The organism is Psychrobacter sp. VH5, from assembly GCF_050572635.1.
In the GTDB taxonomy this organism is placed as follows: Bacteria; Pseudomonadota; Gammaproteobacteria; order Pseudomonadales; family Moraxellaceae; genus Psychrobacter; species Psychrobacter celer.
Map to the genome: position 1 here is coordinate 1557129 of NZ_CP192145.1, position 57671 is coordinate 1614799.

At 47.0% G+C, this 57671-nt stretch carries 45 protein-coding genes and 1 other RNA gene (2 of these 46 cut by a window edge); 22 read left to right on the forward strand and 24 right to left on the reverse strand.

All coding sequences use genetic code 11. The features are described 5' to 3' along the window. On the reverse strand, window positions 1-205 hold the 5' portion of the coding sequence (locus tag ACNFVB_RS06640) for a YnfA family protein (RefSeq protein WP_430736950.1). The gene continues 128 nt to the left of window position 1, outside the view; the window shows 205 of its 333 coding nt (coding positions 1-205); it begins with the start codon at window positions 203-205; the stop codon falls past the left edge of the window. Between the two features lie 54 nt (window positions 206-259). Further along, window positions 260-670: a Cd(II)/Pb(II)-responsive transcriptional regulator gene (gene cadR / locus ACNFVB_RS06645; RefSeq protein ID WP_075101032.1), complete on the reverse strand. Its 411-nt coding sequence runs from the start codon at window positions 668-670 to the stop codon at window positions 260-262. A 181-nt stretch (window positions 671-851) separates the two neighbouring features. Here cadR and ACNFVB_RS06650 point away from each other — a divergent pair, with 181 nt between their 5' ends. Next, window positions 852-2996, forward strand: a complete 2145-nt coding sequence (locus tag ACNFVB_RS06650; protein WP_430736951.1) for a heavy metal translocating P-type ATPase — start codon at window positions 852-854, stop codon at window positions 2994-2996. A gap of 291 nt (window positions 2997-3287) precedes the next feature. On the opposite strand, the gene ACNFVB_RS06655 is transcribed toward ACNFVB_RS06650, so the two are convergent. From ACNFVB_RS06655 to ACNFVB_RS06675, 5 genes are all read right to left on the reverse strand, one after another. After that, on the reverse strand, window positions 3288-5753 hold the full coding sequence (locus tag ACNFVB_RS06655) for a site-specific recombinase (RefSeq protein WP_430736952.1): 2466 nt from the start codon (window positions 5751-5753) through the stop codon (window positions 3288-3290). 508 nt (window positions 5754-6261) lie between these two features. Continuing rightward, window positions 6262-6675 (reverse strand): hypothetical protein, encoded by a 414-nt coding sequence (locus tag ACNFVB_RS06660; protein WP_201559389.1) that lies wholly within the window; start codon window positions 6673-6675, stop codon window positions 6262-6264. Beyond that, entirely contained in the window at window positions 6675-7208 is a 534-nt protein-coding gene (locus ACNFVB_RS06665) for a GTP-binding protein (protein ID WP_298980891.1), read from the reverse strand. The genes ACNFVB_RS06660 and ACNFVB_RS06665 overlap by 1 nt, the downstream gene beginning before the upstream one ends. Before the next feature lie 3 nt (window positions 7209-7211). Further along, window positions 7212-7958, reverse strand: coding sequence for a BLUF domain-containing protein (locus ACNFVB_RS06670; RefSeq protein ID WP_430736953.1), 747 nt, complete (start codon window positions 7956-7958; stop codon window positions 7212-7214). Window positions 7959-8106: 148 nt separating this feature from the next. Further along, complete coding sequence (locus ACNFVB_RS06675; RefSeq protein ID WP_288998810.1) at window positions 8107-8466, reverse strand: hypothetical protein; 360 nt, start codon at window positions 8464-8466, stop codon at window positions 8107-8109. 540 nt (window positions 8467-9006) lie between these two features. On the opposite strand from ACNFVB_RS06675, the gene ACNFVB_RS06680 reads away from it, so the two are divergent. Next, window positions 9007-9273: a hypothetical protein gene (locus ACNFVB_RS06680; RefSeq protein ID WP_430736954.1), complete on the forward strand. Its 267-nt coding sequence runs from the start codon at window positions 9007-9009 to the stop codon at window positions 9271-9273. Window positions 9274-9554: 281 nt separating this feature from the next. Here ACNFVB_RS06680 and ACNFVB_RS06685 read toward each other — a convergent pair whose 3' ends face one another. From ACNFVB_RS06685 to ACNFVB_RS06715, 7 genes are all read right to left on the reverse strand, one after another. After that, window positions 9555-11339 carry an acyl-CoA dehydrogenase C-terminal domain-containing protein gene (locus ACNFVB_RS06685; RefSeq protein ID WP_430736955.1) on the reverse strand — a complete coding sequence of 595 codons (1785 nt, stop codon included), beginning with the start codon at window positions 11337-11339 and terminating at the stop codon, window positions 9555-9557. Between the two features lie 271 nt (window positions 11340-11610). Beyond that, complete coding sequence (locus ACNFVB_RS06690; protein WP_274632131.1) at window positions 11611-13404, reverse strand: acyl-CoA dehydrogenase C-terminal domain-containing protein; 1794 nt, start codon at window positions 13402-13404, stop codon at window positions 11611-11613. Between the two features lie 387 nt (window positions 13405-13791). Beyond that, the gene (locus ACNFVB_RS06695) at window positions 13792-15519 is read right to left on the reverse strand and encodes a putative bifunctional diguanylate cyclase/phosphodiesterase (protein ID WP_430736956.1); all 1728 of its coding nucleotides are present in this window, start codon (window positions 15517-15519) and stop codon (window positions 13792-13794) included. Window positions 15520-15579: 60 nt separating this feature from the next. Beyond that, the gene (locus tag ACNFVB_RS06700) at window positions 15580-16440 is read right to left on the reverse strand and encodes a 16S rRNA (uracil(1498)-N(3))-methyltransferase (protein ID WP_430736957.1); all 861 of its coding nucleotides are present in this window, start codon (window positions 16438-16440) and stop codon (window positions 15580-15582) included. Between the two features lie 297 nt (window positions 16441-16737). Next, entirely contained in the window at window positions 16738-17586 is an 849-nt protein-coding gene (locus tag ACNFVB_RS06705; protein WP_289057049.1) for a methylenetetrahydrofolate reductase, read from the reverse strand. 11 nt (window positions 17587-17597) lie between these two features. Continuing rightward, window positions 17598-19022, reverse strand: coding sequence for an adenosylhomocysteinase (ahcY, locus tag ACNFVB_RS06710; protein WP_430736958.1), 1425 nt, complete (start codon window positions 19020-19022; stop codon window positions 17598-17600). Between the two features lie 322 nt (window positions 19023-19344). Continuing rightward, window positions 19345-21273, reverse strand: coding sequence for a TonB-dependent receptor plug domain-containing protein (locus tag ACNFVB_RS06715; RefSeq protein WP_430736959.1), 1929 nt, complete (start codon window positions 21271-21273; stop codon window positions 19345-19347). A gap of 415 nt (window positions 21274-21688) precedes the next feature. Between ACNFVB_RS06715 and ACNFVB_RS06720 the strand changes: the two genes are divergently transcribed. After that, window positions 21689-23626: a mechanosensitive ion channel domain-containing protein gene (locus ACNFVB_RS06720; protein WP_430738481.1), complete on the forward strand. Its 1938-nt coding sequence runs from the start codon at window positions 21689-21691 to the stop codon at window positions 23624-23626. A 145-nt stretch (window positions 23627-23771) separates the two neighbouring features. On the opposite strand, the gene ACNFVB_RS06725 is transcribed toward ACNFVB_RS06720, so the two are convergent. From ACNFVB_RS06725 to ACNFVB_RS06750, 6 genes are all read right to left on the reverse strand, one after another. Further along, window positions 23772-24359 carry a DNA-3-methyladenine glycosylase family protein gene (locus ACNFVB_RS06725; protein ID WP_430736960.1) on the reverse strand — a complete coding sequence of 196 codons (588 nt, stop codon included), beginning with the start codon at window positions 24357-24359 and terminating at the stop codon, window positions 23772-23774. A 132-nt stretch (window positions 24360-24491) separates the two neighbouring features. Further along, a complete protein-coding gene (locus tag ACNFVB_RS06730) occupies window positions 24492-25223 on the reverse strand; it encodes a Smr/MutS family protein (protein ID WP_430736961.1) in 732 nt (243 codons plus the stop codon). A gap of 69 nt (window positions 25224-25292) precedes the next feature. Continuing rightward, complete coding sequence (trpC, locus tag ACNFVB_RS06735) at window positions 25293-26162, reverse strand: indole-3-glycerol phosphate synthase TrpC (protein ID WP_430736962.1); 870 nt, start codon at window positions 26160-26162, stop codon at window positions 25293-25295. Window positions 26163-26228: 66 nt separating this feature from the next. Next, window positions 26229-27350 carry an anthranilate phosphoribosyltransferase gene (gene trpD / locus ACNFVB_RS06740; RefSeq protein ID WP_201586208.1) on the reverse strand — a complete coding sequence of 374 codons (1122 nt, stop codon included), beginning with the start codon at window positions 27348-27350 and terminating at the stop codon, window positions 26229-26231. 127 nt (window positions 27351-27477) lie between these two features. Then, a complete protein-coding gene (locus ACNFVB_RS06745; protein WP_105245670.1) occupies window positions 27478-28101 on the reverse strand; it encodes an anthranilate synthase component II in 624 nt (207 codons plus the stop codon). A 46-nt stretch (window positions 28102-28147) separates the two neighbouring features. Beyond that, window positions 28148-28330, reverse strand: coding sequence for a hypothetical protein (locus tag ACNFVB_RS06750; protein WP_430736963.1), 183 nt, complete (start codon window positions 28328-28330; stop codon window positions 28148-28150). Between the two features lie 198 nt (window positions 28331-28528). On the opposite strand from ACNFVB_RS06750, the gene ACNFVB_RS06755 reads away from it, so the two are divergent. From ACNFVB_RS06755 to ACNFVB_RS06765, 3 genes are all read left to right on the forward strand, one after another. After that, window positions 28529-28711: a hypothetical protein gene (locus ACNFVB_RS06755; protein ID WP_430736964.1), complete on the forward strand. Its 183-nt coding sequence runs from the start codon at window positions 28529-28531 to the stop codon at window positions 28709-28711. Between the two features lie 166 nt (window positions 28712-28877). Continuing rightward, window positions 28878-30287 carry a type I glutamate--ammonia ligase gene (gene glnA / locus ACNFVB_RS06760; protein WP_430736965.1) on the forward strand — a complete coding sequence of 470 codons (1410 nt, stop codon included), beginning with the start codon at window positions 28878-28880 and terminating at the stop codon, window positions 30285-30287. 198 nt (window positions 30288-30485) lie between these two features. After that, window positions 30486-31319, forward strand: a complete 834-nt coding sequence (locus tag ACNFVB_RS06765; RefSeq protein WP_430736966.1) for a DUF4124 domain-containing protein — start codon at window positions 30486-30488, stop codon at window positions 31317-31319. A gap of 123 nt (window positions 31320-31442) precedes the next feature. Here the strand turns inward: ACNFVB_RS06765 and ACNFVB_RS06770 are convergent, their stop codons facing one another. Then, window positions 31443-32159, reverse strand: a complete 717-nt coding sequence (locus ACNFVB_RS06770; protein WP_192993940.1) for an SIMPL domain-containing protein — start codon at window positions 32157-32159, stop codon at window positions 31443-31445. 252 nt (window positions 32160-32411) lie between these two features. Here ACNFVB_RS06770 and ffs point away from each other — a divergent pair. The 12 genes from ffs to ACNFVB_RS06830 all read left to right on the forward strand — a co-directional run bounded on the left by ffs (window position 32412) and on the right by ACNFVB_RS06830 (window position 47350). Then, window positions 32412-32508, forward strand: an RNA gene (gene ffs, locus ACNFVB_RS06775) — signal recognition particle sRNA small type. A 261-nt stretch (window positions 32509-32769) separates the two neighbouring features. Further along, a complete protein-coding gene (locus ACNFVB_RS06780) occupies window positions 32770-33366 on the forward strand; it encodes a LemA family protein (RefSeq protein WP_430736967.1) in 597 nt (198 codons plus the stop codon). A gap of 47 nt (window positions 33367-33413) precedes the next feature. Further along, the gene (locus ACNFVB_RS06785) at window positions 33414-36350 is read left to right on the forward strand and encodes a M48 family metalloprotease (protein ID WP_430736968.1); all 2937 of its coding nucleotides are present in this window, start codon (window positions 33414-33416) and stop codon (window positions 36348-36350) included. A 41-nt stretch (window positions 36351-36391) separates the two neighbouring features. Next, a complete protein-coding gene (locus tag ACNFVB_RS06790; RefSeq protein WP_430736969.1) occupies window positions 36392-37228 on the forward strand; it encodes a hypothetical protein in 837 nt (278 codons plus the stop codon). A gap of 141 nt (window positions 37229-37369) precedes the next feature. Further along, entirely contained in the window at window positions 37370-38521 is a 1152-nt protein-coding gene (gene serC / locus ACNFVB_RS06795) for a 3-phosphoserine/phosphohydroxythreonine transaminase (protein WP_430736970.1), read from the forward strand. A 375-nt stretch (window positions 38522-38896) separates the two neighbouring features. Continuing rightward, complete coding sequence (locus ACNFVB_RS06800; RefSeq protein ID WP_430738482.1) at window positions 38897-40729, forward strand: extracellular solute-binding protein; 1833 nt, start codon at window positions 38897-38899, stop codon at window positions 40727-40729. A gap of 109 nt (window positions 40730-40838) precedes the next feature. Then, on the forward strand, window positions 40839-41618 hold the full coding sequence (gene gloB / locus ACNFVB_RS06805) for a hydroxyacylglutathione hydrolase (RefSeq protein ID WP_075100892.1): 780 nt from the start codon (window positions 40839-40841) through the stop codon (window positions 41616-41618). A 20-nt stretch (window positions 41619-41638) separates the two neighbouring features. Next, window positions 41639-42709 (forward strand): microcin C ABC transporter permease YejB, encoded by a 1071-nt coding sequence (yejB, locus tag ACNFVB_RS06810; RefSeq protein WP_430736971.1) that lies wholly within the window; start codon window positions 41639-41641, stop codon window positions 42707-42709. 47 nt (window positions 42710-42756) lie between these two features. Continuing rightward, the gene (locus tag ACNFVB_RS06815; RefSeq protein ID WP_430738483.1) at window positions 42757-43788 is read left to right on the forward strand and encodes an ABC transporter permease; all 1032 of its coding nucleotides are present in this window, start codon (window positions 42757-42759) and stop codon (window positions 43786-43788) included. Between the two features lie 16 nt (window positions 43789-43804). Continuing rightward, the gene (locus ACNFVB_RS06820; RefSeq protein ID WP_430738484.1) at window positions 43805-45499 is read left to right on the forward strand and encodes an ABC transporter ATP-binding protein; all 1695 of its coding nucleotides are present in this window, start codon (window positions 43805-43807) and stop codon (window positions 45497-45499) included. A 102-nt stretch (window positions 45500-45601) separates the two neighbouring features. Then, window positions 45602-45826, forward strand: a complete 225-nt coding sequence (locus ACNFVB_RS06825; protein ID WP_430736972.1) for a hypothetical protein — start codon at window positions 45602-45604, stop codon at window positions 45824-45826. A 213-nt stretch (window positions 45827-46039) separates the two neighbouring features. Beyond that, window positions 46040-47350, forward strand: coding sequence for an iron-containing alcohol dehydrogenase (locus tag ACNFVB_RS06830; protein WP_430736973.1), 1311 nt, complete (start codon window positions 46040-46042; stop codon window positions 47348-47350). 168 nt (window positions 47351-47518) lie between these two features. Here the strand turns inward: ACNFVB_RS06830 and folE are convergent, their stop codons facing one another. After that, on the reverse strand, window positions 47519-48115 hold the full coding sequence (gene folE, locus ACNFVB_RS06835; RefSeq protein ID WP_172953095.1) for a GTP cyclohydrolase I FolE: 597 nt from the start codon (window positions 48113-48115) through the stop codon (window positions 47519-47521). 339 nt (window positions 48116-48454) lie between these two features. Here folE and ACNFVB_RS06840 point away from each other — a divergent pair, with 339 nt between their 5' ends. Next, the gene (locus ACNFVB_RS06840; RefSeq protein WP_105245706.1) at window positions 48455-49261 is read left to right on the forward strand and encodes an enoyl-ACP reductase FabI; all 807 of its coding nucleotides are present in this window, start codon (window positions 48455-48457) and stop codon (window positions 49259-49261) included. A gap of 126 nt (window positions 49262-49387) precedes the next feature. Continuing rightward, window positions 49388-50056: a YoaK family protein gene (locus ACNFVB_RS06845; RefSeq protein WP_430736974.1), complete on the forward strand. Its 669-nt coding sequence runs from the start codon at window positions 49388-49390 to the stop codon at window positions 50054-50056. A gap of 187 nt (window positions 50057-50243) precedes the next feature. Here ACNFVB_RS06845 and ACNFVB_RS06850 read toward each other — a convergent pair whose 3' ends face one another. Next, window positions 50244-50408, reverse strand: a complete 165-nt coding sequence (locus ACNFVB_RS06850) for a hypothetical protein (RefSeq protein WP_178377924.1) — start codon at window positions 50406-50408, stop codon at window positions 50244-50246. Between the two features lie 422 nt (window positions 50409-50830). Between ACNFVB_RS06850 and ACNFVB_RS06855 the strand changes: the two genes are divergently transcribed. Continuing rightward, complete coding sequence (locus tag ACNFVB_RS06855; protein WP_430736975.1) at window positions 50831-52252, forward strand: SLC13 family permease; 1422 nt, start codon at window positions 50831-50833, stop codon at window positions 52250-52252. 458 nt (window positions 52253-52710) lie between these two features. Continuing rightward, window positions 52711-56844 (forward strand): ATP-dependent RNA helicase HrpA, encoded by a 4134-nt coding sequence (gene hrpA, locus ACNFVB_RS06860; protein ID WP_430738485.1) that lies wholly within the window; start codon window positions 52711-52713, stop codon window positions 56842-56844. Window positions 56845-56948: 104 nt separating this feature from the next. Here the strand turns inward: hrpA and ACNFVB_RS06865 are convergent, their stop codons facing one another. After that, on the reverse strand, window positions 56949-57671 hold the 3' portion of the coding sequence (locus ACNFVB_RS06865; RefSeq protein ID WP_430736976.1) for a DUF2071 domain-containing protein. It continues 66 nt past the right edge of the window; 723 of the gene's 789 nt are visible here — the last part of the coding sequence; the start codon falls outside the window, past its right edge; it ends in the stop codon at window positions 56949-56951.

Genomic DNA, 57671 nt, shown 5'->3' on the forward strand with positions numbered 1-57671 from the left:
ACACACCACCGTAAGCCGCATAAACCTTACCAACGGCGGTTGGATGTAAAGTTAGCAGCCAAACAAAGGCGGTCAAACTAAGGGCGCTGGGAACAAGCAGCCATATTGACTTACCTTCTCTTAGCCATAAATATGGCAAGTAGCAACCTACAATCTCTGCTAGTGCAGTAATGGCAAAAAGCCCAACAGTTTTTAATTCAGACAAAATTATTCCTTTGATTATTAATAATGTAGCGTCTAAACAATACGGCTGATGTCTCTACTGATGACAAGAATTATCAGCAAGAGCATTTAATATTCCACAGGATACCGCGGGTGCGCTAGATAGGCATTTTTTTCGCAAATCCATTAGATGCTGCTTTAACTGCATCAACTCTTCAATACGAACTTCTACCGCCTCAATATGCTCATCTAACAAGGCATCTACATTGCCGCAGTCTCTGTCAGGCTCATCCCAGTACTGCAATAACACCCGTACTTCATCCAACGTCATATCAAGCGTACGACAGTGCAGGATAAACTGTAGACGCTCGATGTGCGTGTCATTATATAAACGATAATTGCCTGCACTACGTGAAGGCTCAGGTAATAATCCTTCCTTCTCATAGTAACGAATGGTTTCTACTGTCGCGCCTGTGCGTTTAGCGAGTTCTCCGATTTTAATCAGCATAACTGCCTCTTGAGCATTAAACATTAAAGTAACTATAAAGTTTAATGACTAATAAATCAATGCTATGACGTTAAAGACGAAGTACCTTGACTCTGAAGCCACTATAGGGTTCATAATAGGTTTATTAAAAAATGCTTATAGCAGTACAAGTTATCAGGACAACGCATTAGGAAAAATAACTATGCAATATCATATCGAAGGTATGGACTGTGCCAGCTGCGTCGGTAAAATTGAAACGGCGCTCGCTCGTATGCCTGACATCTCTGATGTACAGCTTAACTTTGCCACCGAAAAGTTAACGCTAACACTGGCTCCTGATGGAGAGACGCAATTTAGTGACATCGAAAAAACCATTAAGCGCCTCGGGTTTGGTATATCTGCCATAACGGATAAATCAACCGCAGCAAATAGTAGCCGTCAGTCCGCTACAGAGCAGCCACGTTGGTGGCAAAGCCGCAAAGGTAAGCGAGTCATTGGTCTTGGTGTTTTGATGAGCGCCGCTTACGCGCTATCAGTGGTTTTTTCTGATTATGGCATGTGGGCATTTGCTATTGCCGTCATTGTGGGCGTGTCTCCTTTTGCTCGTAAAGCCTTTGCCTTAGCGTCGACCGGCACGCCTTTTTCGATTGAGATGCTGATGTCTATTGCGGCAATTGGTGCGCTTATTATTGGTGAGCCTGCAGAGGCAGCAGCAGTGGTATTCTTATTTTCAGTCGGCGAGCTGCTAGAGAGCGTGGCTGCTGATCGCGCGCGTGCTGGCATTAGGGCTTTGGCGGCACTGGTGCCAAAGACTGCGATTTTACTTGACGCACAAGGTGGGCAGCGCGATGTACCGGCATCTTCATTACAAGTCGATGATTTGGTGCTGGTACGTCCGGGCGATAAGGTATCTGCTGACGGCATTATTACTCAGGGCGCATCTAGCCTTGATGAATCGCCCATCACCGGCGAGTCTATCCCCGTTGCCAAGACAATAGGCGACAAGGTGTTTGCAGGCGCCATCAATATAGAGGGCGCGCTGCACATACGCGTAGAAAAAACAGCCGCTGACAATACCATTGCACGAATCATTGAGCTAGTGGAGCAGGCACAAGCCTCCAAAGCGCCCACTGCGCGTTTTATTGAAAAGTTTAGCCGTTACTACACGCCAGCAGTGATGGCGATTGCCGCTTTGGTTATCGTTGTCCCGCCGTTAGTGATGGGCGGGGAGTGGGCAACTTGGTTATATCGCGGTTTGGCATTATTGCTCATCGCCTGTCCTTGCGCCCTTGTCCTATCCACACCGGCCGCTATCGCCTCGGGTCTGGCTGTTGGGACGCGCCGCGGCCTGCTAATCAAAGGTGGGAGCGCGTTAGAAACCATTGGTCGCGTCAATACGGTTGCTTTTGACAAGACAGGTACGTTAACGGAAGGCAAGCCCCGCGTGACCGACGTTATCACCTTTGCCCAGCAGTATATGGATGCTCAAGATGAAAATGCGATATTAGCGCTGTTTGCCAGTGTTGAGTCCGCCTTTAACCATCCGCTTGCAAAAGCCATCATCGATCACGCCAAAACGGCCAATATTGCCATACCAGTAGCGTCTAAGGCTCACGCGACTGCAGGTAAAGCTGTGCATGCGACGGTAGCTGCGCGCTCTTTAACCATCGGCTCTCCTGTATATGCCGCCGACCAAACCTCAATAACCGCCAAACAAAATGCCCAAATCGAAGCGTTACAAAACGAAGGAAAAACGGTGTCGGTACTGTTCGATGAGCAAAGCCGTGAGGTGCTCGGGCTAATCGCGCTACGAGATGAGTTGCGGGACGATGCCAAAGAAGGCGTAGCACAGCTTCATACAATGGGGGTTCGCTCCATGATGCTGACGGGCGACAACCGCCTTACTGCTCAAGCGCTTGCTAGTCATCTAGATATAGAGTGGCAAGCTGAGCTGTTGCCCGAAGATAAGCTGCGTTTGATAGACGAGATGAAGACTAAAGCCCAAATAGCGATGGTTGGTGATGGTATCAATGATGCGCCAGCGTTAGCGACTGCCGATGTCGGTATCGCGATGGGCGGTGGTACTGATGTCGCCATTGAAACGGCTGACGTCGCTTTATTAAAAAGTCGCGTGACCGACGTCGCTCATCTGATTGCATTGTCGCGTGCAACCTTATCTAATATTCATCAAAACGTGATTTTTGCGCTGGGCCTCAAAGCAGTGTTTTTAATCACCACGGTACTCGGTATCACTGGTTTATGGATCGCGGTATTGGCTGATACTGGCGCAACCGTGCTGGTTACACTTAATGCTTTGCGTTTAATGCGTTTTAAAAACGTCCATTAGCAAACGCCCTTAACACAACGAGATATTGAATACCTGTAATGCTTAGAGCGTGTCCTTACTTCAATAGATAATCATCTAAATGGGTTAAAGATGGCTAACTCTGGTCAAACGCTGTCAATTAGCTGACTAATAGCTCGATATTCTCTGCGCTGTGTTCGTTGTTTGATAAAAATGTTTGATAAAAATGTCTAATCATAATGTTTGGCTGCCATTCATCTCATTTTTATCACCATTTTTAAAATAAAGACACGCTCTATATAAACCCAGTTCGGAATAAGCAAAGTGCCCGTATTAACTGGGCAGTTTTGGTGGTTTTTTGGGTTTTGGCAGTGGCGTTTTGGCATCGCCTGCAGGCTTGCTATCAGGGGCGCTCATGCCTTGGTCAGCACTATTTTGGTCAGTACGATGGCGCTGGTTTTGCGTGCTACTATCAGCTGAAAGATTGTTGGTTTTGCCGTATTGAATATCATTGGCGTACGGCACACTGTTTAGCTCTTCATCGACGAGGCCGTCATCTAAGTCGATGACTTTTTTTGGCGGTGCATGCGGCTGTATATGATCGCCTTTTGGTTGATTGGCGTAGTATATGTCGGTGCTGGTCTGCGCATTTTGTGCCCCTGCCTGTTTGGACTCAGGTAGTATTCTGACATCGGATAGGCGGCGTACCACATAGTTACTTGGAAGGGGTTTACCGCTTTTTTGTGCCGAGGTGTCATCAAATATCATGTGTCCTTGGCTATCGATACGCGCATATTTCATGGGCTTGTCACGCGGCCAAAAAAAGTCAGAAGGATGACTGATAATGTGACCAAACACCAATTTGGTCAAACGACCCCATTCAAAGAAACGTACTTCTTTGGAGCGTAGCGCGACAAACAGCGCCAGAGAAAAACTGACCATCAGGTTGACGATGCCAATTAGCGCCACTCCTAGAATCGACAATAAAATCACGCTCCAGCTGATTTGGTCGGCGGAGATATTAAACAATCCATGCGCTAGGTTGGCTGAGGCAAAGGCGATATGGCGGATATCAATCGGTAGACCAAAGATATAGCCTATCGTCGCGGTACTGCCCAAAAACACACCGAACAAAAAGTTGCCCATGATAGCGCCGAGATTGGCCTCGACAAAGCCGCCCAGCCGCTGGAGCCAAGATTTGGGCAGTACGTATTGCAAGAGTCGATGACGCTGGATACGTGCCCCGACATGGTTATAAACCGCCAAATTATCATAATAGCCTGCAATCAGACCTGATAAGAATAAATAAACCCCAGCGATGGCAGCATGAGGCAGAGCCAATGAGCGAAAAGGATCAAGGTCGTGCAGGAGGTGCTCAGCCTTGGTGGTGTCGATCATCGGTGCGCCTGTGTACTGTAGCCATGCAAACGAGATAATCAAAGCAACTGGGATAGCTAGCATGACGTTACCCATGATAGCGATAAACTGCGTACGCAAAATGTCGACCACCAGCTCTGAGAGCTTGGTCAATTGCCGTGATTTTTTGCCCGAGCTGTCCGATATCGTTGAGGCGATGGCCGCAGCAGTCATGGCCGGCTGCTTGGTGGCGACTGTACCGCGAATGACATGAATGAATACAAAACCCAAGCCATAAATCATACTATTAACAAACGCGCGTCCCATCGGCGCTAAGGCCAATTGATAGGCCAGTATCTTGATGGTAGCCATAAAGGCAATGACAAAACCGCCGATAGAGGCCTTTTTAAACATTTTTTGATAGCCAGCTTTGTCGGTACTGATATAGTGCTCACCGACGCGGCTGGCGTTTTCTGTGACTTTGCGCGATAGCAGTTTGGTATTATTGTCAATCAAATAGCCAATACTATAGCGGCGATTGGCCGTGGTAATCAGCGTCTGCACCAGCTCAATCACCGCATGATCTCGCTTTTGATGATCATCGGTCAAAAGCTCGGTCAAGATGCGCATGCGCTGCAGGCTTTGATCAAGGCGCAGCATCATGTTGGTCAGACGAATAGAGATACCTGTTTTATAAATGCGCTTACGTACGGTGGCGACGATGCCTTCGCACTGTTCAAGCATGACCAGCAAGGGCGCTGGGTCTACGGCTTTTTCGGGTGTGATGTCTGTCAGCGTATCTAGCTCGTGGGCTTGGCGATACTGATTGACAAACAGCACGGCTTCTTGGTTTTGGGCGACAAAAGACGCAGAGTAGTTGAGTATCTGAGGGTACGACTCCATCAGATCGGGGTGCAAGCCAATGCCGCTAATGCGGTACGATAAGATAATAATGGCGTTTAATATATTGTTTTTGGCGGTAGCGACTAGGTCCAGATGCTGCTCATTGACTTTTAATAGCGCGACCAGCGCATCCCACTTGTCGCGCTCGATGTTGGCCAGCCAGCGTTCATCAGAGCGCTTATTAAATAAATAACCCACCAGTTCAACGGCGGAGTCTTCTTGCGGCAATAAAGGCAAAAACCGATGCCCAATCAGCCGGCGCAGACTGTTAAAAAACCCTTGATCCGACATGATGCCTGTGTCGGTGTATAGCGCAATTTGTCGATACTCGATAATGAGCTTTAACACAAAGCTGGCCAGCCCATCTGCATACTCTGGATGCTGACGTAGGATGTCGATTAGTGATTGAATGTTTTGATTGGCTAGGGCAGGCTCTCTATCACTGACGCGCAGCTCATTTATCAAGCGCTTGAGCACCACCGGATCGGGCACATCACTGAGCGCAGTAATCTGTTGCAAAATGCGTTTTAGTTCTGACACGTTGCGTCCTTTATTATGAGAGGATTTATCATAAGCGGTTTTTATTATTTCAGAGTTGTCAAAGTTGCTGGGCGACCAACGAGCGGCGCACCATCAGACAAGTATCCTGCGTTATTTTAATCATAACGATAGTTCGGTGGTGAATTATTTTGTTAGCAGTTATTTTTACTAGGGTATGTTGACAATTACCGTAAATGGATAATCGTTGCTGCTAAATAGATATGAGCAGCAAACGACTCATCCGTTTTTTCAGCACGCATGGCAATTTTCTTGAAATCTTTCCATGATGGCGCTTCCTTTTTTCGGTATTGATTTTATATCGTGATTGGCAATACAGCTTATATAAGCCGCCTATGAGTATTGATTATAGCCATGCTGATAATGTTTGTTTATCGAGTATAGCACCTAACTTATGGTAGCTCGCTTATACCAGCTAATAAAAAAGCGCTGACTAAATATCATATCCAGTCAGCGCTTTTTATAAGCTTAGAGGCTATCTTGAATCGCTTTATGCACTGATAGCCGTTATCTCACTAGCGAGTCTTTTCGTCTTATATCTGGCTTCAGCTAACGTCATCTTGTTTTTGGCAACCACAGTCAGCACGCAAGGCTTACTCAAGTAGTCTGTTTTTACAAACAGCATATTACCCGACGTCGCCTCCACGATAGTGATCTCACACTCTCCTTGCTGCATTTGACTAGCAGACGAATCGCTGAGTGCTGAAAGCGTGCTACTCATCGCCGCAAACTTATCTGCTTGATTGCTCAGCTCGTTTATCGAAAAACAACTAATGGGAAAGCCATCAGTGGTACACAAAGTCACGAGCGCAATTTCTCTATTGGCTTCACAAAGCTCTTTGATACAGCTTGAGAGCACCGCTTTTGCTTGGGAATTTTCATTTACCATAATCGTATCTAACATTACTGTTCATTATTAAGAGTATTAAATAGCTGCAATAGACCAATAGCGGACTCTCGGCTTCTAGGGTCGGCATTGATAATAGGCGCGACTACATTATGATGCATGAGCACCGCTCTAACCTCTTGTCCTAGCGCCGCTAGGCTTGCAGGGTCGGCGTCCTCGCAATGGGTGACCCCTACGATACAAGTGGTCTGGTTTTTTTCTGGCGCAAAAAAAGTCAGCAGTTTGTCCAAGTTATTATAGTCAGGGGTGTCGCCATACTTAATCAAAATAAGCAGACCCCACAAAGAGCTATTGACAAACTCCCACAAAAAAGAATAACGCTCTTGACCTGGCACCCCATAAATACCTAATGCCATATCATCGGCTAAAGTAATACGCCCATAATCGATACCGACAGTCGTATATTCTTTGCCTATATCGATACTAGACTTAGCTTCAGTTTCAAGAGGACTTATCTCGCTTAAAGTCTTGACCAGCCGAGTTTTTCCGGCACCTACTTCTCCGATTATCGCTAGCTTCTGATAGTCCACTACTTACCCCATTCCTAGAAATCTTTTAATCGCACCATAAAACCTGCTCGGTTTTTTTGCTGGTATATCTTGTGGTTTGGCCGGCTCTGTCACAGCACTGGGCGCAGGCTCGGTCACCGTCAGTATCCCTAATGACTCAAAATCTTTAATAATGTCAGTGACCTGATCATAAGTCCCAAATTCATCACTCGCGACTAAACTGTCAAAAGGATAAGGGTTTTTGGTCAATTTGACGCAAAGATTCATGATCAGCTGCGGTTGACTGGTCCGATTAAGGTCAGGCCATGCCAGCAGTTTTAGATATTTGCCATCGTAATAATGAGTCGCTATGGCATTGTTATTGCCTAAATTGATAAAATCTTGCAGACGTGCTTTTTGCTCAAACGTAAAAGCATCTAATGTCTGTTGATGGTCTTCAATAAATGTCTTAAAAATAGGGCCTTGATCGATAAAATCAAAGATACTGACCCTCCACTTATCGAAGCTACGCTTCGTCACTTTTTCGTCGACAAACACCCATATATCGTTATGCCTAGGATCAGCCAATACCTTATTCATCAAGTCATCGATCTCGATAGCCGGCCCTTCTAGCACTTGCACGTACTGGCCTCGGCGATAGGATAGAACACCTGTGATTTGCGCGGCTGGATTGCGTTTGCGAGATATCTGTACGATGTTTGACAAACCGGCAGGCAGATTGATACCGCGCTCATTGGCAGTGGTTCTACTGACATACGCAATACATTTCATGTTGCCCTCACTTAAATAAGGCATATAAAGTAGCTTGTTCAATGATGACGATAGCTACTGATAATTAAGGGGTGAGTATCGAGTCATCGCTCTTTAAAGTGGCAGCAATAGCAATGACTCAATAATAAGAAGCGTGATTTTAGCTTATTTATACTTCAAGCTTAGCTTCGATGCCTTGTGCTTTACGGCGCGCCAAAGCTAGATTTGATTTGGCTTTATCGAGTACCAAGTACAAAAACAAACCTTCGTTATGCGCTGATGGGCGAATGATATGAATCTGTGATTCTAGAGTAATCAAGATATCATCGATATCACCTTTGATACCTAATGATTCCATCGTCGCCATTTTGGCTTTGACTACTTGCGAGTTACCGGCAGCAGCAAGCTCTAAATCCACGCCGCCACCAGCCATACCTAGCACCATGCCTGACATATAGTCGACAATACAGGTACCCATAGCGCCATCAACTTGCATTAACTCTTGTAAAGACTGATCGATATTTGACATTTTCTTTCCTCAATTATTTTAAATGGTGAAGCACTTATACTTTATTTTAAAAATAAAGTGATTGTTTGTGCCGTATTTTATCTAAAGTGACTACTGTATATTAATAATAAAACCACACTATGATTAGTGAATCTAAATTATTATATTCAATTAATTAGATAATTTACATGATAACTTCAGTGGCAGCTATTATAGTAAACAATTCAACTCTTAGCAGCACTATAACCAACCAGTCATCGCTATATAGCTACCGCTTAAAGAAACAATCAATAATTATTGATTTTTTGTTCTCCTTTGGCGCGGCAGGCTGGTCGTAATATTTGAGAAAAGCTGTTTAACTTGCACTATTTTTAACCCAATATCACCTAATGGAATAACTCATAGTGACTGACTTAATCATAAAAAACGCTCGTTTAGCGACTCATAAAACCCTTGTCAATATTCTAATAACAGACCAGCATATCGCTCGTATTGAGGAGATAGCTGACGATAATGCTAACAGTCAAGACAGTCAGTCAAATCCAGCAGACGCGAGTTACGATGCAAGGTAACTTTGTCTGTGGCAGCTTTTATGACAGTCATATTCATCTGGATAAAGCCTGTATTTTAGATCGCTGTACTATAGAACAAGGAAACTTAGAAGAAGCGGTAGAAGAGACGGGAAAAGCGAAAGAGGCGTTCACGGAAGCAGGTGTGTACGCGCGTACCTCAAGAGTGATTGAGATGGCTATAAAAAAGGTACCGTCGGGCTGCGCACTTTCGTTGAGACCGATCAAAAAACAGACCTACGTAGCTTTGAGGCGATAAAACGCGCGCGTGATACCTATGCTTTTGCCATTGATATAGAGATGTGCGTCTTTGCGAAATCGGGTCTCACTAGGGCGTGTCCTTAATACAATCGACAGTCACCTAAATGGACTAAAATGGCTAAATACTATCAAGCGGCGTCAAGTCACTCACGAATATCTTGATATCCATAGATTTCCATAGCATAGACCTATAACACAGACCAAATGTTTTGGGCAAAAAAAGGGACAGTCACCTAACTGTCCCTTTTTTATATATTTTAATGTGCCAATCGCGACCGATTAGTTGGCAGGCACATCAAAATAATCAAGATCAAAGTTCATCATTGGGTCACTACCAGCTTTGACCATCTGTGCATGCGCATTGATACGTGGCAAGATACGGCCAACGAAATAATCAGCAAGCTTGGCTTTGTTGGTGTAGAACTCACCCTCTTTGCCATTGGCGGCCTCGACCATCAAGGCAAACATATACGAGTAGGCAAGGTAACCAAAGGCATGCATATAGTCAACCGCGCAGCCATTGATTTCGCTCTTACGCTCGCCGATATTGCTCAGCACTGTGGTGGTCAGCTCTTCGATGGTGTCAGCTGCATCTAGGGTGGCCTGCTTGATGCCATGATCGGCCTGCATGTTGTTGACAAAATCACGAATCTCACCTAAGAAATGGGTGACATATTTACCGTTATTTTTTGCCACTTTACGACCGAGTAGGTCAAGCGCTTGAATACCGTTGGTGCCTTCATATATCTGCGCGATACGAGTATCACGGACGATTTGCTCCATGCCCCATTCGCGGATATAGCCATGACCACCAAATACTTGCTGGCAATCAACCGTGGCTTCTAGTGCTTTGTCGGTTAAGAAGGCTTTGGCAACTGGCGTCAGTAGGGCAACGCGCGCCGCCGCGGCTTGAGCGGCCTCTGGGTCAGTACTAAACTTTTCTTCGTCAAGGTTTTTGGCGACATACATGGCAAAGCAGCGTGACGCTTCGGTGTTGGCTTTGGCATTTAGCAGCATGCGGCGCACATCAGCATGATGAATGATGGCATCGGCAGGTTTTTCTGGGCTTTGGATTTGGGTGTCACTGCGACCCTGACCACGGTCATTGGCGTATAATGCTGCGTTTTGATAAGCCAGCTCAGAGCCACCAAGGCCTTGTAGACCCATGGTCACACGCTCATAGTTCATCATGATAAACATAGAAGATAAGCCGGTGTTTTCTGCGCCCACCATCCAGCCTTTGGCGTTATCAAAGTTCATCACGCAAGTCGCTGAGGCTTTGATACCCATCTTGTGCTCGATAGAGCCAACCGCCAAGGTGTTGCGCTCGCCCAAGCTACCATCTTCATTGACCAAGAATTTTGGCACGACAAACAATGAAATGCCTTTTGAGCCTTCTGGCGCATTGGGGGTTTTTGCCAACACCAAATGAATGATATTGTCAGTGAGGTCATGCTCACCACCAGTGATAAAGATTTTGGTACCAGAGATATTGTAGCTACCATCATCGGTTGGCACGGCTTTGGTTTTGATGATACCGAGGTCAGTACCAGCATGTGGCTCAGTCAAGCACATGGTGCCCGACCATTCGCCGGCGTACATTTTTTCTAAGTAAGTTTGTTTTTGCTCTTCAGACGCCGCTGCGTTGAGGCAAAGCGTCGCGCCAACCGTTAGGTTAGGGTAGAGAGCAAAGGATTGGTTGGTGGTAAATACCATCTCTTCGGTCAGCATGGTGACCATCTTTGGAAAACCTTGACCGCCGTACTCAGCATTACCACTCAAGCCTACCCAGCCTGACTCGGCATACTGCTTATAAGCTTCTTTAAAACCAGTAGGCGTGGTGACAACGCCATCACCCTCAAAGGTTGCGCCTTCTTCATCACCGCTACGGTTGATAGGCAACAAAACGTTTTTTGACAGTTTTGCCATTTCTTCTAAAATCATATCGACGGTTTCCGTATCGACATGAGCTAGGTTTTTGTTATTTTGCCAAAACTCAGGCGCGTTAAATACATCGTTTAAGATAAAGCGCATGTCATTAAGAGGGGCATTATAAACAGCCATAAACATTCCTTTGGTTCAAATAAATAAAAGTTGGAGCGATGAAAATAAGAAGTGCCAAATGTATGGATTGCTTTTTGAGGTCATCTGCGCGACTCATAATCAAAGCAACGGCTAAGCAAAGTTTAACAAATAAGCCTATGAGCGGGTGTGTTTCTTCGTGAATTATGCGTACACCAAAATATAATTGACCAACAAAATCGGCAACACACTTTGGTATGTTGCCGATATAGTTATAGTGTGCTGTCGTCAAAATATTAGTGCAAAAACACAATTAAAACGCAAATTGATCCACATCCATGGTCATATACGGCTCAACACCTGTGCTGATACGCTGTACATGCGTGGTGGTACGCGGCAATAATTTTGCAAAGTAGAATTGCGCGGTTTTGACTTTGGCATCATAGAAGGCTTTTTCGCCAGTACCGTCTGCCAATGCCGTCTGCGCGACCAAGGCCATACGCGCCCATAAGTAAGCTAGGGTCACATAACCGCTAAAGTATAAGTAGTCAACAGCCGCACCGCCAACTGCATCTGGGTTTTCAGTTGCTTGCATACCGATGCGTGCAGTCAAGTCGCCCCATTCTTTGACGTGCTTGGCAAGTGGGCGGATGAACTGACCCATCTCGTCATTGTCTTTGTGCTCTTGGCAGAACGTCTGGATGATGTTGACAAAGTTGGCCAGCATTTTACCTTGTGAGCCCAAGACTTTACGGCCGAGTAGGTCGAGTGCTTGGATTTCTGTGGTGCCTTCGTAGAGGCAAGCGATACGCGTGTCACGGACGTTTTGCTCCATACCCCACTCACTGATAAAGCCGTGACCGCCATAGACCTGTACGCCATGGTTAGCCGCTTCTAGACCAGTTTCAGTCAAGAATGCTTTAGCAATCGGTGTCAATAGTGACAGCATTTGGTCAGCAAACTTCAGGTCATCGCCTTCGCCTTTTGCCACAGTATCCGCAAAGTGTGAGAGGTAATAAACCAGCGCACGACCGCCTTCAGCAAAGGCTTTTTCGGTCAATAGCATGTTGCGAACAGCTGGATGAACGATGATTGGGTCAGCGACTTTTTCTGGCGCTTTGGCACCTGATAGTGAGCGCATCGCTAGGCGGTCTTTGGCATAGGTTAATGAGCCTTGGAACGCATATTCTGCTGCGGTCAAGCCTTGAACTGCTGTACCGATACGAGCGACGTTCATAAAGGTAAACATGCACTGTAGACCGCGGTTTTCTGGGCCAATCAAGTAGCCTTTTGCACCATCAAAGTTCATCACGCAAGTCGCTGAGGCTTTGATACCCATTTTATGCTCAATAGAGCCACAGACGACGTTGTTGTTTTCGCCAAGGCTGTTGTCTTCATTGACCAACACTTTAGGTACGATAAACAGTGAGATGCCTTTGGTGCCAGCAGGCGCGCCTGGTAGACGGGCTAGAACGATATGAATGATGTTGTCGGTGAGGTCGTGCTCGCCTGCTGAGATGAAGATTTTTTGACCGGTGATGCTGTAAGTACCGTCATCATTTGGCTCAGCTTTGGTACGGATAATACCCAAGTCAGAGCCCGCGTGGGCTTCTGTCAAGCACATGGTGCCTGACCATTCGCCGGTGACCATTTTTTCTAGGTAAGTTTGTTTTTGCTCATCAGTACCATGGTGCTCGATGGTTTGAATTGCGCCATGCGATAGGCCAGGATACATAGAAAATGACCAGTTAGCCGTACCGACCATCTCATTGATGACCGTTGATAGTGAGAACGGCATGTTTTGACCACCAAATTCTTCTTCAGCTGATAGCGCTGGGAAGCCAAGCTCACAGTACTGCTTATAAGCTTCTTTAAAGCCTGTGGGTGTGGTCACAGTACCGTTGTCAAACTGGCAGCCTTCTGCATCGCCGCTTTGATTCAAAGGTGATAGCTCGTTTTCGGCAAAGCTTGCCGCCATCTCAAATAGGCTGTCCATCAACTCACGATCAGCCTCTTGAAATGCAGGCAACGTTTTGTAGTGGTTTTCGCTATCGAGTAGCTCATGCATCACGAATTGAATGTCACGTAAGGGCGCTTTGTATTGCATAACTTCCTGTCCTTTTTAACATGTCAGCAGGCACAGTCTATAGACTACGATAGTCAGTAGGCTCACTACAGTAAGTTGACAAGCACAAATAAATAATAGGCTGCCATACAGATAGACTACGTGCGCGATGACATAAAATGGTATTGAAAAGAATGGTGATTGTCAGAGTCGGTTTGAGACTTAATATATTCCAACAAATTCGCTATAAAAGATAGGCGTTCATCGGTGATTATACAAGTTTGGTGACAGGACTGATAAGTCATGAACCTGCCTTGCATCGGTTATGCAATCAGCGGTAGACGCAAAAGACACAGAGTAATAACCGTATGAAAATACTGATGTTACCGATACGATAAAATCAATCATAGCCGCCGGTATTGGCTTGTATTATTTGGTGGTTGACTGTTTGATGAGCATGTCGGTGGCGACCTCGGCGGGCACGGGTTTTCCAAACCAATAGCCTTGACCATACTGGCAGCCCATCGCCAGCAAACGATCGCGCTGCGCCTCAGTCTCGATTCCTTCGGCGACCACTTGCATATCTAATGCCGCAGCCAAATCTAAGATGGCTTTGACAATGGCATACTGGGTGTGATCCGACTCAATGTTTGAGATAAAGCTTTTATCGACTTTGATAAAATCAAACGGGTATTCTTGTAAATAACTCAAGGATGCATAGCCGGTGCCAAAGTCGTCTAAGGCAATACAAATACCCAGATCTTTTAGCAGAGCTAGTTGTTTTTTAACATTGTCATGGCGCTGTATCAAAGACGACTCGGTGACTTCGATATGTAGCTGATGGGCCGAGATACCGTACTCTACCAGCAGGCTACTGACCATCTCAAAAAAATCAGGGTGGCTAAATTCGGCAGCATCCGCGTTGATACAAATATGCTGATGAAACCCTTGCTGCTGCCAAATGGCCAATTGCGCCGCGATTTTTATCGCCATTTGAGAAAACAGCTCAAACGAGAGCTTATGAGTGAGGATGGCGTTGATAAAATGTGCAGGTTTGAGAAGGCCGCGGGTGGGGTGTTGCCAGCGTACCAACGCTTCAAAGCCGGTAATATGACCCGTCGCCAAGTCGAATTTTGGCTGATAATAGGGAATAAACTGGCCTGCGGTGGTGGCCTCTCTTAACTCAGCCTCTAACTGTAAACTGCCTGCGGTGGCTTCTTCGATCGCCGCATTGTACCAGCAGATATCGTCACCGCCTTGCTGCTTGACATAATGCAAGGCTTTTTCAGCTTTGGTCAAAAGCCCTGTCAGCTCGGTGTCGTTTTGCGGGAAATAGCTGACACCGACGGAGATATGACAATAGATATTGGCGTCGGTTTTGGTGTCCTTATCGATCGAAAAAGGCCGCTCACACATCTGCATGAGCTTATCTAACTGATGACGCACCATATTGGCATCATGGCATTCAAATAACAACGCAAAATCATCGCCGCCAAAGTGCGAAAAGCAGCGCAAACAGCCCAACTCTAGCGCCTTGAGACGAGCCACAAAGCTTTTGATTAAATGATTGATACCATCAGGACCCAATAGGCTTGCAAGACTACGATACCGATCGATATTGAGACGGACGATGATCACCTCTTGATAGCTGTCGAGCAGCAAATCACTGGTCTGGCTCAAAAAAACCTTACGGTTGGGCAGGCCGGTCAGCTGATCGTAATTAAGCAGATGGGTCAGCTGCTTTCGGTCTTTGGCTGCAGAAGACATATCACGAATCAGACCGATATAATACGTCTTGGCCTCTATGGCCACCTTGCGATACGTGATATGGCACTGTAGTATCTCACCATAACGGTTGGCCATCGAAAAATCACTTTCATAAAAGCCGCTACTATCAAGTTGGCTGGTGATTTGCGCCAAAACGTTTCTTTCTTCCTCTGACAAAAAATCAGCAGCATAGACTCCAAGCGGCCGACCCAGCAAAAAAGACTCGCTATAGCCGATGATAAGCTCATAACTGGCATTGACCGACAAATAGCGTAGGTTTTCATCTAAAATGAAAATAGCATCATCGCATTGCTCACACAGTTTGGTCAGCAGTAGCTGCTTGTCGGCAATGGGGATGGGAGCAAAAACAGTCATCATCGAACTCATCATGGCAAAGGTGAATCATTAGTCGGTTTGTCATCATAACAATGAGCGAGCCGAGTGCTTGTGTTATAAAGTCAACGCGTGCAAAGTCGCTAAAGCAACCACAGGCGCTGTTTCGGTGCGCAGTACCCTTGCGCCAATTTGCCAAGGTGCAAAGCCTGCATCCGCCGCCCACTTGCACTCCTCATCGCTAAAACCGCCTTCAGGGCCAATGAGCAACTCAATATAAGGCGCCGCTTGTTTTAGTAGTGGCAATAACGCCTCTGGCATCGCAGGTTGTCCTACTGCTGGCACGCTAAGCTGCAAGCGTAAATCGGCTGGCTGCTGCAGTGCTTGGTAGTAATGGTCTTGGCTTAGCTCGGCGACCAAAGGACTGACGGTGAGGTGTGGCGCGCTACGCGACGGCTGTGTCAGCCAATCAGTGATAGACATCGGTGTAAGGATGAGCGGCGGACGGTTGAGGCCACATTGCTCACAGGCCGCTATTGCCACTTGCTGCCAGTGCGCCAGCTTTTTCTCTACTTGCGCAGGTTTTAGATTGACCTCGCCATGGTGGCTAGTGAGCAATTGAATCGCCGTCACCCCAAGCTCGGTGGACTTTTGAATGGCATAATCCATACGATCGCCGCGGCTCATCACCAGACCAATCTGGCTGAGAATAGGCGCCGTACGCTCATCTGTGCTGTGAGCCAACACCGCCACCGTGGCGTGTTTTTTACTGATGCTTTGGAGCTGTACGTGATACTCACCGCCAAAACCATCAAACAACACCCCTTCATCGCCGATATTTGCGCGTAGTACACGGCACCAGTGATGGACGATGCTATCTGGCAGCTCAACGTGGCTCCCTAGAGGTAGGTCACCCAGCTTAGGTAAAGGCATAGCATCAGTATTGTCGTTATTAATGGCATAAAAAAAACGTCGCACTTGGTCTTATTCCTATTATTTGATTGTGAGCAGTTATTATTAACTCAATAGAATATCACTTGATGCCACGAAAGGCATTCTTTTTATGATAATTACTGCTAGATAACAGCGCTCAACGGATAAACGACATTATCATATAGGAAGAAAAATTTAAAAAATACATTAAGATGAAATGTTTTTTTTGATACATGAATGTCCAGTAGATAAAATTTTCCAATAAAAAAACTGGCACTCCGAAGAGCGCCAGTTAGTTATAAATTCATTATATACTTGCTTAATTATCAAGATTATCAAGTATTAAACAGTAAGTCCTAATGCTTCAACCAAGCGTTTATTTGGTTCAACTTTGTTCATGCTATAAAAATGCATGGCTGGCACGCCTTCGCTCATTAAGCGCTCACATAAGCGATACACCACATCAAAACCAAACTCGCGAATAGATTTGCTGTCATCGCCAAAATCCGCCAAGCGTTTACGCACATAACGCGGAATATCAGCGCCGCAGCTATCAGCAAAGCGTATCAGGTTACTAGAGTTGGTGATCGGCATGATACCAGCGATTAATGGCTGTGCGACCGTGTCGATACCGCGTTTTTCTAACGTATCACGCAAGTATAAGTAGCTATCAGCATTATAAAAAAACTGAGTAATCGCCGCGTTGGCACCTGCTTGATACTTGTTGACTAAGTTGTCGACATCAAACTCAAAGCTACGCGCTTGCGGATGCATCTCAGGGTAGGCGGCGACCTCGATACGAAAGTGCTCGCCTGAATGCTCACGAATGAACTTCACCAAATCTAATGCAAATGGCAGCTCACCCATACCGACCTGACCTGAGGGCAAATCGCCGCGCAGCGCCACCAGACGCTTGATGCCCAATGCTTTATAGTGATCGAGCAGGCCTGCGATTTCGACCTTATCATCACCGATACACGACATGTGCGGCGCAATATCAGTATCGCCGCGCGCACATAAGGTCTGTACGATGTCTAGCGTACGGCTACGTGTCGAGCCACCTGCACCGTAGGTTACCGAAAAGTAGCTTGGTGCCAGTTTGTTTAGCTCGTCATAGGTGTTTAGTAGCTTTTGACCCCCTTGCTCAGTTTTGGCAGGGAAAAACTCAAAAGAAAAAGCAGGCTTGCTCACAGTCGCGCTCCTTAGTATTTATAAGCGTCAGGCTTAAACGGGCCTTCGACAGGAACGCCTAGATATTCGGCTTGCTTTTCGGTCAGCTTCGTCAAGGTACCGTTAAAGCCTGCAACCATCGCTGCTGCGACTTCTTCGTCGAGTTTTTTCGGTAGTACTTTGACGTACAAGTTGTCCGCGCGTGCATCCATTGGCAAATCAGCGAATTTTTCTTCAAACAAGTACATTTGCGCCAAGACTTGGTTGGCAAACGAGCCGTCCATCACGCGTGACGGGTGACCGGTTGCGTTACCTAGGTTCACTAAGCGACCTTCGGCAAGCAAAATCAGATAGTCGTTTTCATCATCTGAGCGGAACACTTGATGTACTTGTGGTTTGATCTCAACCCAGCGCCAGTTGTCACGCATAAATTGCGTGTCGATTTCGGTGTCGAAGTGACCGATATTACAGACGACCGCACCAGGCTTTAATGCTGCGAGCATGTGTCTGTCACAGACATGATAGTTACCTGTCGTTGTGACGATCAAATCAGTGTCGGCTAGCAACCGTTTGTTGATGTTGTCTGCGCCGCCGGTGTTGTCGCCATCGATGTACGGAGACAATACTTCATAGCCGTCCATACAGGCCTGCATTGCACAGATAGGATCGACTTCTGAGACACGTACGATCATGCCTTCTTGGCGTAGGCTTTGGGTTGAGCCTTTGCCCACATCACCATAACCAATGACTAGCGCGCGGCGACCTGCAAGGAACATATCGGTTGCGCGTTTGATGGCGTCATTTAAGCTATGACGGCAGCCGTATTTGTTGTCATTTTTTGATTTGGTCACCGCGTCGTTGACGTTGATAGCCGGTACTTTTAGCGTGCCTTTGCCTAGCATTTCGATCAAACGATGCACACCTGTGGTGGTTTCTTCTGAGATACCATGGATGCTATCGAGCATCTGTGGGTATTCATTGTGAATCAACGCAGTAAGGTCGCCGCCATCATCTAAGATCAAGTTGGCATCCCAAAGCTCGCCTGATGCTTCGCCGCCGACATGTACTTGCTGACGGAGGCACCACTCGTACTCTTCTTCAGTTTCGCCTTTCCAAGCAAACACAGGAATGCCAGCCGCCGCGATTGCTGCCGCTGCGTGGTCTTGGGTCGAAAAAATATTACATGAGGTCCAGCGTACTTCTGCACCTAGCGCAACGAGTGTTTCGATAAGCACTGCGGTCTGGATGGTCATATGAATACAGCCGGCGATTTTGGCGCCTTTGAGTGGCTGCTCGTCTTGATAGCGACGACGTAGACCCATCAATGCAGGCATTTCAGCTTCGGCAAGGGTGATTTCGCGGCGGCCATAGTCAGCCAGACTGATGTCAGCGACTTTGTAGTCAGTAAAGGAAGGGTCGATGGTATGGGCAGATGGGGTGGTAGACACTGCGTCCATAATATGCTCCTATCAGTGGTCAATGATTGATAAAAAGAATAAAAACGCAGGTGCCGTTATTTGCGCTGTTAATAAGCAAAAAATGCTGCAAACAGTTAACCGAGCCTAACATAATGCTTGATGTGCCTAGCGATAAAGCCTAGATGCAGTGATCGATGATTATGGCGCAACACCTCTCGGGAGGGTTATTGTAATAGATGAGTCTGTGATTGTCACCTATTGGCTGCGGAAAATCGTAAGTGTTGTCGTCATAAAAAAAGGCCACCGCTGGGTGACCTTGATTTGTTTTGATAACGACAGGCTTTTGTATTGCTAGACAAGCTTAGAGCCAGTTATAGGTTAAAGAGGTAAAGAAGTTAGTGCCGTCTTGGTTATAGCGAGTACCAAAACCTTCGTTGGTGGTGTAGTCTTCGTTAGTCAAATTCTCAACACGGCTGCTCAACGTAAGATTTGGGTTGATGTAATAGTTCCCGCTAACATTAAACAGCGTGTAGTCATCTATAAAGGTGCTGTTGTCAGGAGAGTTGTAGATTTTGCCAACATATTGTGCTTCAGCGCGAACGTCAAAGTCTAAGGCTTGGTAGCCTACATAAATAAGCCCAGTATGCTCAGGACGATAAACCAACTGCTTGCCTTTATTCACGCCTGAACGTTCTTCTGCATCAGTATAAGTATATTGACCACCAAATAAAACATTACTGAGTTGCCAGTCCGAGGTGAAGCTATAGCCTGATAATCTTGCGGCATCAATATTAGTTGCTTGATATTTGAAAGTTGCTGGATCATAAGCATTGTTAATCAGGTTATCGACACGACTGTTGAATCCTGTTAGACGAGTGGTTTGGAACTCACTATTGGATTCGATAAACACTTCTAAGTTGTTGCTTTTTTCGACTTCTAAATTTTCATTTGGGACATAATAACTACTTTCGATGTATAAGTCATTAAGTGACGGTGCTCTATAACCAGTGGCAAAGCTGGTACCAAGACGTAAACTAGGTGCCAATCTTACAGCGTAACCTAAACTATAGGTCGTTTCGTTGTCAAACTGTGAGTTATCATCATAACGAACGTTGGCTTGCAGATCATAAGTGTCTTTGTTGAGCTGATAACCAATAAAGCCACTTTTTATAGTACGGTCGTTTATTTTGTAAGTGTCGTTACCGTTATCAGGTGTATTATCAGTAATATCTACTTTCTGCTTTAACCATTCTGCCCCCGCTTGTAGTTGTCCTGACGGTAAGAGATAAGTACTGAGTAAGTTTGCTTGTTTTTGTTTGGTTTCAAACGCATCACCAACCTTATTATCAAGCTTATCCAAACTCTGACCTGCCGATAATCTAACTGTCAGCTTATCATTTTCATATTGTGAAAACGCTGATACTGCACCATTTTCTTGATCGATTTCTGCGTTAGGCTTATTGGTATAGTCGTCAAATTCAGAGGTCGACTTGGCAAATAGACCAGTGGCACCGATACTGACACTTTCAGTTAAAGGCACGCTAGCATTGATAGCAAAGTTGTTACTTTCAAAGCCATCTTCGTCCTTGTTATTACCTGTTTGGTATTTAATAGCACTGATACCATCGGTTTGGTTACGATTGGCAGAGAGACTGAGTTTAGCACCTGCTTTATTGGCAAACTGAGCTGCTGCACCATAGACATAATGGTCGTTTGAACCAACACCAGCGGTCACAGAAAAGTTAGTTTGCGCAACATCATTACCTTTAGTAAATATTTGAATGACACCGCCCATGGCGTCAGCACCATAAATACTAGAACCAGAGGCTCCGTAGAGTATTTCAATACGATCAATCTGGTCGGTCGGTAATAAAGCTAAAGCAGGCTGACCGGTTGACATTGAGCCATAGCGAATGCCATCAATTAATATCAATACACGCTTGCTATCATAACCACGTAGATAAAAGTTACTGCTACTACCCATACCACCATCTTGCTTTATACTAAATCCCGGCTGGCGCTTGAGAACCTCTAAAGCCGTTTGTCCTTGATAACGCTTAAGCACTTCGCTATCGATCACACGGGTTTGGGCGATGACGTTACTGGTTTTGGTCGGCGTACGCGTCGCTGTCACGACAATTTTATCAAGCTCAACCTGTGGCATCTCACCGTTATCAATGCTAGTTGTCTCAGGGGTCACTGCCATCGCGGTGTTGGCGGCAAGCAAACCAAGCGCGCTTAAAATACTTAGGCGAAGATAGGTACGTGAAGATAAACGTGATAAAAACATGGTCGATTCCAAAGTAATCAAATTAAAAAATATAGAAATAAGAAATAACTATTAAGACGTAAAAGGTGTCAAAAGTTATAAAAAACAGTATTTAAGCAAAACTGCGCTCATTATCTACAAAAATTACCCCTTTATAAACTACTTTAACCTAATCTTTCCTCAAGGTAGGTTGAATGACGCTCATGGTCAGAGCGGTAAAGCAAAGCGCCTAAATAAATTTGACGACAGCCATCTACAAAAACATGCAATCAAAAGCACTGCTGTTATAAATAATTGTTATGATAGTAAGGGTTTTATCTGCCCTTTTTGTGCCACTCATCAAGCTAAGAGGTTTGTTTTGTCTATTAAGCACCGTCTGACTTTTCGTCAGGCTCCAGATGTATTGTTTACCAACCCAAAAACGCCGTTTATCACTATGATGCTTTTGCTTATCATGGCGATGAGCGTACTGCTGCCCACAGCGTCCTTTGCTGCAGAAACGACAACGCTCGGCGTAAATGGCACGACTGGCAGTGAAGAGTCGGCGAGCACGCCTATACCAGATTCGTTTGGGCGCGACACGCCGCGCCATACGGTACAAGGGTTTATTAAGGCGCTGGGCGAAAACGACTACCTGCTGGCGAGCAATTACCTTAATTTGTCTAAGTCAGAAAATCCCACCACGGTCGTGCGTCAGTTTAAGCAAGCATTAGATGCTGGCGGCCGTTTTCAGCCTGACCTACAAATCAGTAATACACCTGAGGGTAATCTCACGGATCAATTACCACCGAATCAAGAAAACGTCGGGGTCATCAATGTCGGAGAAACAAGCGTCCCGTTGGTGCTTGAGAGAGTGCTGTCTAAGCAAGGCGAACAGTATTGGCAGTTCTCTAGTGAGACGCTCAGCTCGGTACCCGAAGTAATAGAAAACACCGAGCCGACGTTGGTGTCTCGCTATACAGTTGACTCATTGGAAGGCAAAAAGCTGTTTGGCTATCAGATGGCAGACTTAGTGGCGGTGCTGACGATGATCGTCAGCAGTTTTGTCTTTACTTATATTTTAGTCTGGCTACTGTATCATCTTCTGCGAATCGCCTATCCGCGAGTACGCGGCGTCCCGCTACCTTTGCCAAACAAAGTGATACTGCCACTCTCTGTGGTCATTATGGCGCTGATACTGTCTGAGGTGATGGTCTATGCTGGCGTCTCGGTGACGCTGCGAGAGCCGGTCAATCGTTTTGCTGATATCGCCTCGTGGTTGGCATTGACTTGGTTGTTACTGCGCGTCATTGATGCGATATTTACCCGCGCAGTCAATTTAAGCTATAAGAAAAACTATACCGAGCGTGTCTCTATCTTGGGGCTGCTACGAAAAGTCGTCAAAGCGTTGCTGCTCATCTTTGCGGTGATTGTCATCTTTGGCAATTTAGGGTTTGACTTGACCACAGGGATTGCCGCACTAGGGGTTGGTGGTCTGGCATTGGCGCTTGGTGCGCAAAAGACCATCGAAAACCTCGTCGGTAGTGTGGTGGTGGTCGCAGATTCTCCCGTACGCATAGGGGACTATTGTAAATTTGGCACGTATGAAGGCACGGTCATCGATATCGGTATTCGCTCATCACGCGTGCGTACCTTGACGCGTACCATCGTCACTGTGCCAAACGGTGATTTTTCTTCGATGCAAATCGAAAACTTTACCTCGCGTGATATGTTTCGGTTTTTTCATCAGCTGTATATTAAGCGTACCGCTGATATCGATGTGGTCTTTAAGATGGTCAAAGACTTAGATGAGTTTTTAAATGAGCATTATTTGACCAACCAAGAATGGAATCAGGTCAATATCTTAGAGCTGCGCCAAGATTGCTATGTGATTCAGCTGCAAGCCTATATCAACGCCAATAACGTGATGGAGTTTTATGATAAGCAAAACGTCGTGTTCGTTGATATATTAACTCAGGTCAAAAAATACGACGTCGAGCATGCACTGCCTACGCAGCAGCTGATAGTCAATCAAACCGATGTTGCGTCGTCTAAAGCAAACAGCGAGCAAAAATCTGATTCTGATAATGATGAGTCTGCAAGTAACGCGTCAAAAGATGACGACATGGCCAATAGGACAGATGGTAGCGCCCAGCCTGCTCGCGACGACATGGATAAAAAACAAGATAAACATCATGATGATGCCCACAACATAGATCTGGATAAAGACCATAGAGCCAGCAAAGATAAAAAGACTGCCGCGTCACCTGACGCCACGGCGACCAAAAAACAACATGGCATCAAGGCGCTCAGAGAAAAAGGCCATGCGCTAAAAAAGAGGAAGTTTAAGCACACCAAACGCAAGTTTGGCTTGTCAATATGGAACCAGCCCTAAAAAGACAGCCATATAAGGCGTGGTATTGCTATAGTCGCTATAGAAACTATAATTGTTATAAAAAATATTGTCTGCAATGATGATGGTAAATCATGGGTTCTTAGATAGGCACAGTGGTCGTATTACGCAGCTGCCCGTAATACGATCAAAGCAATAGGCTGGCTGTGCTACGGTAAGGTGACCAATGCTGCGTTAGAGAGTGGAGTCGTTTTGGGGTAGGACGCTCAGGCAAGTCCAGCAGTGTCATGGCGGCAACTTTGATCGCCAAGTCATCAACAGCAAGGATGTCAGCGCGCTGTAAAGAAAACAATAAGTACATCTCAGCCGTCCAGCGCCCGATACCTGTGACGGTGGTTAGGATGTTTATCACTGCCTCATCTGGTAGGGTTTTTAGGCTAGCAAAGTCTATATCATGCGCAACCAAAGAGCGAATATAGCGAATTTTTTGTTTAGATAAGCCTTGGGCTCTGAGCGCGTCATCGCTTGCGTGCTGAATCATGCTAGGAGTAGTCAAGCCAGTCTCAAGCAAGCGCTGCCAAATACTGGCTGCCGCAGCGACAGACAGCTGCTGGCCGACCATCGCTCGCATCAATTGCATAAAGCCGCCAGTATTGTGCCGCAGACTCGGTAAGCCCACTTGCTCGTAGACCGGCGCAAATCTCGGCTCGATTGCTATCAACGCATCGATATTTGCTGCTAGCTGCTCAGGGGTGTCAAGGGTCCGTATGCTCATCGTTATTTACTCTTATCGAAGTTACAAGGCGCACTATCTTCTAAAAAGCACATTATTCTATATTCTAAAAGCACATCATCTATAAAAAAAGACTGCTTGTTGGGCAGTCTTTTTTTTGCTTTGCTTTAAGGTTTATTCACCCGCGCCTTTTGGTTTTTTTAGCAGTACTAGTACCGCACCATTGCCGCCATCTTTTGGCGGCGCTGAACAAAACGCCAGTACTTCAGGCAGTTGACGGAGCCAGCCATTCACACAGGTTTTTAGGATGGCCTCAGAGCCTTTGCCATGGACGATTTTGACCACAGTTTCGTTATTTCGCTTAGCTTGCACCAGTAATTGAGTCATGGCTTCGCGCGCCTCTTCGATGGTGCAGCCGTGGATATCTACTGCGTCATACCAACGAAGCCTACCTTGCTTAAGCTGAGTGAAGACTTTGTTTTGTAGTGTTGGCTGTTTGTACGATAAGTATGCTTCGCTTGCCACAGGATTGAGCAAGGCTTGCATGTCTGATAAGCCGGCGCTTAGATCGCTGCTTTCACTGCCTTGCGCGGCGGCACGTTTTGATAGAGTCGTGGCATCAGGTTTGCCAGCTTTGGTGTTGGTGACAGGGGAGCGCACGTTTTTGTCTTCGAGCTGAGTGACGCCATGCATCGCTTGCATAAACAGCACTTTGTCGTCGTCGATATGCTCACTGTCTAGTTGTTTGACCGTTTTTTTGACTTGTTTTTGCGTCGGCAGCGATACAGGCTCAGTCGGTTTTTGGTTTTCGCCCTCAGGTGAGTTGGTATCACGGCCTTTACTCAGCTGGCCTTTTAGCTCTTTGAGCTGATCTTGCATTTCTTTAGAAAATAGAGAATTTGACATAACAGTTAAGGTATCGTTGGTTGATGAAAAGGTAGTTGGTAATGTGTACTGTGGCATTTTTTAGTTACTTTACGCGTCTGCTGCGACGCCTGCAAGTAAGGATTGTAACGCTTGTCCAGGATGCTCGGTTTTCATAAACTGCTCACCGATCAAAAAGTGCTGAATGTCGTTGTTTAGCATCAGGCGAATATCAGCACTGCTATGAATCCCACTTTCAGTCACGATAAGTGGCTGTTGTCCATGGCTGTCGGCGTCAGCGGCCAATGATTTGATTAAGGTGTTTTTTAACTCAAGCGTGGTTTGTAGATCGACATCGAATGTATTTAAATCGCGATTATTGATGCCATAGATGTTGTGGACACTACGAGGCAGCTGGAGGGCGCGCTCAAGCTCGGTTTTAGTATGGACTTCAATCAACACATCCATACCCAGATCGATACTCAGCGCATGCAGCTGCCGTGCTTGCGCATCATCAAGACACGCCATAATCAGTAAGATACAGTCTGCACCCAGCAAGTAGGATTGATAAATCTGATACACATCGACCATAAAGTCTTTCCGCAGTAGCGGCAGAGTGGCGGCATTGGCCGCTGCCTCAAGGTAACTATCTTCTCCCTGAAAGTACTCGCGATCGGTGAGGACAGACAGACAACTGGCACCCGCCTGCTCATATTGCTGAGCGAACAATGCGGGGGCAAAGTTATGATTGATGATGCCTTTAGAAGGCGAGGCTTTTTTAATCTCGGCGATGATACCGATGCCGCTCTCGCTGGTGCTGGCCGCTCGTAGTGCCTGAGCAAAGCCGCGCCGCGGCTGCTGATTGGCCAGCACCTTGGCTTTTAAGTCATCTAGAGATAGCGCCTCACGAGCCGCTTTTACCTCAAGGTGTTTGGTCGCAACGATGCGCTGTAATACTGAAGGTATGTCTGTATGGGTCATGCTGGTGTCCGAATATGTCTAAAAGTAAAAGGGCAAAAGTCAGTGGGCGATGGCTGTATGAAAAACTTAAGTGTTTTGCGCCAGCTGCTGAGTATATTGTGCCAAAGACTCAAGCTTGGTCAAGGCATCACCGTTTTGAATGACCTTTTGAGCGCGGCTAACACCATTTGGATAGTTGCTAGCCAGTCCTGCCGTATAAATGGCCGCGCCTGCATTGAGCGCAATCATATCACGAGCCTTGAGCACCGCGCGATCATGAGTGTCTGTACCCGACAGGGCGGCGCGTATCAGCTCCAGACTCTCTTTAGGGGAGTCAACATCCAGGCCGATGAGGGTTTGCGATTCGACCCCCGCGTCTTCTGGTCTCATCTCAAAGACTGTGACCGTACCGTCTTTTAGCTCAGCGACTGTCGTAGAAGTGGCCAAGCTGATTTCATCTAGGCCGTCTTTGGCACCGACCACCATGACGTGACGCGCCCCTAGATTTTTCATCACCTTAGCGATAGGCTCACACAGCGCTGCGGTAAAGACGCCAATGACCAGATTGGGCACGCCAGCTGGGTTGGTCAATGGCCCCAGAATATTAAATATCGTCCGCGCTTTTAGCTCACGGCGTACGGGGTTGGCATAGCGCATGGCGCTGTGGTGATTGGGCGCAAATAAAAAGCCAATGCCTTGATTTTCTATGCATTGCTTGGCCTGCTCTGGGCTGAGTGTCAAGCTAATCCCTGCTTGTTCAAGCAAATCGGAGCTGCCAGATTTGGTCGAGACGCCGCGGTTACCATGTTTGGCCACTTGTGCCCCTGCCGCTGCTGCGACCAAGGCTGAAGCGGTAGAGACGTTAAACAAATTGGCACCATCACCGCCTGTACCGACGATATCGACCAGATAGTGGCAGTCTGCCGGTGTAATGTTGGCTGCTAGGTCACGCATGGCGCTGGCTGATGCGGTAATCTCGTCGATGGACTCGCCTTTCATGCGCAGACCCGTCAAAATCGCACCCATCATGGCATCACTACATCGACCCTGCATGATAATCAGCATGACTTGATACATCTCATCAAAGGTTAGGTCAATGTGCTGAAAAATTCTCGCCAATGCGGTGGTCAGGAGTTTGTGCGTCTGCTCATCAGACAGCTGAGCGATATGATCTGGGGTGGTGGTATCCTCTGTTTTTATTGTGCTCATTGTTCTCTCGCTTAGTATTTTTATAAATAAGGGTTAAAAGGCGTGGGCGTTATAGATTATTTATCATCAGCATTGTCAGTAAATTGGCAAATAAATTGCCGCCAAACAGTCTTAAACCGAACGGACTTTAACCGACTTGCGGTAAGGCATCTGTAGGCAGTACTGCCAAACCATGAGTGTGCAAAAAATTATTGAGCAGCTGATAACCTGCTTGGCTTAGGATGGACTCTGGATGAAACTGCACGCCTTCAATGGCGTAGGCAGTATGACGAACGCCCATGATCTCCTCGATGCTACCATTACTATGTTGTGTCCAAGCAGTCATCTCTAGGCACTCAGGCAAGCTGGCTTGGTCAATCACCAGTGAGTGATAGCGGGTGACTTGCACGGGTGCTGGCAGGCCAAAAAATACGCCTTGGTCGTTATGATATACCGCAGATAGGCGGCCATGCATGACCGCGCCTGCCTTGATGATCTGCGCCCCAAAAGCCTGTCCAATGGCTTGATGGCCAAGACAGATGCCCAAGATAGGTATGACGCCCTTAAAGGCATCGATAACTTGCAAAGAAATACCCGCTTGGTCAGGGGTACACGGGCCAGGGCCAATTACGATCGCATCTGGTGCGAGGGCTTGGATCTGCTGGAGACTGATCTCATCGTTACGCCAGACGGTGATATCCTGCTGTAGTTCACCGAAGTACTGTACAATATTGTACGTAAAGCTGTCGTAATTATCGATCATCAAAATCATGTGGGTATCAACTTAGTTGGTTTGGCTTTTCTTATAAATCTTAGCTTTATAAGTCTTGCTTTTGTAGATGTAGAACGACAGCTGTGGTCGTTTTTTTCTTTTTTGCTACATGCTTGTTTGCTGTATGGTTGAGCGTGCGCCAGCTTATAGGATTGTCACAGTTTTTATCGTCCGCCGTTATCTTACCACTATTTTGCGTGCTATCAAACGCAGCACGACAGCCGCTCATAGATAGATGCCATGTGTGCCGAGCAAGTGAGGCAAACGTGACATGAGGCAATGTATCAAAAATCGACTCACTCTGATATAGTCGGTTGAGTTAAAACAGGGCGCAGTGCTGACCAGACAGGTTATTTGCCCCAAAAAAGAGCATTGAAGAGACAGGTTGCACCATTGTATGAGCTAATTTGGTGCATTAAAGACACTAATGGATGCGCTAAATCATCATATGGTGGTGATCGTCCAAGAAGATATCTTTATCACGCATTGGCAAAAACACGCTAAATATCTGTATTTATTTACTATTTGGCTGCCGATGGATATGCTGCACTGTCATGCGCCAAGCAGCTTGGCACAGCAGTTGCATCATTATTGTCAGCGGACAGTATGAGGGTTGATGATGAGCTGCTTCTTTATCAGCTACTGCTGTCTATCACTGTTTATTAATAATAATCAGCCAGCATTTGCACAAAGCAACATTGTCAGTCATATGTTGTTAAAATAGCGTTAAAACAGTTTATATTGCAAATATCTAATCAACACAACGGAGACTATTTATGTCAGATAAATTATTGGATCTTATCAAATCATCTAATGCTAAATGGGTTGACTTTCGCTTTACCGATACTCGCGGTAAAGAGCAACACATCAGTTTTCCTGCCTCTACCATCGACGAAGAAGTGCTAGAAGACGGCAAAATGTTTGATGGTTCATCTATCGCTGGCTGGAAGGGCATTGAAGCCTCAGATATGATCCTACGTCCTGACCCTGAAACGGCTTTTATCGACCCGTTTTTTGATGCCGTTACAGTCGTCGTGACCTGCGATATCATCGAGCCATCAACGCTACAAGGCTACGATCGCGACCCGCGCTCTATCGCTCGCCGCGCAGAAGAGTATCTCAAATCAACGGGCATCGGTGACACGGCTTACTTCGGTCCTGAGCCTGAATTCTTTGTATTTGATGATGTTAAGTGGTCGGTTGATATGTCTGGCGTCAGTCATAAAATCACGGCTGAAGAAGCAGCATGGTCGACTAATGAGACGTATGAGTGGGGCAACATGGCGCATCGTCCACGCGTTAAGGGCGGTTACTTCCCAGTACCACCAATCGACAGCTCGCATGACATGCGTTCTGTGATGTGTGAGCGTATCGAAGAGATCGTTGGCGAAGGCCGCGTTGAAGTTCATCACCACGAAGTGGCGTCTTGCCAGTCTGAGATTGGTGTTGCATTCAACACGATGGTACGTAAAGCGGATGAAGTTCAGCAATTGAAATATGTTGTCCATAACGTGGCGCACCAGTTTGGTAAAACAGCGACCTTTATGCCGAAGCCTATCGTTGGTGACAACGGTTCAGGTATGCACGTGCATATGTCAATCTCAAAAGATGGCGTAAACATGTTCTCTGGTGATGAGTATGCTGGACTATCTGAAACGGCACTGTATTTCATCGGCGGTATCATCAAGCACGCTCGTGCATTGAACGCGATTACCAACCCATCAACGAACAGCTATAAGCGTCTAGTGCCGCATTACGAAGCACCTATCAAGCTTGCGTATTCTGCATCAAACCGCTCAGCGTCTATCCGTATTCCGCACGTGAGCAGTCCAAAAGCAGTACGCGTCGAAGCACGCTTCCCAGATCCAACGGCCAACCCATACCTAGCATTTGCTGCGCTATTGATGGCAGGCCTTGACGGTATCCAGAACAAGATGCATCCAGGCGAAGCTGCTGACAAAAACTTGTATGACTTGCCACCAGAAGAAGAAGCGCAAATCCCAACGGTAGCAGAGAGCTTGGATGTCGCCCTACAAGCGCTAAAAGACGACCACGAGTTTTTGTTAAAAGGCGATGTGTTCACTAAAGACATGCTAGAAGCGTTTATTACTTTGAAAGAAGAAGAAGTACAACGTCTAAACGTAACTGTGCATCCTGTTGAGTTTGATATGTACTACAGCTGCTAATCAGCTGCGTACTCAAAGCGCTGAAATTAAGCTAAATGTAAAATAACATCAAATCACCAGCTAAGTCCGCCTTAGCTGGTTTTTTTATGCGTAAAAATAAAAAGTACACCACCCGATAAATGAATAAAACATCGCTACTGATTTCGTCACGCAAATGCCGCATAATAGGAAGTATCAGACTGATTAGGTGGCTTGACCATGACGACATTTATCCTTGCTCATATAAAAAACACTCATATAAAAGACGCTGACGTAACAACCAGCGCTCTAAAGTCCAGTACTCTAAAGACCAGAGGCATAAAAGCCAAATGTTTCGGTTTGCTGACAGGGCTGACCGTACTTTCAGTGAGTATCACAGTACCTATCGCAGTGCCTACCAGTCACGCAGCAACCATCTATAAAGTAGTCGATGAAAAGACGGGACAAGTTACCTTTACCGATCGGCCACAAAACTATGAGCAGCAGACGGACAAAACTGTCAGTCAGACGGCTGTTTCTACTGGTAGAGACACGATTGGTCAGGTGACTGGCGAGGCGACCTCGTCATCTGCGCCTGTGAGCACGGTCAATAGCACAGATAAGGCGCGCAAGGCAGTGAGCTATCAGCTTATGATCGCCGAGCCTAGCGAGACTCGCGCATATCGCCGTCCTGCTCAAAGCATCGAGGTGCGCGTACAGGTGACGCCTGCCTTGCAGGCGGGTGATGGAGTCCATATTTATCTTGATGGTAGTGAGGTTGCACAAGGGTTAAGTGCTTCTATCGCCACTGTCGATCTTATGCCCGGCGCGCATAACATAAAGGCGGTCATACAAAATGAGAAAGGACGGCTGCTCAAAGAAACAGCCCGTACGGTACATGTGATTCAAAACACTCAAACCCTCCAAAACAATAAAAAAATCGCGCAGCAGCGCTTAGCCTACCAAAATCTACCATGGCATCAAAAACTGCTGTTAAAACTGCGGCAAAAGGATGGCAGTCTACAAACGGTTCAAAATGCACAGCCTAAAACTAATGATGCTTTTACCAAGTAAGCGCCATACCCTAATAGCATACAAAAAAGGGCAGCCGCTACGATAGGTGGCTGCCCTTGATATCCTTTGATAGTTAGGTACTTATAAAGTTTTTTGCTAACAACTGTCTTTATGGCGCAAAAGTTATTTGGTCAGCTCAATGGTACCATTGGCAGTCACTGAGATAGTGCTATTACCAGACTCAAAGCTTTGGCTTGGTACCGACTCGTCTGCCATGCCTGATTTCATGCTCATAGCGCTATACATTGGACGAGGGTAGTTGTTTCCTGTGTTTAGATTGACCGTGACCACACGGTAGCCGCGTGCATTCCAAGCGCGCGTTAGGTTTTTGGCCTGCTGCTGAAAAGCGCGAGACGCTTCGGTCATCAGCTTTTGCTCTAGTGCGTCTTTTTTGCTATCAGAGACGCCAAAGTTTAGGTTATCCATCACTAGCGTTTCTTGCAAATCAGCAATTAGCTGGCTGGTAGCCGCAAAGTCGGTGCTTTTTAGATCGATACTGGCTTGCCCCGTCCAGCCAATGATTTTGTCGTTTTTATCATATCGCGGATAGGTGCGCTGCTGTCCGGTGCTGACCGTCACGCTCGGGTAGCGCTTAGCGATTTTCATGGCATTATTAATAGATGTGTTGAGCGTGGTGGCCAAGGCTTTTGAGGTACTGGCTTGGGCTTTTTTGTACATGCTGGCGCGCACTTCGTCATTTTGCACCTCTTCTTTGACTTCGGTTTGAAAGCTCAGCTGATCATAGCCTGTCGGCTCGGCATGCGCGCTACCCATCATGGCTGTCATTAAACAAGCAGTACCAGAAGCGATGGCCAGTTTATTCAATAGAGTATTTTTCATGGTTATCTCCTAAATCAATGTTAAGGGTATTCATATGAATACTTTCAAAAGGTATTTACAAAGGAAGTTGTAGCTTTTATTTTTAAGTGTTGATATGTGTACAACTTCATTCACTAAAATAGCAAAATCTGTATAAGTTGCTGTGAGAATTTTGTGAGCTAGGTTACAGACTTATTTTTCGATTAAAACAAACACGTTTGAGATAGGGGTTGTAAAATTAAAAAATCCTTGTATAATCTCATCCGGTGGCTCCGTTGGTAGCCTCGCAACATTGTACTATGAATCCCGCCAGGACCGGAAGGTAGCAACGGTAGTAGATACAATGTGTGCCGAGGATGTGCTGACGGAGTCGCTTTTTTTTGCCTAAAATTTGATATTGGTCTTTATCATTGTCCAGTCGCAGCCTGTTTTGCTTAATACCTATCTCTATGCCTCTCTAGTACATCAAAATTGTAAAACATCAAAAGCAGTTTTCGATATTCAGTCCTTTATCATAAAGGGCTTTTTTTTATCTAAAAATTGCCCGATGCTAGCGCTTCATGAATAAATTTAAGCTAAAATACAAGGTATTAACGTATCATTAATACTCTAGACACATTGGGATTTGCTTATGAAGATGTTTATTTGGCTACTGATTATATTCATGGTACTACTGGTCGTGTTTGGGGTGTCGATATTTAATAAATTGGTACGCGCGCGCAATCAAGCAAAAAATGGTTTTGCGCAGATAGATGTCCAGCTCAAGCGTCGTCATGACTTGATTCCAAACTTGGTTGAGGCCGCCAAGCGTTATCTGACGCATGAAGAAGAGACCTTAAGCCGTGTGATTGGCGCCCGTAATCACGCCCAAAGCCTACAAGACTCTACGCATCATCAGCCAGAGTCGCTTGAGCATATGGCGTTGTTTGCCAAAGCAGAAGGCATGCTGTCTAAAGCTTTGGGGCAACTCTCAGCGGTGGTGGAGGCGTATCCTGAGCTAAAAGCGGATAGCATGATCAAAGAGCTGATGGATGAGCTGACCAATACCGAAAACCGTATAGGCTTTGCCCGTCAGCACTATAACGATAGCGTGATGTTTTATAATAATGACCGTGAGGTGTTTCCAAACAATCTTGTCAGCAGCACTTTTGGCTTTCGTCCGCTCAGCCCACTGGTCTTTGCAGATAGAGACGCCATTGCCAAAGCCCCTGTTGTAGATATGACTTGAGATACCAAGTAAAAGCACAAAAAGTGTCGCCAATTTGAGATAAGCGGATGGATTTTTTTGCTCAGCAGCGGATACGCACGCGCCGCAGTCTGTTACTTTATGGGCTGTTTTTTTTGATCGTCTTGGCTCATATAGCAGTGGCTCTCGGAGTTGTGTGGTTGTTGCTGACGATATTTACAGGGGGTATTTACTACTGGGCGTTGGTTTTGGCTATCGTTTGCATCATAGCGAGTTTTGTTGGTGGTAGTTTTGTAGAGTATCGCCGCCTCAGAGCGGGTGGCCGCGCGATTGCTCAACGCGTGGGGGCGGTTCGTTTGTTTGTTGATAGCAGTCAGGATGCTTGGGAGCACAGTCAAGGGGTGGCTCAGCAGCACACTGCGGCCAAAAAAGTTCGCTTTAGCGACCGTCAGATCGCAGTGCGTGATGAGCGAGATTTCCCTCCTGTCTATCGACGCTACTACGAAATTGCGCAGCAGCTGGCTATTGCATCGGGGCTGGATATGCCGATATTGTACGTGCTGCCTGATGAGCAAGGTATCAATGGTTTTGTCGCTGGCCGCCATAGTCAAGACATGGTATTAGTCGTGACGCAGGGTGCGTTAGACAAGCTCTCTGATGAAGCATTATATGGACTGATTGGCCATGAGTACGGTCATATATTACATGGTGATGCGACATTTAACCTACAGCTGATGGTGGTGCTAGCAGGACTACAGATACTGTATGATTGGAGCGATCCTATCAGTCATAACAGCAATCGCTTGATAAGTGACAATCGCTATGCTGGCTCTATTGATAGCAGCGTTAGTCAAAGCGCTTTGATGCCGCAGCGTAGCATCGACAGTCATGCACGTCGTACCGAGGCGCAGACGGCAAGCTTTACCACGCATCGCGAATGGGTGTCGTACTGGCAAGCCCAATCGCACAAACCGCTATCATTGACGCAGTCTCAGTCGCGCCGGCTGAATAATCCTATCATTGATCGGCAAGCGCCGCGTAGCGTGTGGACATTGCTGTTACATGGGCTGAGCTTTTCGAGTATGGCCTGCGCTCAGTTGATTAAACACAGCTTCAACCGTGAGCGTGAGTTGCTCGCCGACGCTACCAGCGTACAGTTGACCCGCTCGCCGGCGATTATAGAGACTCTAAAAGCCATTCATCAAGACACAGTAGGCTCGCGCTTAACCAACATCGCTGATATCAATGGTCTGAGTCATTTTTTCTTTGCCAGTAGCGGCGCGGACTTAGGGGATGTATCGTGGTTTGCTACCCACCCAAGCTTAAGCGAGCGCATGAGTGCCGTCAATGCCAAAGCCTATCATGACTTTGCTGTGCAAGTTGCCCATGAAAAACGCTTAAACCAGCAAAAAATAAAACAGATATATGCGCAGCGTCGCCTAGGTGATTGGGGCGAAGTCCAAGCAAATAGCCTAAGTAAAGATAAAAAACCAGTTGTTAATAACCTCCCTGCTACTGCCACCAAAAAAGACAAAAATGCTGAAGAAAACATCAAAGAAAATGTCGATGTTTTGATCAATGAGCTTAATAATGCCTTAGAGGCAGAGTCGGGGCTGCCCTTTACCATAAAAGAAGATGTCGTGATTGATGGCCGCTTGCAAGTATCAGCAGAGGATATAGGTGCCTGTCAGCTACTAAAGCCATGGATGGCAAAACCCGATAGCGATTTACCAAAAAAACCATGGATCGATAGCGACGATTTGCATCAGGTTTGCCTGCCGCAGTACGTGCTGGATCACAGTCATCACCCATTGGGCGCGCAAGCTTTGATCGAAGCCATCATGTTATGCCATCAACGGCGCTTGCTGACGACGACGATGAAATATGATTTGCACGACGTTTGGGAGGGGATTGTCGGTGATGAAGTATCGCAAAGTAATACGCAACAAGATCAAGGCAAGAAAAACACAGCATCCACTGTAGATAGCAATCATGACAGTCATAACAACCTGCCCATCTTACCGCATACGATAGATGCTAAACTGCTGACAGCGGTGGCCAATTTGGATCGGCGCTTAGACAGTGCGGTGCTGGTTTTTGCGATAAAGCAGCTGCATCAGCAAGACTTATCGGCACAGACAATTAACGCACAGCGCCTGCAAAACGAGCGCAGTTATGACCACCACGCCCATCAGCATTATCAGCAGCAACAAAGCAGCCGTACCATGCTCGCTCGCTATCAGTGTGGTTTACTACAGCTGTTTGCTCGCCAGCTGGCAGTGGATTTGACCTTTGACTTTGCTCAGGATATCTCAGCAGACCTTGTGTCTGGCACAGATACACCATTATCAGTATCTGATCAAGTGGCATGCACCAAGCCACAAGAAGTGTCTATCGTGTCATTATGGCAAGCACTACATTTACAGCGGTTATTGCCAACGCTTTTTGCGGTGTTAAATGACAAGAATACCGATAAGCCGTCCGGCTGGCAGACGCTATTGCAGGCGGGTATGGAGGATATAGGCGCGCAGCTTGACCCATCAAGTCAGGTGTTTTCTGGTCTGGATGCCGTGAGGAGGTCGGTGCTGATACTACTGGCGTATCGGCTGTCCAAAAACGCCCATCGCCATAGGCTGCCAGCATGGGAGAGTGCTGCGCGCTACATCGTGGATGTAAGGCGGCATGTCCGTTTGATTGATATTGACTTAAATGCCGTCAGCGATGCAAATCTACAGTGGCTATTAATGACCGCATCTCACTTAAATAGTAGCCAGCTGTTAGCGGTGGTCTGTATGGTGCCAGCGTATCACGCGGACCATGCTGATACAGCGAGTACTCATAAGGCGGAAGATAATAATTGTGGCAAGAGACAACAGGATAGCGGCCAAATAGATTATAATGAGTATCGACGATGGCTAAGTACATTGCATACTGTCATGTTACACGATACGATAATCAGTCAAGATGAATACGACTGCCTGATGATGCTGGCAGAGCATTGGTTAGGCGTTCGCCAGCTTTTTTAACATCGCCCGCTCTCAATTAAAAAATAAGACAGCAGAACCGCATGAGTGATATCCAAGATCCGCAAATTGTACTACAGCGCCGTGTGCAGCAGCGCCAAATCCTAGCGATGATGGGTATTAATCAGTGGGTGCGCCCAGGTGCTGCGACGCTAAGCATGGCTGATATCCCCGCCATTAGCGAAAGTCTGTCAAACCTCTCAAGTCCTAGCGTCTCTCTTGCCTCTTCGCAGCGCAGTCCTGTCAGCGATGTTAGCGACAGCGATGCAGCGTGGAATACCCAAAGCCCCGTCAATGACCGCCATCCTCACCGCGTCGATGATGGCTCGTCAAATCATTTAGACACGAGCGATACGTCTTCTTATCACGATGATGCCTATTTGGATGGCGAGCCTGCTCTACCAACCGTCGCGCAGGTGGTGGCACCACTCGTTGACGCCGTAAAAACAACCACTGCTGCGCCATCAGCGATACATGCATCAGCAGATAAATATGCTGATGAGAGCAACAAAAAGGTGTTGCCGTTTAGTTTACAAGGTGGCCGCTACGGCAACTGGGTCATACTGGTGGACATGCAAACCCTCAGCGAGGACAGCCAAAAACTGTGGCAAAACATCACCCAAGCGTTATCGATGACTTGTGAGACCACGGCGTTTCCGATCTGTGCGGGCATGGATACCGCCGAGCTTGCCAATGCCAGCTTAGCAGGCTATGTTTTTAAGATTGGGCGTAGTGAAGAAGTGCAAGTGGCGGCTTTGACGGCTTTGCCTGACGGGCTGACGCATCCTGCCCTAACTACGCTCCCAACTTTGGATGAAATGCTCGCCGATAGCCGTCTGAAGCGGCAGTTTTGGCAACAGATAGCAAAGTCTGTCTCGTAAATGAACATAACTGAGCATTTGAGATAATAAGAAAACTGTCAGACTGACAATGCCTTTAAAAATTCGCCCTAGGCGCTTTAATCGTTAATCAGCTTAGCTGTTAACCAACAATGATGACCTCATCAATTTAGGATAATAACCATGTCTACAACCCCAGAATCCATCCACACATCCAACGCTTCTACCAATCCAAACGCTGCCGCGCATCGTCTGCCAAACTTCTGTGCGGGTCCTGCGACCATGCCCACCACCGTCTTAGAGCGTGCACAAAGAGAGCTGCTTGACTGGCAAGGGCGCGGCCTTTCGGTGATGGAGATGAGCCATCGTAGTAAAGACTATGTCGCTATCACAGAAAAGGCTGAGAGCAAGTTACGGACATTGATGGAGATCCCAGATAACTATAAAGTGCTGTTTTTGCAAGGCGGTGCCAGCTTACAGTTTTCGGCGATTCCTCTGAATTTATTAAATGGCGGGCGCGGTGACTATCTAACGACGGGCGCTTGGTCAGGTAAAGCGGTCAAAGAAGCCAAACGCTATGAAGCATTGGGGTTGGGCGCAGTCAATGAGGTCGCTACTGGCAAAGACGGTAATTTTACTGACGTGCCAGCCCAAAGCGAGTGGAACCTAAGCGACAATGCGGCGTATTTTCACTACTGTGCCAACGAAACCATTCACGGTCTACAGATATTTGAGCCACCACAAGTCGACGCACCTATTATTGCCGATATGTCTTCTTGCATTTTGTCGCAGCCGATAGATGTGTCAAAGTTTGGCATGATTTACGCCGGCGCCCAAAAAAACATCGGTCCGGCAGGTCTTATCATTGTCATCATCCGTGAAGACTTGCTTGGCCGTGCCAGTGAGTGGTGCCCTATGCTTATGAACTATGAGCACCAAGTCGAAAAAGCGTCGATGTCAAACACCCCAGCGACGTACTCATGGTACTTGGCAGGATTGGTGTTTGATTGGTTAGAGGCGCAGGGCGGCGTGGCTGCGATCGGCAAGATTAACCAGCAAAAAGCCGACTTGCTCTACAAAACCATTGACGACAGCAGTTTTTATAACAACCCCGTTGCCCCTGAGCATCGCTCTATCATGAACGTGCCTTTTACCTTGGCAGACAGCAGTCTGGACAAGGTGTTTTTAGAAGAGTCAGAGGCCGCAGGACTATTGAACCTAAAAGGTCACCGCGATGTCGGCGGTATGCGCGCTAGTATTTATAATGCCGTACCGCTTGAGTGGGTACAGCAGCTGGTGGATTTTATGATTGCCTTTGAAAAAAAGCATGCTTAATCAAGCGGTCGCTATAATTCAAACGCTATCACGCAAACACTAAAAGACAAAAAAGACGCCACTTTTATAAGCGGCGTCTTTTTTATGTGCAGGCGTTTTTATTGTCAGTCAAAAAACCGCTAGGCAAACCTACTGTATACCTAAAACCGTGCCTCTACTGATGTAAACCCACCTCATCGCTGCGCTGTATTATCAAAAAAGCCTCGAGCATGACGACATCAATCCAGCAAATCATTAGGTGAAAAAACCTAAGTTTGTTATGATAAAATTTTTCGAGGGCAGAGCTTGGCAGTGGTTTTTACGTGTTATGGCTATAATGCTCACGTTTTTTCGATGATAGGTACGGTAAGTAAAGAGGTCTGTTGATACCCCATGATGCCCAAAAAAGCCCTGCCAAAAACCGTTTTGTTTGCTCTGGTCATCGGCTGGCTGCCGATAGCTATGGCAGCGCCTGTCACCACGACAGCGCTTGGTCATAATAGCACCACTGAATATGCCGACGCCCCATATATGCCCTATGCCAATCCAAATGCGCCCAAAGGCGGCACGCTGTCACTCGATGCGCGCGGCACCTTTAATGCGGCCAATAAATGGATGACCACGGGGGTGGCGATGGTCGGTACCGACTATCTGTACGACACATTGATGACCGGATCATTAGATGAAGCCTTTACCATGTATCCGCAGCTGGCCAGCAAAGTTACCTACGATCCTGAGGACACCAGCTGGATTATCTATCATATTAACCCTGCGGCGCGTTTTTGGGATGGCACAGAGGTCACTAGCACCGATGTCAAAGCCACTTATGACGCCATATTAAATAAAGGCCCGATGTATATTCGTAGCTATTTGGGAGATATCAAAGACATCCAAATTGTCGATAAGCGGCGAGTCAAGTTTGTCTTTACCTCCGATGATAATAAAGAGATTCTATTAACAGTCGGGCAGTTTCCAGTGTTTGCCAAATCCTCTATCGATACCGACTTTGAAAAAATCAGCCTAACGCCGCTCATGGGCAGTGGGCCTTATAAGCTTGGCCGCGTCGATGCGGGACGCTCGGTGAGCTATGTCCGTGATCCCAATTACTGGGGGCGAGATTTGATGGTCAATCGCGGTCGCTATAACTTTGACAGGATTAAGTTTGTCTATTACCAAAGTGATGAGATTGCCTTTGAAGGGTTTAAATCTGGACAATATCGCTTTCGCCCAGAAAATAAAGCCTCTAATTGGGCAACCGGTTATCGCTTCCCAGCGGTAAAAGCAGGGCTCATTAAAAAAGAAACCATCAGCAGTCAAAACCCAGTACCTATGCAGGCGCTGGTGATGAATTTGCGCCGGCCATTGTTTCAAGACATTCGCGTGCGCCAAGCACTGAGCGCCGCTTATGATTTTGAATGGATGAATAAGACACTGTTTCATGGGCAGTATGAGCGCCTGCAAAGCTTTTTTCATGGCTCGGAGCTTGCCGCTACGGGCATGCCATCGCCTACCGAGATGCAGGTGCTAAAACCACTACTGCCGACACTTGAGCCGATTCAGCGCCGTGCAGTATTGGCGAGATGGCAACTACCCACCAGCGATGCTAGCGGCTTCAATCGCGAAGGGTTATTACAAGCCAGAAAGCTATTGCTAGATGCGGGTTTTTATTATGACGATATGCAGCTATATCAGCCTAATGGTAAGCGTGCTCGGATTGAGATGCTGATGACGGGCGAGACTATGGGGCGTGTGTTGCTGCCTTATATTCGTAATCTCAAGCGTTTAGGGTTCGATGCGACCTTGCGGCAAGTCGATGGCCCACAATATTACGAGCGAATGCGCCGTTTTGATTATGATATGGTGGTCGATGTATTTGCCCAAAGCTTATCGCCTGGTGCTGAGCAAGTAGGGTTTTGGGGTAGTAGCGCTGCCGATGAGACGGGCAACCGAAACACGGCAGGTATCAAAAACGCGGCGATAGATGAGGTGATAGAACAATTAGGCGACGCCGAAAGTCGTGACGAGATTGTCTTATATACGCACGTCCTTGATCGTCTGCTACGCGCAGGCCACTATATGGTCCCGCTATATGGCAAATCTAGTACCAATGTTGCCTACTGGAATCAGTATCGCCATAATGGCACACTGCCGACCAATGCAGTCGGAATCGACTACTGGTGGGTAGATAAAGCAGCCGAAGCGCGCGTTAATAACTACTTGAAAAAATAAACGATGGCTTGGGCACCCAATATCTAATGTATCGTTTATCAAAAATAGCCATTCTCAATACTTGAATAAAAAGATAAGCAACACCTATAACTACTGGTAAGGATTTGATATGAGTATTCGTATTCACCCGATTAAAGCGTTTAATGACAACTATATCTGGGCGCTCATTAATGAAAATAACAAGCAAGCCATCGTCATTGATCCGGGTCAAGCTGAGCCTGTCGTTGCTTATCTAGAAGACAATGAGCTGGAGCTGACGTCTATCTGGACCACCCACCATCATCATGATCATATCGGCGGTGTGGCAGAGCTACAAGAGTCTTATCCGATGACGCATCTGGTGGCCCATGGCGAGCATACGGTCGATGAAGACCAGACCATCAAGGATGGTAGCACGGTCAGTGCCTGGGGCTGCGCGGCGCAAGTATGGGACGTGTCGGGTCATACGGCAAGTCACGTGGCTTATGTCTTAGATATCGATGGTCAAAAGCATTGTTTTTGCGGAGATACCTTGTTTAGTGCTGGCTGCGGCCGCGTGTTTACAGGAACGATAGAGCAGTTGCATGAGAGCTTTAAGCGTTTAAACGGACTGCCAGCCGAGACGCTGCTGTATCCAGCGCATGAATATACTGCCAGCAATCTACGCTTTGGTCTCTCTATCGAGCCTGCTAATGAAGCGATGCAGCAAGCATTGGCGCAAGCAGAAGAAAAAACCGCCCAAGGCACCCCAACACTGCCGGTGACCTTAGCGCATGAGCGTGCTGTCAATGTGTTTTTGCGCACACAAGAGCCGAGTGTGATCGCAGGTGTCAAGGCCAAGATGGCGATCGATGATGATAAGTCACTGACGGTATTTGCCGCGCTACGTGAGCTGAAAAACAACTTCTAATTATTTTAGGAAGCTGACATATGGGTCGTTATATCTTAAAAAGATTGCTGCTGATATTACCGACGCTATTTTTGATATTGTTGGCGAACTTTGTGATTGTACAAGCGGCGCCAGGCGGTCCTGTGGAGCAGCAGCTGGCATTGATTGAGCAAGGCGCAAAAGACAATGCGCTCGGCGGCAGTATCGGCGCGGGTAGTGCAGGCGGCAATGATAGTAACTACCAAGGCACGCGCGGCCTATCTGAGGAGATGGTGGCCGCAATCAATGCGCAATACGGCTTTGATAAGTCAGCGCCTGAGCGCTTTTGGCTGATGCTAAAGAACTACGCCCAGTTAGATTTTGGCGAGTCGTTTTTTAAGGGCCAGACGGTGACCGATCTGATTATAGAAAAGCTGCCAGTCTCTATCTCGCTTGGGCTGTGGAGTACGCTGCTGATATATATGATTGCCATCCCACTTGGTATCTACAAAGCCATGCATCACGGCTCGGGGATTGATAAAGCCACTGCTATGCTGCTCGCCATTGGCCATGCGATACCTGTGTTTGTGTTTGCCGTCATACTGTTGGTGTTTTTTGCGGGTGGCAGCTACTGGAATATCTTTCCGCTGCAGGGACTGACCTCCGAGAATTTTGATCAGTTAAGTACCTTGGGTAAAGTGAAAGACTACTTTTGGCATTTGGCACTGCCGCTATTAGCAAGTACCGTTGGCGGTTTTGCCGGCTTGACTTATTTGACCAAGTTTAGCTTTTTAGAAGAGCTGGGTAAGCAATATGTCCTCACCGCACGCGCCAAAGGCATAGGCGCGCGTCAAGTACTGTACGGTCATGTGTTTCGTAACGCGATGCTGATTATTATCGCTGGTATCCCCGCGGCCATCGTTGGGATTTTCTTTGCTGGTAATTTTCTTATTGAAATCATCTTTAAACTCGATGGTTTAGGACTGCTTGGCTTTGAGGCCATTCAGCAGCGTGATTATCCAGTGATATTTGGCACGCTGTTTATCTTTACCTTAGTTGGTCTACTATTACAGCTCATCAGTGATTTAAGTTATCACCTCATTGATCCGCGTATTGATTTTGAGGGTCGCTAATGTCAAGTCAACCATTACCTTCAGCGCCTGCAAGTCCGTCTATGACGATGACAAAAAAACGCCGCCTAAATCCTATTTGGCAAGCACGCCTAAACCGCTTTCGTCGCAATCGTCTAGGGGTCGTATCGCTCGCTATTTTTGCCCTAATATTTGTCCTTTGTATGGCAGCCAACGTGATTGCCAATGACAAGCCGCTACTGGTGCAGTATCAAGGCGATTACTATTTTCCTGTGCTAAAGGCCTATCCTGAGACGACGTTTGGCGGTGTGTTTGAGACCGAAACCAATTATAAAGACCCTGCGGTGCAAACGCTGATTAATGAGCAAGGCTTTTATGTGATGCCGCCCATTCCTTTTGCCGATCAGACGCCAAATGTTGCGCTGGGTCTGCCTTATCCTGCGCCGCCCAATAGCCAAAACTGGCTGGGTACGGATGATTTGGGTCGTGATGTGCTGGCGCGCATACTTTATGGCATGCGGGTGTCTTTGTTATTTGGTATCGCTTTGACGCTGGCAGGGGCGATGATTGGTATTATTGTCGGTGCCATACAAGGCTATTACGGTGGCTGGGTAGATTTGGCAGGGCAGCGCTTTATGGAAGTGTGGGGCGGGATGCCGCAGCTGTTTATGATTATTATTTTGGTCAGCTTGTTTAGTCCCAGCATCTTTATGCTGTTTGCCATGATGCTGCTATTTGGCTGGATGGGATTGGTCGGTTTGGTACGCGCCGAGTTTTTGCGGGCGCGTAACTTTGATTATGTCCGCGCTGCTCGTAACCTTGGGGTGTCGGACAGCCGCATTATGATGAGGCACATCTTGCCCAATGCCTTGGCCTCTAGCTTATCGCAGTTGCCGTTTATCCTAACGGCCAATATCATTGCCTTAACCGCGCTAGATTTTCTAGGGTATGGCTTACCGCCTGGCTCGCCGTCACTTGGTGAGCTGATGGTACAAGGCAAAAACAACCTTGATGCGCCTTGGCTAGCACTATCAGGATTTTTTAGTCTGACTTTTATCTTATCCTTGCTCATCTTTATTGGCGAAGCATTGCGTGATGCCTTTGATCCGAGGCGCTCCTAAAATGACAACTGATAAGATGATAAATGCCAATATGATAACTACTACTGAGCAAAGCAGCCTTTTGGGTGACAATCATAGCAATACACAAAACAAGCTCATGCTGGTAGTAGATAAACTTAGTATCGTCACTGACGCAGATATCGTTTTGGTCGATAAGCTAACGTACGAGCTGCGACAAGGGGAGACATTGGCTATCGTCGGCGAGTCAGGCTCTGGTAAGTCGATCGCCAGTCTTGCACTGTTGGGCTTGCTGCCAAATAGCTTGAGCGTTACTGGTGAAGTGCAGTTGGCAGACGCGGAAAAAATGACAACAATGACAACATTGCCGATAAGCAATCATAAAACACGTGATGCAGCGCTGCGCGCTATCCGTGGTCAGCGCATTGCTATGGTGTTTCAAGAGCCGATGACAGCGTTGAACCCATTACATACGGTTGCCAAGCAAATCGCCGAGTCGTTGCGTCTAAGCGGCGTACCCAAAAAGCAATGGCGAGACAGGAGCATCACCTTGCTAAGTGATGTCAATATTACTGACCCTGCTGACAAGCTGCATCGCTATCCACATGAGCTGTCCGGTGGCCAACGCCAGCGGGTAATGATCGCCATGGCATTGGCGCAGCAGCCTGATATCTTAATCGCTGATGAGCCGACCACCGCGCTGGATGTCACTCTGCAGCATGAGATTCTTGAGCTGCTAGATAAGCTCAAGCAGCAGCATCAGATGGCGATGATACTCATCAGCCATGATCTTAATTTGGTCAAACGCTATAGCGAGAACGTTATCGTCATGCGCCAAGGTCAAACGATTGAGCAGGGGAAAACTGCCGAGGTGTTTAATCAGCCAGCAGCTGACTATACTCGCACCCTTATCGAGCAAGATTTTGGGCAAGCATTAGATCTATTTGATGACAATCAAAGTCAGCGGCCAACCGTATTGCAAGTCAGTCATTTACAAGTACAGTTTTCGATTGAAAAAAGTCTGTTTGGCGGCGTCAAGCGCTGGTTTGATGCAGTAAAAAACGTCGATATGACGCTGCAAAAAGGGCAGGCGCTCGGCATCGTTGGCGAGTCCGGCTCTGGCAAAACCACCATTGCCTTGGCGCTGAGCCAATTACTGAGTCATCAAGCACGCATCAGGGGTCAGATTGTGGTGAACGGCCAAGATATCGCGGTACTGTCTAGGAGTGAGCTGCGAAAATTCCGCTCGCAGATTCAGATGGTATTTCAAGACCCCTTTGCCAGTATCAATCCGCGTATGACGGTGATGCAGATAGTTGAAGAAGGGCTGTTGGTACAAGGCGTGTCTAAGGTCGCCCGTCAGCAGGCGGTGATGGATAGTCTGGCAACCGTGCACCTGCCTGCTGAGTTTGCCCAGCGTTATCCGCATGAGCTATCAGGCGGTCAGCGTCAGCGAGTGGCGCTTGCTCGTGCGCTTGTGATGCAGCCAAGTTTATTGATACTTGATGAGCCGACGTCCGCACTTGATAGCACCACGCAGGTCACGGTGGTCAACTTGCTACGGGAAATTCAGGAAAAATTGCACATCAGTTGTGTGTTTATCAGTCACGATCTAAAGGTTGTGCGCGCTTTATGCCAGCATATTATGGTACTAAAAGAAGGCACGTGCATCGAGTCTGGAGTGACCGACGCTATTTTTGATAATCCAAAGCATCCGTATGCCAAGCAATTATTGCAAGCGAGTATGCTTTAGTCTAAGCAGTCAGGATAAAATAACTATACGAATTTATAAAATCTGGAACACCATAGATGATAAGTAGGCTCAAAATAAAACCCATTCGAGCGCTTGATACCAATGAATGAGCCAAACAGGCCTTTGACCACGTTTGAGCTATTGTTTGACTTGGTCTATGCCATTGCCGTAGCGGCGGCTCATGGTTTTTATAGCCGTTTAAGTGAGCATGACTTATCGGGATTTTTGACCTTTTATGGTATTTGGCTAATTATTTTGGCACCTATAGTGATGATTTGGTTTTTTGGACGAGACAACGAGCACTGGCTGGCTAAGGATAGCGACTAAGCGCGTTTGCGACAGGTTTGGCCGTGATGGTGTGACAATATGACAACGTAAAAAGCAGAACAATGTGAAAAGTAGAACAAGGCAGTTCACAGTAAGTGCGACATCACAAAAACGGCAGTGGTACAATAAATTTAAACAGTCGTTTGCTTGATACAGCAGTGATAGGGTATCTGGCATGGTTTAAAGACATCATAAAAAAGGATTTTTGTACCCATGAAACACCCAAGTCGTCTCTCTCAGTTGATCAATACCAATGGTTTACAGCATGCAGGCTATCTGGCGGTCGCCAAGACTCGCGCCAAAGTGCTAAAAGCGTTTTCTTATGTTGTGCCGATTAGAAGACCGATGTTGTTTGTCGGTGAGACCTCATGTGAGGAGCTGTGCGATATGCTGATAAATGAAGGCAACGCTCATGTCTTTATCGTCACAGATGCTGTGCTTAATAAGCTGGGCATCCCTGCTAAAGTCACCGACTATCTGGATGAAAAAAATATCCGCTACCATATCTATGATGGTATCACGCCAGACCCAACGTTTGCTGTGGTCAAAGAAGGATTGCGCCAATCTGTCGCCGCCAAGTGCGATTCGATCATTGCCATCGGCGGCGGTTCGGTCATCGATGCGGCCAAAATGATCGCCATGGCCCAAGGTAATAAATGCCAGCCTGAGCAATTAATCGGACTTTTAAAAGCCAAAAAGCCCTCTGTACCGCTTTATTGTATTCCTACCACTGCTGGTACTGGTTCAGAGGCGACCCTAGGCGCGGTGGTGTCTGATGACAACACTCACCAAAAAGCGCTGTCGATTGACCCCAGAATGGTACCCCTAGCAGCCGCTATCGATCCTGTGATTATGAAAGGGATGCCTAAGCATATCACTGCGGATACCGGTATCGATGTATTGACGCATGCCTTGGAGGCATGGATGAGTGCTAACGCCAGTGTTGAGACTGATTATTATGCCGCTTCTGCCACCAAAGCGGTGATGCAGTATCTGCCAATCGCCTATGAAAATGGGGAAGACCTGCAGGCTCGCGAAGAGATGGGGATAGCTGCACATTATGGCGGTATCGCCTTTAACAAAGCGGGTCTTGGCTATGTCCATGCCATCGCGCACCAGCTAGGCGCGTATTATGGTATTCCTCATGGTCGTGCCAATGCCATCGTCTTGCCTTATGTGTTAGACGTCAATCGTCAAGCAAGCAAAAAAAGACTGGCCAAGCTGGCCAAGCAGACAGGAATGATCAGGCAAGGCAACGCTGGTAATAGTGATGCTGAGATCGCCGATCATCTAATCGCGCAAGTGCGCGACTTGATTGCTAGCTTACACATCGACCCAGCGGTAAGAGGCATGCAAAGCAGTGATTTTGATGACATCGCAAAAGCGGCGGCAAAAGAAGTCAGTGATACTTATGCGGTGCCGACCTATCTGTCACCTGCCGAAATCAAAGACATCTTAACAAGGATCAAACACGCCAGTGAACAGCATAGTGCTGCTGCCAAGACGGCGAATGCGGTCGCTTAGGGCGCTCTTGTTTAAAGCACAGGCTGGCACGGTGACTGGATCGCTCAGATGCAGCAGCGTCTAAGGCTGACGAAAAGTGACAAAAAAGGATACTGAACGCAGTATCCTTTTTGGGTTTTGTTTGGGCGTTTATCTGGGTTTAGATGTTAGGCTTGATTGCTTGCGACATTAAAACGCCGGCCGACGCTTGGGCACCGCGTCCAAAAATTCATTACGTGCTTGATTGTCGTGAAGATACTCACCCAGCATGGCGGTACTACGAGTGGTTGACTGTTGTTTGTTGACGCCGCGCATCATCATGCACATATGCGAAGCATCCATTACCACAGCTACCCCGCGACACCCTGTCACATCCATGATGGTTTGGGCGACTTGCTCGCTTAGGTTTTCTTGGATCTGCAAGCGGCGAGCAAACATATCGACGATGCGCGCAAACTTTGACAGACCCAATACATGACCATTTGGTAAATAACCGATATGCGCCACGCCATGAAACGGTAGCATATGATGCTCACATAGCGAGTAAAACTCGATGTTTTGCACCAATACAAGCTCGCGATTGGTCGATGGAAATACCGCGTCATTGACGACTTCTTCTAAGCTTTGATGATAGCCTTGCGTCAAATAAGAAAACGCCTTTGCTGCTCGCGCAGGCGTGTCTAGTAAGCCTGGGCGATTTAAGTCTTCGCCAGTTGAGTCAATCAATTGACGATAAGAGTCGATATTTTCTTTATAATCTGGAGTGATGATGGGGGTATTACTCATAAGTTTGGCAGCCATCCAAAATGTGGGTGTAGCTTAACGCTAAATCCTCAGTTACAAGCACTCGATTACGAGCAAGGGTTGTAAGGGATTTTTATAAAAATTGTGCAAGCTGGGAAGGGCTGTGATTATACTTGAAAAAGGCTTAACTTCATACTGCTGTGGCCAGAGTTGCGCGTTTTATCGACATCAGGCATCACCATAACATAGAGGATACCAGCATCTGTATCAGTAAGTACAGTTTACGACTGTTTACTTAAATCAATTCGTGTATAATGAGTCATCTTTTTATCATACTTATAATGAGCATTTATACTCTCGAACGATTCAAAAGGAAATATTATGCTACTGCAAGGACAACGATTTGTCGTAACTGGCATCGCAAGTAAACTCTCTATCGCATGGGCGATCGCAGAAGCGTTGCACCGTGAAGGCGCTTCATTGATTTTGACTTATCCAAATGAGAAAATCAAAAAACGGGTAGATATGGCAGCCGAAGCATTTGAGGCAGACTTGGTGTTAGAGTGTGATGTCGCCTCAGATGACTCTATCGCCGCTTGCTTTGAGCAAATCACCACACATTGGGGTGATGGTATCGATGGCGTCGTACATGCTATTGGCTTTGCGCCAATGGATCAGCTCGATGGCGATTTTGTTAGCGCCACCACTCGTGAGGGCAGTCAAATCGCGCACGATATCTCAAGCTACAGTTTTGTAGCATTGGCCAAAGAGGCGCGGTCGCTGCTGGCCATGCGTCATGGCTCGATGCTGACACTGACTTATGAAGGTAGTATCTCAGTATTGCCAAACTATAATGTCATGGGGATGGCCAAGGCAAGCTTGGAGGCCAGTGTGCGTTATCTAGCGACATCGATGGGTGGTGAAGGCATTCGTGTCAACGCTATATCAGCAGGACCTATCCGTACGCTGGCCGCCAGCGGCATCAAATCTTTTAGAAAAATGCTTGATATCAGCGAAAAGATAGCGCCGCTACAACGCAATATCACCCAAACAGAGGTCGGTAACGCAGCGTTGTTCTTGCTATCACCATGGGCTTCAGGTATCACCGGTGAGATTATGTTTGTGGATGCTGGGTTCAATACCGTGGCCATCAGCGAGCAGCTAATGATGGCTGATGAGTCAAAGTAGCCGCTCAAGATAAGTGCGTGATCTGACATATTCAGTGATATTATTTAGCAAAGACAAGGCAGCCTAGGGGCTGTCTTTTTTGGTTATAATAAAGGCTTTTTGGCCCTAGGCCATGAAACGACAAATATGATCACCAAACTACCAAAGTGGATATTATGGGGCGGCGCGATTTTAGCGTTTAGTGCCGGCTGCGTCAATACAGCGGCGCTGATGGGCTTTGCGCGTCTTTCTGTCTCGCACGTCACGGGTAATGTGAGTCTGTTTGCCGCTGCAATCGCTTACATGGATGCTCGTAGTATCTTGTATATCGGGGCGCTGCTACTGTCATTTTTGGCAGGTGCGATATTAAGCGGTTATGTGATCGGGCAGACGTCCCTAAAGCTTGGGCGACGTTATGGCCGCGCGTTATATATCGAGGCGGCACTACTGCTGCTCAGTTATTGGCTATATCAGCAGCATGACTACTTAGGGCAGCTGGCGGCAGCGATGGCCTGCGGTTTACAAAATGCCATGGTAGCGACTTATAGTGGGGCAGTCATTCGCACGACTCATTTGACAGGTCTTACCTCAGATATGGGTGCGGCCATCGGAAACTGGCTGGCAGGTCGTGCCATCAGCAAGCCTACCTTAGGGTTTCAAGCGATTATCTGGTACTGCTTCTGTGGTGGTAGTGCGCTTGGGGCGTTTTTATTTGCAAAGGTCGGTTATGATGCGCTGTTTGCACCCATTAGCATCGTACTTAGCGCGGCGTTTATTTATAACTATGTCTCAGACCGCTTGCCGGAGAAAAGATAATTAAAATAAAGATAAACTAAAAAAGAGCGTATCTTAAAAAAAAGTCTAGGACACGTGCTCATAAAAGAAAGCGCTCATCATTCCAATGAGCGCTTATAGCAAACAATACATAAATGGCGCATTGTCAGTGGCAATGCGCTTATATTAAAACTAGAAACATATTAAACATATTTGAAAAACCAGCGAATTACTTATCGCTTTCTTCGTTATGATCTTCGTGTTCATGCATGCCTTGCATCATGTCTAGAGCAGAGTCGTCGGTACGCTGCTGGTCTTTTTTGTCAAGGCCATCTTGATTGATGTCTTTACGAGCCATTTTTGTGGTCGAGTTTGTTTTATTGTCGTCTGTCATGAAATGCTCCTAATAGTTATTGTCAATTTGATTGAGGACATGGCCTAGTATGAAAGAGCATTGTTGAGTTGTACATATAGTGTGTATGCGTGTTTAGTGACGATGTGTAACTGGCGGTTTGTAACTAAAGACTCATAACTAAAGCGCATGATCCTTGCTACTTGGCAAAACGGTATTTGCTAGCAGCGCCATCGATGACGAAAAATGTTGCTTAGATAAGTAGTTGAGTTTAAAGCATTCTTATAAACGAACATTGATACAGGTCAATCAAGTGCTTTGTCAGGCGCGTTTTTTACGATATATCTGCTATGATGATAGCCTGTTTTTTGCTGATAACCCGCCAGTTATCACAATTCATACTCTCTCTTTGGTTTATCTTTAGGGTCTTTTTTACACCGTCTTTGGATCAATAAGGACATTTTATGTCAAAGCAAAAACTAGACAGCCATCTTCCTGATGATGGCAATGAGTATTTATTTACCGATACCTTTCCGAAGGGGACGGGTAAAGGGCTGATAGTGGTCGCCATCGCCGCCATTATCGCTATGATTATCTATAACGTTTTGCCCTTTGAAGTCAATGCCAATAAAGGCCTTGCGGTGCTGTTTTTTATCGGTGTGCTGTGGTTGACAGAGGCGGTACACGTGACTATCACCGCCTTGCTGGTCGTAGTGGTCGGGGCGCTGGTTGGCATACCTGAGTTTGATGCCAAGATTGGCCTACAAAGCTTTGCCAGTCCGACTATTTATTTGTTTTTTGGTGGTTTTGCACTGGCGGCCGCCTTACATGTACAACAGCTAGACAAAAAAATCGCCCTAAAGATCTTATCAATGTCAGGTGGTAAGCTGAGTACGGCGGTGTTTTTGATATTTGCCGTGACCGCGTTTTTGTCGATGTGGATATCTAATACTGCTACAGCGGCGATGATGCTGCCACTGGCGCTGGGTATTCTCACGCAAGTGGATCGCGAAAAAGACCGCGGTACTTTTGTTTTTGTGCTGCTGGGTATCGCATACTCAGCTAGCCTTGGGGGCTTGGGTACTATCGTGGGCTCGCCGCCTAATGCTATTGCGGCAAAAGCGCTCAACATCGCCTTTGTAGATTGGATGAAGTTTGGTGTGCCCATGATGGTAGTGTTGTTGCCGCTGCTCTTGGGGGCGATGTATGTGTTTTTAAAACCCAACCTCAACCGCACAATCACTGTACTCGATGAAGCGCCAATCGCGTGGAATAAGCCGCGAGTTGTGACGATTATCGTCTTTATTATCACTGCCTTTAGCTGGATATTTTCTAAAAAAATTGGTGCAGCGCTCGATATCACTGATACCGATGCTGTCATTGCTTTGTCAGCGGCCGCCGCGGTAGTCAGTCTGGGTCTGGTATCATGGAAGCAAGTCTCGGACAATACCGATTGGGGCGTGCTCATGCTGTTTGGTGGCGGTATTGCGCTATCGACGATCTTAAAAGTATCGGGCGCATCATTGGTGCTGGGTGAGACGGTGGCAAGTGCGCTGTCTTCTGCGCCGCTGATCTTGGTGATGATTGCGGTGTCAGCCTTTATTATCTTTTTGACTGAGTTTGCCTCAAACACCGCGTCAGCTGCGCTGCTGGTGCCAGTATTTGCAGCAATTGCTGAGCAAATGGGTCTGCCGCATGAGGTGCTGGTGCTGGTCATCGGTATTGGCGCATCTTGTGCCTTTATGCTACCTGTTGCGACACCGCCAAACGCCATTGTCTTTGGTACTGGGTTGATCAAACAATCTGAGATGGTCCGCACAGGGGTAATACTCAACATCATTGCCACCGTCGTTGTTGGATTGTGGGCGTATTTTTTCTTAATATAGCCTCAAATATGTCCGACTAAGACATACCAATACAGACAAAACCCGATGTTTCCATGACTATTGGACATCGGGTTTTTGTTTTTCACCTCAACATATAGTCGATACACTCTAAAAGTGTCATAGCGCTACTGGGATGAATTTTGCGCAGCCTCTGGGAACGCAGCACGCAAGTAAAATTTATACCAGTAGCGCGTTTAAATTCATAACAATTTTACATTCAGCTAACTATAGTATCAATAATCGGCAGATTGAGTAAGTTATTCTGAAGGCTAGGCAAGTACGACAAGCCGCTTGAATCGTACCTGCATAACCCTCATAATCTAAGCACTTTTAAATAATAAATAGCCTAAGCAAATATGCCGAATCAAACTGAAAAATCGCAACAAACTAAACCGCAAACAAACACCACCTCTCAATTAGATGTCAAAAGTACAGCAGCGCAGGCCGCTACCGGTACGATGAGTCAAGTCGATACTTCTGATCTACCCGTCCTTGCCAAAGACAGCTACTACCTTGGGCGTTTGGAGCGCGAGCTGGCACGAGCCGCTGTGACCAAAAACAAAGCAGCCAGTAGCAACGCTCACAAAAATGACTCGCCTAAAGCGGCAGACATCCTGAGCAAAAAACGGGCGCAATACGAAAAAATAAAAACCCGCTCACAGCAAGCGGTGCAAGCGCGTATCGATAGTATCCCAGACAATTTGCCAGCCACCTTAAACCTAGATTTGCCTGTCAGTCAGCGCGCTGATGACATCGTGCAAGCCATCATCGACCACCAAGTCATCATCGTCGCAGGTGAGACAGGGTCTGGTAAAACCACGCAATTGCCGAAGCTTGCGATGCTGGCAGGTCGCGGCATCACGGGGCAAATAGGGCATACCCAACCGCGTAGGCTCGCAGCACGTAGTGTGGCCAACCGTATCGCCGAGGAGCTTGGCGAGCAGCTTGGTCATACCGTTAGCTTTAAGATTCGCTTTAATGAGCAAGGATCAGCGAAATCGGTCGTGAAGCTGATGACCGATGGTATCTTATTGGCCGAACTCGGTCATGATCGGTTTTTAAGTAAATACGATACTATCATCATCGATGAGGCGCATGAGCGTAGTCTAAACATTGACTTTATCATGGGCTATCTAAAAAAACTGCTACCCAAACGCCCTGATTTAAAAGTCATTATTACCTCAGCAACCCTTGATACCAAGCGTTTTAGTGAATACTTTAGCCGTTATGATAGTAAGCTCAAGCGTAATGTCCCTGCGCCGATTTTTAATGTTGAAGGCCGCAGTTACCCTGTTGAGGTACGTTATCGCCCGCTGACCGATGAGCCAGTGGGTAGCTCAGATGACGACAGCTACGATGATTTTGAAGAAAATCTACCGCGCGCAGTGGTAGCTGCTGTCGAAGAGTGCTTTAGCGATGCGCAAAATAAAGGTCATGCCGACCAAGCAGATATCTTGATATTTGCGGCGACAGAAGCAGAGATTCGTGAGCTGCAAGATGTACTGGTTCGTCATGGACCTAAGCATACTGAAGTGCTACCGCTGTTTGCACGTCAAACTTATGAAGAGCAGCAGCGTATCTTTCAGCCGTCAGGTCGCGGTAGGCGTATTGTGATTGCTACCAACGTCGCTGAGACTGCACTGACCGTACCCGGCATTCGCTACGTGATTGACTTAGGGTTTGCGCGGATTTCGCGTTATTCGTATCGCTCGCGCGTACAGCGCCTGCCGATCGAAGCCATCTCGCAAGCGGCTGCCAATCAGCGTAAAGGTCGCTGTGGCCGTGTCGCGCCGGGCGTTTGTATTCGTCTGTATAGTGAAGAGGACTTTAGCGGTCGTCCAGAGTTTACCGAGCCTGAGATACTACGGACCAACCTTGCATCCGTTATTTTGCAGATGGCCAACCTGCGTTTAGGTAGCGTTGAGAATTTTGAATTTATCGAGCCGCCCGATAGCCGTTTGGTGACTGATGGTCATAAATTGCTTGACGAGCTTGGCGCGATTACCGCCAAAAACGACAAAGCTAACCTACCCAAACGCAAACAAACTTTGGACCATCTGCGTCTGACCCGTATCGGGCAAAAGATGGCGCGTATGCCTATCGATCCAAGGCTGGCGCGTATGCTGGTGGCAGGTAGCGACTTTGATTGTATCCGTGAGATGCTCATTGTTGTCGCCGCTCTTGCCGTACAAGATCCGCGCGAGCGCCCCGCCAATAAACGCCAGCAAGCGGATCAAAAGCATGCTGAGTTTCGTCAAGATGACTCTGACTTTTTGTTTTATTTAAGTCTATGGAAAGCGCTGTTTGAAAAAGGCGAAGACGGCAATAAATTATCTGGTAATCAGCGCAAACAGTTTGCCAAAAAACATTATCTGAGCTTCCCGCGCGTGCGTGAATGGAGTCAGACTCATCGGCAGTTGCTGCAGATGGTCACGGATCTTAATCTTGCAGATGATAAAGGCGGTAAAAAAGGGACGGGTAGTAGTGACCCTACCAGTGTGGAAGATGAGGAAGTCAAAGCGGTCAAATATGCCAATCTGCATCGCGCACTATTGACGGGGCTGCTGTCGACCATCGCGCATAAGACAGAAAATCGCGGTGAGTACTTAGCAGCACGCCAGCAAAAAGCCAAAATATTCCCAGCCAGTACTGTGTTTAAACAAGTACCGCCTTGGGTCATGGCCTTTGAGATGGTTGAGACCTCGCAAGTGTTTATGCGTACTGTTGCCAAGATTGAACCTGAGTGGATCATCTCCGCGGCGGGCAACTTACTGAAGTACCATTATTTTGAGCCGCATTGGTCCAAAAAGACAGGCCGCGTTAAAGCTTACGCGCAGATTAGTTTATTTGGGCTGATTATTGTTAGTAAGCAGCTGACCAACTATGAGCAGGTCAATTTGGCAGAGTCGCGGGAGATATTTATCCGTGACGGTTTAGTAACGGGTAATTTGGGTCGGCAAGCGCCGTTTTTGCAGCACAATATGGACAAAATCGCCCATGTTGAGCGTATCGAAGACAAATTGCGTCGCCGCGATTTACTTGTCGACGAAGAGGCGCTGTATCAGTTTTATGACAAAAAAACCCCTGAGCATGTCGCTAGTCGTAAAGCCTTTGAGGACTGGCGCGCTGAGGTAGAAAAAAATGATAGTAAATATCTGTTTTTTACCGATGATGACGTGCTCAACAGTCAAGCGCCGACCACAGGCGACTTCCCAGAAGTGTGGAAGCTGGGTGATTTAAAGCTGCCGCTACGTTATGTCTTTGATCCATCAAGCGATGACGATGGCGTGACCATTCGCGTGCCGCTTGTCGCATTGCCGCAGCTTGATGCTATTGAGCTGCTGTGGGGCGTGCCCGGTTGGCGCTATGAGCTGGTGTTACAACTGTTAAAGTCATTACCAAAAGACATCCGCCGGCAGATCGTACCGATTCCTGACACGGCAGACAGTCTCTTTGATGAGCTACAGCCCGAGGGCGGACAGGGGCTGCTCAAGCAGCTGTGTCAAGCGCTACACCGCCGCGGCATTATGTCGGTGAGCGAAGCGAGCTTTAATCCGGCCAGCATTGATCGTTATTTGCAGCCACAAATCTGTGTGGTCGATGACAAAAACCGCATCATCGAAAAAGGACGCGACCTACAAACGCTACAGATTCGTCATGCTCAAGAGACCCGTCAAGCGGTCAATGAGCAGCAAGGCGCACACACGGACTTCCCTGAGCATTTTGCCTTTAGTAAAAACCATCATAGCGCAGGCGTAGTGATGAAGCAATTTGCTGCCTTGGTCGCAGATGAGGCGGGTGAGGCGGTATCGATTCATCAATACACCGATGTCAATGCCGCACTGCAGGCGCATCGTATCGGGGTCTTGACTTTGATCAAAGGCAAGCTGGGTGCCAAAAGAAAGCAGCTGACCAGTCAAATCGATAAGATATTTAAATTGGCCTTTGCCCCGCTGGGTGATATGGAAGCCCTAAAGACCATTGTGATTGATGCGACACTTGATGCCACGCTTGAGGAGCATTATGTCTTATTTGATCATAGTGAGGATTTGCCTGAGAGCGCCGACGATGAGGCAGTTGAACTGAGCGAAGAGCTACCCTTTACCACGGAGGAGTATGCAAAGACGCTCGAGGCTGTGGTTAGCAATTTTTTATTGACGGGTCAGAGTGTCATCAAAACCCTCAAAAACGTCTATACGCGCTGGCAACGTATTCGTCAGAGCTTACTCATGCTGGATCGGGAGATATTTGGCGAGTCTATCGATGATATCGAAGACCAGCTTGAGGACTTGCATTTGTCTGATTTTGTTTATCGGATGGATTACAGTCAGTGGCAGCAGTATCCGCGCTATCTTGAGGCGCTAGAGATTCGTATCGAACGTCTGGAGCACAACCTCGAGGCTGATCTCGACGGTGTTTATGCGCTCGATGTGCATATGGAGCGACTGGCAAACCGTGCCAGCGATGCGGCCATCAGTGAATATCGCTGGATGGTCGAGGAGTATCGCATTCAACTGTTTGCCCAACCGATGAAAACTCGTATGGCGGTGTCACCTAAGCGTTTGAGTAAAATGTGGGATAAGGTGGGTTGATAAACTGTTAAATAAAGGATAGTGAGTAGGGTGGGTGAGGGGCACCCTATGCGAGCGGCTACTTTATACTAAACCTTATGAATGTATTTTATTCGCCAAATTACTTAGTCTAGGACCTTTGGGGGTAGATATATTGTGAACTCATTTAGGGGCTCAACCAATACACTGTAAGGTTTGTTTTGCTCGGAATTTGGAACAATACCAAAATCTGATAACAGTTTAAAATTTGCCGAAATTAAGGTGGCAGGTTTTACTTCAAGCCGTTTATGCCAGACACGATAAGTGCCGAGCTTACCATCTCTACGATGATAAAAACCTGCTAGTGGGTGAGTAATATAAATAAGGGCTGACTCAACATTAGGAAAACCTGCAAACGATAATACCTCCTCTCCTGTTTGTTGCAGAGACACCGAAGCCGCTGCCCAGTCTGATTGAGCATTCATGACATACTTAGTATATAGCTTTGTTGCGTCATCAAAGTGACAATCAAAACTCACCTTAGCTGAGTGCCATGGTAGCTGCCATACATATCTAGGCACGGCCAATGTCCATGAATCCAAAGTCGTACCTAAAAACCAGACGCAGCGCTCGCCAGTTTGTTTGTCTATAATATAAATGCGGTAGTTGGTCTGCGGCATAGTAAACTTTGGGAAAGGATAAACGGCTGAGGTAAAGTCAACGTCGATAAAAGGCACAACAGATATAAGCCCTTTGTCTTCACCATTTATCGATACGATGTCAATTGCAAATCTATCAGGAATCATACCAGCGAATCTCTCAACTGGCACCGCATAAGTGATGATGGAGAAGTGTTTCAGACCACAAAT

Excerpts from the sequence above, each read along its gene's own strand:
- cadR (WP_075101032.1), bottom strand. The coding sequence starts at position 670 with ATGCTGATTAAAATCGGAGAACTCGCTAAACGCACAGGCGCGACAGTA.
- ACNFVB_RS06650 (WP_430736951.1), top strand. The coding sequence starts at position 852 with ATGCAATATCATATCGAAGGTATGGACTGTGCCAGCTGCGTCGGTAAA.
- ACNFVB_RS06660 (WP_201559389.1), bottom strand. The coding sequence starts at position 6,675 with ATGTTAGATACGATTATGGTAAATGAAAATTCCCAAGCAAAAGCGGTG.
- ACNFVB_RS06670 (WP_430736953.1), bottom strand. The coding sequence starts at position 7,958 with ATGAAATGTATTGCGTATGTCAGTAGAACCACTGCCAATGAGCGCGGT.
- ACNFVB_RS06675 (WP_288998810.1), bottom strand. The coding sequence starts at position 8,466 with ATGTCAAATATCGATCAGTCTTTACAAGAGTTAATGCAAGTTGATGGC.
- ACNFVB_RS06680 (WP_430736954.1), top strand. The coding sequence starts at position 9,007 with ATGCAAGGTAACTTTGTCTGTGGCAGCTTTTATGACAGTCATATTCAT.
- ACNFVB_RS06685 (WP_430736955.1), bottom strand. The coding sequence starts at position 11,339 with ATGGCTGTTTATAATGCCCCTCTTAATGACATGCGCTTTATCTTAAAC.
- ACNFVB_RS06690 (WP_274632131.1), bottom strand. The coding sequence starts at position 13,404 with ATGCAATACAAAGCGCCCTTACGTGACATTCAATTCGTGATGCATGAG.
- ACNFVB_RS06695 (WP_430736956.1), bottom strand. The coding sequence starts at position 15,519 with ATGATGAGTTCGATGATGACTGTTTTTGCTCCCATCCCCATTGCCGAC.
- ahcY (WP_430736958.1), bottom strand. The coding sequence starts at position 19,022 with ATGGACGCAGTGTCTACCACCCCATCTGCCCATACCATCGACCCTTCC.
- ACNFVB_RS06715 (WP_430736959.1), bottom strand. The coding sequence starts at position 21,273 with ATGTTTTTATCACGTTTATCTTCACGTACCTATCTTCGCCTAAGTATT.
- ACNFVB_RS06720 (WP_430738481.1), top strand. The coding sequence starts at position 21,689 with ATGATGCTTTTGCTTATCATGGCGATGAGCGTACTGCTGCCCACAGCG.
- ACNFVB_RS06725 (WP_430736960.1), bottom strand. The coding sequence starts at position 24,359 with ATGAGCATACGGACCCTTGACACCCCTGAGCAGCTAGCAGCAAATATC.
- ACNFVB_RS06730 (WP_430736961.1), bottom strand. The coding sequence starts at position 25,223 with ATGTCAAATTCTCTATTTTCTAAAGAAATGCAAGATCAGCTCAAAGAG.
- trpC (WP_430736962.1), bottom strand. The coding sequence starts at position 26,162 with ATGACCCATACAGACATACCTTCAGTATTACAGCGCATCGTTGCGACC.
- trpD (WP_201586208.1), bottom strand. The coding sequence starts at position 27,350 with ATGAGCACAATAAAAACAGAGGATACCACCACCCCAGATCATATCGCT.
- ACNFVB_RS06745 (WP_105245670.1), bottom strand. The coding sequence starts at position 28,101 with ATGATTTTGATGATCGATAATTACGACAGCTTTACGTACAATATTGTA.
- ACNFVB_RS06750 (WP_430736963.1), bottom strand. The coding sequence starts at position 28,330 with ATGAGCGGCTGTCGTGCTGCGTTTGATAGCACGCAAAATAGTGGTAAG.
- ACNFVB_RS06755 (WP_430736964.1), top strand. The coding sequence starts at position 28,529 with ATGGATGCGCTAAATCATCATATGGTGGTGATCGTCCAAGAAGATATC.
- glnA (WP_430736965.1), top strand. The coding sequence starts at position 28,878 with ATGTCAGATAAATTATTGGATCTTATCAAATCATCTAATGCTAAATGG.
- ACNFVB_RS06765 (WP_430736966.1), top strand. The coding sequence starts at position 30,486 with ATGACGACATTTATCCTTGCTCATATAAAAAACACTCATATAAAAGAC.
- ACNFVB_RS06770 (WP_192993940.1), bottom strand. The coding sequence starts at position 32,159 with ATGAAAAATACTCTATTGAATAAACTGGCCATCGCTTCTGGTACTGCT.
- ACNFVB_RS06780 (WP_430736967.1), top strand. The coding sequence starts at position 32,770 with ATGAAGATGTTTATTTGGCTACTGATTATATTCATGGTACTACTGGTC.
- ACNFVB_RS06785 (WP_430736968.1), top strand. The coding sequence starts at position 33,414 with ATGGATTTTTTTGCTCAGCAGCGGATACGCACGCGCCGCAGTCTGTTA.
- ACNFVB_RS06790 (WP_430736969.1), top strand. The coding sequence starts at position 36,392 with ATGAGTGATATCCAAGATCCGCAAATTGTACTACAGCGCCGTGTGCAG.
- serC (WP_430736970.1), top strand. The coding sequence starts at position 37,370 with ATGTCTACAACCCCAGAATCCATCCACACATCCAACGCTTCTACCAAT.
- ACNFVB_RS06800 (WP_430738482.1), top strand. The coding sequence starts at position 38,897 with ATGCCCAAAAAAGCCCTGCCAAAAACCGTTTTGTTTGCTCTGGTCATC.
- gloB (WP_075100892.1), top strand. The coding sequence starts at position 40,839 with ATGAGTATTCGTATTCACCCGATTAAAGCGTTTAATGACAACTATATC.
- yejB (WP_430736971.1), top strand. The coding sequence starts at position 41,639 with ATGGGTCGTTATATCTTAAAAAGATTGCTGCTGATATTACCGACGCTA.
- ACNFVB_RS06815 (WP_430738483.1), top strand. The coding sequence starts at position 42,757 with ATGACAAAAAAACGCCGCCTAAATCCTATTTGGCAAGCACGCCTAAAC.
- ACNFVB_RS06820 (WP_430738484.1), top strand. The coding sequence starts at position 43,805 with ATGATAAATGCCAATATGATAACTACTACTGAGCAAAGCAGCCTTTTG.
- ACNFVB_RS06825 (WP_430736972.1), top strand. The coding sequence starts at position 45,602 with ATGAATGAGCCAAACAGGCCTTTGACCACGTTTGAGCTATTGTTTGAC.
- ACNFVB_RS06830 (WP_430736973.1), top strand. The coding sequence starts at position 46,040 with ATGAAACACCCAAGTCGTCTCTCTCAGTTGATCAATACCAATGGTTTA.
- folE (WP_172953095.1), bottom strand. The coding sequence starts at position 48,115 with ATGAGTAATACCCCCATCATCACTCCAGATTATAAAGAAAATATCGAC.
- ACNFVB_RS06840 (WP_105245706.1), top strand. The coding sequence starts at position 48,455 with ATGCTACTGCAAGGACAACGATTTGTCGTAACTGGCATCGCAAGTAAA.
- ACNFVB_RS06845 (WP_430736974.1), top strand. The coding sequence starts at position 49,388 with ATGATCACCAAACTACCAAAGTGGATATTATGGGGCGGCGCGATTTTA.
- ACNFVB_RS06850 (WP_178377924.1), bottom strand. The coding sequence starts at position 50,408 with ATGACAGACGACAATAAAACAAACTCGACCACAAAAATGGCTCGTAAA.
- ACNFVB_RS06855 (WP_430736975.1), top strand. The coding sequence starts at position 50,831 with ATGTCAAAGCAAAAACTAGACAGCCATCTTCCTGATGATGGCAATGAG.
- hrpA (WP_430738485.1), top strand. The coding sequence starts at position 52,711 with ATGAGTCAAGTCGATACTTCTGATCTACCCGTCCTTGCCAAAGACAGC.